Below are 55435 nucleotides of genomic sequence, written 5' to 3'. Positions count from 1 at the left end.
CGATGTGGGGCCTGCCGGCGATGCTCATCGTGTTCGCGGCGACCGGTCTGCTGCGCGGGATGCAGGACACCATGACGCCGCTGTGGATCGCCGGCCTCGGCTTCGGCGCGAACGCCCTGCTCAACTGGCTTTTCATCTACGGACTCGGCTGGGGCATCGCGGGATCCGCCGCGGGCACCGTGACCGCGCAATGGGGCATGGTCGCCGCCTACGTGCTCGTGGTGCGACGGCTCGCCACGCGGCACAGCGCGTCGCTGCGCGCCCAGCGAGCGGGCATGCGCAGCACCGCTGCCTCGGGAGGGTGGCTGTTCCTGCGCACCGTGAGTCTGCGCGTCGCCCTGCTCGCCACCGTGGGCGTCGCCACCGGCATCGGCACCGAGGAGCTGGCGGGCTGGCAGATCGTGTTCACGATCTTCTCGGCGGCGGCCTTCGCGCTCGACGCGCTCGCCATCGCGGCGCAAGCACTCATCGGCAAGGAGCTGGGGGCGGGCGACGAGCAGCAGGTGCACCGCGTGCTCGGTCGCACCGTGGCCTGGGGCGCCTGGTTCGGCGTGATCGTGGGCGGCCTGATCGCCGCCCTCTCGGGCGTGCTCGGCATCGTCTTCACCGGCGACGCACAGATCGCGGAGCTCGTGCAGCCCGCATTGATCGTGCTCGCGATCGCGCAGCCGATCGCCGGTGTCGTCTTCGTGCTCGACGGGGTGCTGATGGGGGCGAACGACGCCCGCTACCTCGCGATCGCCGGCGGCCTCAACCTCGTGCCGTTCCTGCCCGCCCTGTGGGGCATCGCCGCGACCGGAGTCGACGGTGCGGCCGGCCTCGTCTGGCTCGCGGTCGCGTTCTTCGGCGTCTATCTGCTCGCGCGGCTCGGGACGCTGGGTTGGCGCGTAAGTTCCGGCCGCTGGCTCACCGCGACCGTCTGAGTCTGCACAACGCCGCCCCGAAAAACCTTCTCCACACTCCCTGGAATTCGCGGAATACAACGCCGTCGGCGCCTTCATCTCAGGGCAGGATCGAGGGACACTGAAGGGATGCTGGGGATGACGGAACCACAGGTCTGGACACTGATCGGCGTCTTCGCCGCGGGGATGTTCGGCACCATCACACTGATCTCGACGATGTTCCTGCGCGGCATGCAGGACGGATTCGACAGCATGCGCCGAGAGTTCTCCAGCGAGTTCGCGAGCGTGAGAGCAGAGGCGCGGGGAGAGTTCGCGACCGTGCGCGCGGAGATCCAGTCCGTGCATGGGCGCATCGACCACCTCGACCGCGATGTCAACGCGATCTACCGCCACCTGTTCGACGTCGATCGCGGCTGACCCGCGCGCCCGATCAGCCGGTGTATCTCCGGCACCACTCGTACATGATCACAGCCGCCGCGGCGCTGGCGTTGATCGAGCGCGTCGAGCCGTACTGGGTGATCTCGATGTGCGCGGAAGCGGCGGCGAGCGCCTCGGCGGAGAGACCCGGGCCCTCCTGACCGAACAGCAGCACGCAGCGCTGCGGGAGCTCGGCCCGGTCGACCGGCACCGCCCCGTCCACGTTGTCGACCGCGATGATCGGGATCCCCTCGGCCGCGGCCCACGCAGCGAACGTCTCGACGTCATCATGGTGCACCACGTGCTGGTACCGGTCGGTGACCATGGCTCCGCGCTTGTTCCAGCGACGGCGGCCGATGATGTGCACGGTGTCGGCGAGGAACGCGTTGGCGCTGCGCACGATCGACCCGATGTTCATGTCGTGCTGCCAGTTCTCGATCGCGACGTGGAACGGGTGCCGCTGGGTGTCGAGATCGGCGACGATCGCCTCCATCCGCCAGTAGCGGTAGCGGTCGATGACGTTGCGGGTGTCGCCGGCAGCCAACAGCTCGGGGTCGTACTGCTCCCCCTCGGGCCAGGCCTGTTCCCCGCCGGGCCAGGGACCGACTCCGTAGCCGGGCTGGGCGATCGATCCGGTGTCCGCCGAAACCGGGGGAACCTCGGGGGTCGTGCTGTCCGGCGCGGCGTCTTCCATCCCGCCAGGCTATCGCCGCGATCGTCGTCGAACCGACGATCCGCTCCGGATATTTAGGTGAACCGAAAAATGCGCTACGGTTTCGGTGTGCCTAAAAATTCACCCGCCCCGATGACGGCCCCCTCACGTCGCGCGACGGCCACCGCCCCGCGCAGCCTCTGGCTGCTCGGCCCCGCCCTCGTCGCCGGCGTCGCCTACCTCGACCCGGGCAACGTCGCCAGCAACATGACGGCGGGCGCCCAGTACGGCTACCTGCTGGTCTGGGTCGTGCTCGCGGGCAACGTCATGGCCTGGCTGATCCAGTACCTCTCCGCGAAGCTCGGCGTCGTCACCGGCCAGAGCCTGCCCGAGGTGCTCGGCACGCGCCTGAAGCGGCCGTGGGCACGCCGCGCGTACTGGCTGCAGGCCGAGCTCGTCGCGATGGCCACCGACCTCGCCGAGGTCATCGGCGGTGCGGTCGCGCTGAACCTGCTGTTCGACGTGCCGCTGCTCCTGGGCGGTCTGATCACCGGCGCGGTCTCGATGATCCTGCTCGCGGTGCAGAACCGCGGCGGCGCCCGCCCGTTCGAGTTCGTGATCATCGGACTCATGGTCATCATCACGATCGGCTTCCTCGCCGGGCTGTTCGTGGCTCCGCCCGACCCGGCCGGCGTGCTCGGCGGGATGGTGCCGCGCTTCGAGGGCACCGGTTCCGTGCTGCTGGCGGCCTCCATCCTCGGCGCGACGATCATGCCGCACGCCATCTACGCGCACTCCTCGCTCGCCCGCGACCGCTTCGGATCGTCGACGACGCACGCCGGCGACGAGGCCGTGCGCACGGAGACCTCGCGCATCCGCCGTCTGCTCACCGCCACCCGGTGGGATGTCTCGATCGCGATGGTGATCGCCGGCACCGTGAACCTCGGCATCCTGCTGCTGGCCGCCGCCAACCTCGCCGGCGTCGAGGGCACCGACTCGCTCGAAGGCGCGCACGCGGCCCTCACTGCCGGTCTCGGTCCGGTCGTCGCGACGCTCTTCGCCGTCGGTCTCCTCGCCTCCGGGCTGGCCTCGACATCGGTGGGCGCCTACGCCGGAGCCGAGATCATGCACGGCCTCCTGCATGTGCGCATCCCGCTCCTCGCGCGGCGGCTGGTGACGCTGATCCCCGCCCTCGTGATCCTCGGCGCCGGCATCGACTCGACCCTCGCCCTGGTGCTCAGCCAGGTGGTGCTGTCGTTCGGCATCCCGTTCGCGCTGATCCCGCTCGTCGCCCTCACCGCGCAGCGACGGACCCTCGGCGTCTGGGCGAACCGGCGCTGGACCACGGCCGCGGGCATCCTGGCATCCGCACTTCTGATCGTGCTCAACGGGGCGCTGCTCTGGCTGGTGCTGACCGGCGCCTGAGCCCGGATAGGCTCGACACATGTCTGCCGAGAACGCCCGCCGCACCGTCCGCATCCTCACCTGGATCGGCTTCGCGACCGGCGTCATCGGCGGAGTGCTTGTCGCCTTCCCGAAGGTGATCGGCCTTGCGAGCCCCTGGGTGCAGCTCGCGCTCGGCGTCGCGACCCTCGTGCTGGCGTTCCGCGCCCGCAAGATCGGCATGGACGAGGTGGAGGGGTTCGACGGACGACTCTCGCTCGCCGCCGCCCTCCTCGGCTTCCTCGTGGTGTTCTTCGCGGGTCAGGCCGCGTTCATCATCCTGACGACGCTGGGCTGACCCGCGAAGCCGTCGGCTACGCGGTCACGAAGCCGGTCACCAGGTACAGCACGAACGACAGCCCTGCGGCGATGCCCGCGTAGGGCAGGATCGCCAGCATCAGGTTGAGCGGCTTGATGCCGATCGACCGCGACGCGAGGATGATGCCGTCGCCGTAGAGGCACGTGGTGCTGCCGAGGGCGGCGCCGGAGAACACGGCCGCGCCGGCGAGGATCGGGTCGGCGCCGAGCGCGATCGCCAGCGGCAGCACGACCGGGGTGATCACGGCGGCGAGGTCCCAGAACGACCCGGTGGCGTACGCGTAGACGCCGCACACCGCGAACACGATGGCCGGGAGCAGCGCCGGGGTCAGCACCGGCTGGGTGACCTGGATCACGAACTCGGCGAGCTGCAGGGCGATGTTCATCTCCTGCACCATGAACGCCAGGACGGTGAGGACCATCACGAACAGCATGCTCTCGATGCCTTCGAGCGCGGCGTCCAGCACCCCGCGGATGCTGAGGCGACGCTGCGCGAGCACGAGCACGAGGGTGACCGCGATCGCGGCGGCGGTACCCGCGACCACGTTCGCGTTCGTCAGGATCGTGACGCCGACGAGCACGACCATCGCGATCAGGAAGCTCCACGGCTGCGGCGTGCGGTCGGTGTCGGCCTTGGTCGCGAGCGCGGTGGCGACCCGCTGCGCGGTGGATCCGTCGGGGTCGTCGGCCTTGAGCTCGGCCAGGAGCGCCGCTCCCTCGGCCCGCCGCTCGTCGTCGGTGGTGCCGAGCGGGAAGACGTCGCCGTCGCGCTCCGCACGGATCGCATCGCGCTTGATCACGCCCAGCTTGGGCAGCCAGCCGATGCTCATCAGCAGCGCCACGGCGAGCGCGGCCCAGCCGAAGAAGATGAAGGGGATCGCCTGCAGGTAGGCGCCGAAGCCGGTGCCGCCGACCGTGACGCCCTGCGCCTCGAACAGTCCGGAGAAGAACAGCGCCCAGGTCGACACCGGGATGAGCACGGCGATCGGGGCCGCCGTCATCTTCATGATCGCGCCGAGCTGCGTGCGCGGCACCCGGTAGCGGTCGGTCACCTGCTTCATCGAGGTGCCCGTGGTCAGCACGTTCAGGTAGTCGTCGACGAACAGCACGACCGAGAGCAGGAACGTCAGCACGGTCGACTTGCGGCGCGAGGTGACGAAGCGCTCGGCCCAGTTCGCGAAGTCGGTGACGATGCCGGACTTCTCGAACAGCATCATCAGGATGCCGAACAGCGCGACGATCAGCAGCAGCCACTGCGCCGTCTCGTTCGACAGAGCCTTGCCGGTGTACTCGACCCAGACGTCGAAGCCGCCCCATCCGCCGAGGATCAGGGCGCCCGCGACGGTGCCGCAGAGCAGGGCGAACAGGGTGCGCCGGGTGGCGACCGCGACGATGAGGATCACCGCGATCGGGAGGAGCGCGAGAGCGCCGAATTCAGGCATGGAAGTCACCTCGGTGTGAAAGGGAAGGAAGAAGGAGGGGGTGCGGCACCGAGCCGGGGGTCAGGACTCGGTGCCGCCGACGACCGTGACCTGTACGGGCAGGTCGGGGAGGTCGTCCGGGGAGACGTGCAGCGGGTTCTCCGCCCACACGGCGTAGTCGGCCCGGAAGCCGGGAGCGATGAGACCGAGGTCGGCATCGCCCTGGGCTCGGGCGGCGCCCACGGTGTAGCCGTGCAGCGCCTGGTAGGGGGTGAGCACCTGCTCGGGTTCGAACACCGGGGCGTCACGGTCGCCGGGGCGACGGCGCAGCATCGTCCAGGCCAGGCCGATGCGGGCGTCGTTCTGCGCGATCGGCCAGTCCGAACCGAGGGCGACCGGCGCCCCGGCATCCCAGTAGTCGCGTGCACGCCAGGCGCGCGACGCCCGCTCGGGTCCGAGTCGACGGGACCAGTCGTCGGAGCCGTCCGCCTTGCGCCACTGCATATGCAGAGGCTGCAGGGAGGCGGTGATGCCCGCCGCGGCGATGCGGGCCACGTCGCGGTCGGTCGTCGTCTCGAGGTGCTCGATCCGATGCGGGGCTCCTCCGGCACTGCGCACACCGGCGGCGAGGTAGGCGTCGACGACCTCGCCCACAGCGCGGTCCCCGATCGCGTGCGTCGCGACCTGGAACCCGGCCTCGGCATACCGGCGCACCGTGCGGGCGTAGGCGGCGGTGTCCTTCCAGAACGGCTCCAACCCGGTGCCGGCCGTGTCGGGCTCGTACAGCCAGGCGGTGCCGGTCTCGACCACACCGTCGGCGTAGAGCTTGACGACACCTCCGCGCCAGCGGTCTCCGCGCCGATCGCGCATCCCGAGATTCAGGGCCGTGCGCTCCTCGTCGAAGCCGGGCTCGTGATCGATCGCCGAGACGATGCGGATCGGCAGCCCCGGCCCCTGCTCCAGCGCATCCAGCAGCTCGAGTGTGGCGAAGCCGCCGTCCATGATCGTGCCGCCCGTGATGCCGGACGAGCGCAGTCCGCGCAGGATCTCGGAGCCGACCGCGAGCGTCTGGGCGCGGTCGAGGGCGGGGGCGCTCAGCCGCACGGGCTCGTAGGCGCCGAGCTCGCGGAGCTCGCCGGTGGGGCGGCCGTCGACATCGACGACGACGCACGACGAGTCCTCGAAGCGGCGCGCGCCCGTGATGCCCGCGCGGTCCAGACCGGCCCGGCTGGCGAGCGCGGTGTGGCCGTCGAACAGGATCAGCAGCGCCGGGAGTCCGCGCACGGCGTCGTCGATCGCGGCGGCGGTCATCGGCAGGTCGTGGAAGACGTCGTAGTCGACGTTCCACCCGCGCACCCACGGGTCGGCGTCTTCGGCGAGCGCGCGATCGGCCTCGGAACGCAGGGCCGCGAGGAGGGCCACCCCGGAGGTCAGGCCGCCGAGGTCGATGCCGGCCGTGAGCTCGATGCCCTGGATCGGGTGCAGGTGCGCGTCGATGAGCCCGGGGGTCACGGCGGCGCCGCCGAGGTCGTGCACGATCGTGCGGGGTCCGCGCAGCTCACGGATCAGCGCGTCGTCGCCGACGGCGAGGAAGCGGTCGTCGCGCACGGCGAAGGCGGTGGCGTGCGGGCGGCGCGGGTCCATCGTCACCACGTGCGCGCCGGTGACAATGGTGTCGGCGTCGAAACCGGTCATGGCTGTGCTTTCGTCAGTATTGAAAGAGTTTCAATAAAATACCAGACACCCGAGCAGAATCGAGCACGATGACGAAACCTCCGCGCAGCGTCGGTCGACCGTCGACCCAGGTGCTCACCGAGGAGCGCATCCTCAAAGCCGCGTTCCGACTCAGCGCCCAGCGCACCCCGCGCCAGTTCACGATGACCGCCCTCGCCGAATCCCTCGGCGTGCGCACCTCGGCGCTGTACCACCACTTCGCCAACCGCGACGCCGTGATCCGGGCCATGCGCGGGCAGGTCAGCCGCGCGCTCGTCTCCCCCGTGCTGCACGAGCTCCCGGTCGAGGATGCCCTGATCACCTGGGCGCACAGCTACCGCGACGCCGCGATCGCCGCCCCGGAGGCCATGGTGATGCTCGCGACCTCGCCGATCGACGCTGACGAGGGTTCCTTCGCCGACTACGAGCAGATCGCCCGCCTGCTCGCCGACGACGGGTGGCCCACCGACACGATCGTGGACACCATCGTGGCGCTGGAGTCGTTCATCATCGGCTCGGCCCTGGACGCCCTCGCCCCCGCCGACAACATGGCCCCGGGCGACCTCGCCCCCGCGTTCCCCACCTTCGCGGCAGCCGAGACCGCCCGCGCGCGCCTCAGCGCCGACCCGGCCCGCCGCACCTTCGACATCGGGCTGCGCGCCCTCATCCACGGGCTCACCGCATGGGCGCGCGAGCGCACGCCGTAGGCTTGAGCGGTGGCATCCCCCGCAGCTGACGACTACCTGAAGACCGTCTACGCCCACACCGAGTGGCAGGACGCGCCGATCACCCCCTCGGTGCTCGCCGCGAAGCTCGGCATCGCCCCCTCCTCCGTCACCGAGATGGTGAAGAAGCTCGCTGCCGCCGGCCTCGTCTCGCACGTTCCCTACGGCGCCGTGCGACTGACGGACGCCGGCACCGCGCGGGCGCTGGCGATGGTGCGCCGGCACCGTCTGATCGAGACCTGGCTGGTGCAGGAGTTCGACTACGGGTGGGACGAGGTGCACGACGAGGCCGAGGTGCTCGAGCACACCATCAGCGACCGACTGCTGGAAGGCATCGACGCGCGTCTCGGCCGCCCCCGCTTCGATCCGCACGGCGACGCGATCCCCGACGCCGACGGCCAGGTCGAGCGCGAGCCGTTCGTGCTGCTCGCCGACGCACCGGCCGGACACACGGGCCGGGTGCTGCGGGTGGACGACCGCGACCCGGAACTGCTGCGTGCACTCGAGACGCTCGGCCTCGCGGTCGCATCGACCGTGCGGGTGACCGCATCCGGAGTCGAGATCGACGGCACCGACACCGCACTTCCCGACGGGGCCGCGGGGGTCGTCTGGCTCAGCGCCTGAAACCCGCGCCCTCTAGGCTGTGCACATGGGACACCGCGACGACATCGAATGCTGGCTCACCGACATGGACGGCGTGCTCGTGCATGAGAACGACGCCATCCCCGGCGCATCCGAGATGCTCGCCGGGTGGGAGCGCGACGGGATCCCCTATCTCGTGCTCACCAACAACTCGATCTTCACCGCCCGCGACCTTTCCGCGCGGCTCCGCCAGAGCGGTCTCGTCGTGCCCGAGGAGCGCATCTGGACCTCGGCTCTCGCGACCGCCGACTTCCTCGCGCAGCAGCTTCCCGGCGGCTCGGCGTTCGTGATCGGCGAGGCCGGCATCCTCACCGCCCTGCACGAGGCCGGCTTCATCATGACCGAGACGAACCCCGACTTCGTGGTCGTCGGTGAGACGCGCAACTACTCGTTCGAGGCGATCACGAAGGCCATCCGCCACATCATCAACGGCTCCCGGTTCATCGTCACCAACCCCGACGCCACCGGCCCCAGCGCCGACGGCGTGCTGCCGGCCACGGGCGCGATCGCCGCCCTGATCACGAAGGCCACCGGCAAGGAGCCGTATGTGGTCGGCAAGCCGAACCCGATGATGTTCCGCTCGGCGCTGAACAAGATCGGCGCGCACTCGAAGAAGACCGGCATGATCGGCGACCGCATGGACACCGACATCGTCGCCGGCATCGAGGCGGGCCTGCACACCGTGCTCGTGCTCACCGGCATCAGCGACCAGGCCGAGATCGAGAAGTATCCGTTCCGTCCGGACGAGATCGTCGACTCGGTCGCCGACCTGCTGCCGATCGTGACCGGCACCATCCCCACGCTCGACGAGGACTGACATGGGCGTCCTCGACGACGGCGAGCGGATCACGGCCGCGGATGCCGCGGCGTGGCGTGCCTGGCTCGAGGAGAACCACGAACGTGCCGGCGGCGTCTGGCTGCTGAGTGTCCGCGGCGGCGCGGCCGACGGCGTCGGCTACGAGGACGCGGTCCGCCACGCCCTGTGCTTCGGCTGGATCGACGGTCCCGTGCGGGTCTTCGACGACGCCGACGGAGGACGCGCGAACGGACAGTGGTTCTCGCCCCGCCGACCCGGCAGCGGCTGGGCGGCGACGAACAAGGCGCGCATCGCGGAACTCGAGGCCGCGGGACTCCTCGCCCCCGCGGGCATCCGGGTGCTGGAAGCGGCGAAGGCGAACGGCTCGTGGACCGTGCTCGATGGCCCGGAGGCCGGGATCGAACCCGACGAGCTGACCGCCGCGCTCGACGCCGACCCCACCGCGCGCGCGAATTGGGATGCGTTCCCGAAGTCCGTGAAGAAGTTCGGCCTCACGCACATCGCGATGGCCAAGCGTCCGGAGACCCGGGCCGCGCGCATCGCGAAGATCGTGGCGGATGCCGCGGAAGGGAAACGGCCATGAATCAGAGAGACCTGCTGTTCCTGGTGCTGATCCTCATCACGCTCAGCTCGCTGACCGTGTTCATCGTGCAGTTCGTGCGTTCCCGTCGGGGGCGCGGCGGCTCCGGCGACGGTCGCGCGGGCTGGTGGGAGGGCCCCTGGGACGACGACGACCGCAAGCGCTGAGCCTGCGGCCGCCGTCGTCGTCCGTCAGGACGCCAGCGACGCTCCCGGGATCGCCGCGAGGAGCTCGCGCGTGTAGGGATGCTGCGGATCGTCGAAGATGCGCTCCGGCGTGCCGCTCTCGACCACGACACCGCGCTGCATCACGTGCACCTCGTCGGAGATCATCCGCACCACCGCGAGGTCATGGCTGATGAACAGGTAGCTCAGGCCCAGACGCTTCTGCAGGTCGGCGAGCAGGTCGAGGATCTGCGCCTGCACCAGCACGTCCAGCGCCGACACCGCCTCGTCGAGCACCACGAGCTCGGGTTCGAGGGCGAGCGCGCGGGCGATCGCCACGCGCTGGCGCTGCCCACCCGACAGTTCGTGCGGCAGCCGCTCGGCCATCGCCGCGGGCAGCGCGACCTGTTCGAGCAGCTCGAGCACGCGCGCGTGCCGGGAGGCCGTGGTGCCGATGCGGTGCACGCGCAGCGGTTCGGCGATCGACTGCTCGACCGTGTAGCGGGGGTCGAGTGAGGCGTAGGGGTTCTGGAACACCGGCTGCACGCGGCGGCGCAGGGCGAACAGCTCCTTGCGGCGCAGCGTGGTGAGGTCGAGCCCGTCGAACAGGATCGACCCCGACGTGGCGTCCTCGAGTCCGAGCACCATGTTCGCCGTGGTCGACTTGCCCGAGCCGGACTCGCCCACGATCGACACCGTGGTGCCGCGGCGGATCTCGAAGCTCACACCATCGACGGCCGTGAACGTCTGCGGTTCCCCGGCCTTGGGCGCGCGCAGGGCGAACTCCTTGCGCAGGCCCCGGATCTCGACGAACGGCGTGCCCGTGGTGGCCTCGCGCTGCGGAAGGGCGTCCCGGCGGGAGGCGAGGCTCGGCGCCGCAGCGAGCAGCTGCTTCGTGTACTCGTGCTGCGGATTGCCGAGCACGTCGGCGGACGTGCCCTCCTCGACCACCTTGCCGCGGAACATCACCACGATCCGGTCGGCGCGCTCAGCGGCCAGCGCCAGGTCGTGCGTGATGAGGAACACCGCGGTGCCGAGTTCGTCGGTCAACGAGTCGAGCTGATCGAGGATGCGCCGCTGCACGGTCACGTCGAGGGCCGAGGTCGGCTCGTCGGCGATCAGCAGCCGCGGCTTGCAGGCGAGACCCATCGCGATCAGCACGCGCTGGCGCATTCCGCCGGAGAACTCGTGCGGGTACTGGCGCACACGCTGGGCGGCGTCTGCGATACCCACCATCTCGAGCAGCTCGACGACCCGCGCCTTCGTGGCGTCGCCGTGGGTGTGGCCGTGCACCTCCAGGGCTTCGCCGATCTGGTCGCCCACGCGCATGAGCGGGTTGAGGTTCGACATCGGATCCTGCGGCACGAGACCGATGCCCGCACCGCGCAGCGAGATCATCGCGCTCTCCGGCAACTCGGTCAGCTCGCGGCCGTCGAAGCGGATGGTGCCGGCGGTGATCACGCCGTTCTCCGGCAGCAGACGGTTGACCGCGGCGGCGGTCGTCGACTTGCCCGACCCGGACTCGCCCACGATCGCGACGGTCTCCCCGGCGGCGATGTCGATGTTGACATCGCTGATGGCGGTGACCAGTTCGGAACCGGTCCGGAAGGCGACGGCGAGGCCGCTGATGCTCAGCACGGGCTCGGTGGTGCTCATGGTGTTCTCGTTCCTTCGGTGTCACGGGGTGTCTGGACGTCGTCCAGGAGTGCGGGGAGCGCCGTGCGCCACAGCGCCTCGGTCGGCCCGGGTTCGGAGGCGAAGAGGCGGTTGCTCAACAAGACCGCGGCGATGCCGGTGCCCGGGATGAGGCCGAGCGCGCAGCCCGTGTATCCGGGGTGCCACAGCATGCGGGTGTCGCGGCCGGCGACGGTCGCGGTGTCGCTGCGCCAGCCCAGCGCCTGACCGGGGTCCGGCCCATCGCGGAACAGCTCGGCCACGGCATCCGGATGCCACAGCTCCGGGTGCTTCTCGGGCGAAGCGAGCGCGGCGCCCAGCGTGAGCAGGTCATCGGCGGTGCTGAAGATCCCGGCGTGGCCGGAGACGCCACCGAGCGCGTGGAAGCAGTTGCCGTCGTTCACGCTTCCCGCGACCTCGTCCTCACGCCACGCGAAGTCGCGATTGCTCGCGAGAATCGGATACGGCACGCCCGTGGCGACCATGCGGCGCTCGGCGGCGTCGCCGATACCGGAGGAGGCGACGGGCTGACCGACGGGACCGTAGCCGGTGCGGGCGAGGCCGAGCGGCGCGGTCACGAGCTCACGGACGGCGGCATCCAGCGCGAGCCCGGTCGTGGCGGCGACGATGCGGCCGAGCAGCATGAAACCGAGGTCGGAGTAGTGGCGGCCGTCGTCGAGGCCGTAGCGCAGCGGGAGGGCGTCGGCGGCGGCCGCGGCATCCGGATGCGCGCGGTCAAGGTAGAGTGGCTGCCATTCCCAGAGGCCGGCGCGGTGCTGCAGCAGGTGACGCACGGTCGTGCCGGGCGCACAGGACGTGCCGGGCACGACGCGCTCGACCGGGTCGTCGAAGCCGAGTTCGCCGTCGCTGACCAACCGCAGGATCGCGGTGGTGGTCGCGGCGACCTTCGAGACCGAGGCGACGTCGAACGCGGTCGCCGCGGTCATCGGCGTGCCGGCGAGATCGGCCAGGCCACCGGCGGCGATGTCACGGCCCGCATCGGTGACGATACCCGCGACCGCACCGCGCGGCGGGGCGGGAGAGGCGAGGACGGCGGCGACAGCGGCAGCGGCGGTCATGCGGACACCTCCGTGCGAGCGTCGAGGTCGAGGAGCACGTCGATCTCGGCATCGGGAGCGAGGCCGGACACACCGACCCCCTGGCGGGTGCCGAGGTCGAGCACATCATCGGACAGTGCCACGCCTCCGGCCACCGGGGAGCGACGCAGCCAGAAGGCAGCGTCCAGGTCGTGCACGACGTCGGGGGCGACCGCGGCGGCCAGGTGCGCGGCGGCGCTCACGCCCACGTGCGACTCCATCATGCAGCCGATCACGACGCCCAGCCCGGCCGTGCGCGCAGCCTCGGCTGCGGCCAGCGCCTCCGTGAGGCCTCCCGTCTTGGCGAGCTTGAGGTTCACGAGGTCTGCCGCTCCGCGCTCCGCGATCGTGCGCACGTCACGCGCCGTGCGCACCGACTCGTCGGCCATGATCGGGGTCTCGACGGCCGCCGTCACCGCGGCGAGCGCGTCGAGGTCATGCGCGGCGACCGGCTGCTCGACGAGCTCCAGCGCGAGACCGGCGTCCTCCGCCGCACGGATCACGCGGATCGCAGTCTCGGCGTCCCACGCCTGGTTCGCATCGACACGCAGCGCGATGTCGGGGCCGACTGCGACGCGCACGGCCCGGATCACGGCGACCGTGTCGTGGGCCGCCGAGGCCTTGAGCTTGAGGCATCCGAACCCGTCTGTCGCCAACTCCTCAGAGATCCTCGCCACCGCCGATGACTCCCCCGCAGACACGGTCATGTCGGTGCGGATGCGGACGGTTCTTGAGGAGTTGTGCGCAGCGGACAGCGTCGCCGCGAGCGACAGACCCCGCTGCTGGGCGGCGAGGTCGGCCACGGCGCACTCGACCGCGCTGCGGGCGGCAGCATTGCCCCACACCGCGCGCGCGAGCTCGGCGGGAAGACGGGGGTCGACGGCGTCGCGGCCGCACACGACCTCGGCGAGCGGACCGGCGACGGCTGCCGCGACGCTCTGCGGGCTCTCCCCCGTGACGCGCCAGCTCGTGGCCGCTTCGCCGTATCCGCGGCGTCCGTCGGCATCCGTGAGCTCGACCAGCACCACATCGAGGTGATCCGTACGACGCACAGCCGTGATGAAGGGCCGCACGAGCGGTGAAGCCACCCGGAGCACGCGGATGCTCGTGATCGCACTCATGCCCACTCCTTGCGCATGCACTGTTCCGGCTCGCCGAACTCGGACTGCGTGCGGGTCGCACCGTCGGGGTACCAGCCCTTGGCCTCGTAGAAGCCGATCGACGGCAGGTTCGCGGCGAAAACCCAGAGCGTGGCGGCGTCGGCTCCGGCATCACGCAGCGCGTGGGTCGCACGTGCGAGCAGCGCACCGCCGATCCCGCCGCCGTGTGCCCGCGGGGAGACATACAGCGAGTGCACGGCGCCGTCGATCCGGCCGTCTTCGCCGGGAGTCGCGGCGTAGCGGGTGATACCGACGATCCCGCCGTCGCGCTCCGCGACGAGCACCGCGCCCACCGGGTCGGCGAGCACCCGGCGCCACAGCGCCTCGGCACGCTCATCCGTCATGGCATCGATCGCCGCATCCGGGAGGACGCCCCGATAGCTCTCCCGCCAGCACGCGAGGAACACCTCGAGCACCCCGGACAGGTCGTCCGGGGTGGCGGGGCGCACCTGGAGGGTCACGATGCCGCCGCCTCCGTGAGGGCGAGCGAGTCGATGGATGCCACGGGCTCGGGCATGTGCAGGGGACCTGCCCCCGGGGTGATGGTGCCGAGGATGCGGGGTTCGCGCGCTCCCGTGCCGCCGGGGACGATCGCGGGAACGCCGTGCATCGTGGACCAGCCGATGAGCGCGAGGAGGATCGCCTCCTTGTCGTCGGCCGCGGCGCCCAGCGTGTCGGCCAGCACGACCTCGGTGTCGGGCAGGGCGGCGCGCAGCCCGTCGAGGATCAGCGGGTTGCGGCATCCGCCACCCGAGACGGCGAGGAATCCGATACCCGCAGCGGCCACGTCGCGCGCGACCGTGCGGACCGTGAGCTCGGTGAGCGTGCGCACGAGATCGGCGACCGGGATCTCCCGGCCCTGCGCGGCCAGGTGCTCGTGCACGTAGCGGAGGTGGAAGTGCTCCTTGCCGGTGCTCTTGGGCGGGGTGAGGGCGTAGTACGGGTCGTCGAGCAGAGCGGCCAGCAGCGCCTCGTCGACCTGTCCGGTGCGGGCGATCGTCGCATCGTCGTCGTAGCCGAGCGGGTTGAGGCCGTGCTCGACGATGACCGCGTCGACCAGCGCGTTCGCGGGGCCGATGTCGTAGGCGACGAGCCCGTCCTGGCGCACGACGGTCATGTTGGAGATGCCGCCCAGGTTCAGTGCGGCGGAGACGCCGGCACGACCACGCAGCAGCAGCTCGTCGAGGAACGACACCAGCGGGGCGCCGTGTCCGCCCGCTGTGATGTCGCGGATGCGGATGTCGGACACGACCGGCGCTCCGACCTTCTCGGCGATCCACGCGGGCTGTCCGATCTGCAGGGTGCCCAGAGCGTGCGCGCCCTCGACCCAGTGGTACACGGTCTGCCCGTGCGAGCACACCGCATCGACCCCACCGACCTCGGCGGCGATGTCGGCCGCGACGTCTGCGAACGCCTGCCCGATGAGCGTGTCGAGCTCGGCCACCTCGGCGAGGGTGGTCTGCGCTGGCGGGAGCGCCGCGATCAGTCGCGCCCGCAACTCGGGGGCGTACGGCACGCTCGTCGCGGCGAGCACGGTGCCGCGCAGATCCACGCCGTGCGCGGTGAAGCCGCCGCTGGTCGTGAAGTCGACGACGGCGGCGTCGATCCCGTCGTGCGAGGTGCCGGAGATCAGTCCGAGGACGCGCATCAGTTCTCCTCCAGTGCGGTACGCAGCCGGCCATCGGCCGCGTCCAGTCGTGCGGTGGCCGCGGCGAGGTCGTCCCCGCGGCGGATCATGATCGACGCGAGCTTCACGTCGTAGGCCGCGGTCTCCAGCGCGGCCACGGCGGCAGCGCGATCTGCATCGGCGATGGTCTGCACCATCCGGATCGCGCGCTCGCGCAGCTTGTGGTTCGTGGCCTTCAGGTCCACCATCAGGTTGCCGTAGGCCTTGCCGTTTCGCACCATCGAGATGGTCGAGAACATGTTCAGGACGAGCTTCTGCGCCGTGCCGGATTTGAGACGGGTGGATCCCGAGAGCACCTCGGGGCCGACCTCGACCTCGATCCCGTGCTCGGCCACTGCACTCAGCGCGGTGCCGGTGTTGCACGACAGGCCGATGCTGAGGGCACCGCGTTCGCGCGCCCGACGGACGGCGGCGATCACGTAGGGCGTGCGACCGCTGGACGCGATGCCGATCACGGTGTCGAGCGGACCGATGCCCGCGGCGTCGATGGCCGCGGCACCCGCTTCCGCGTCGTCCTCCGCGCCCTCCACAGGATTCACGATCGCGCCGGGGCCGCCGGCCATGATCGCGAACACCAGCTCCGGCGGGGTGCTGAACGTGGGCGGGCACTCCGAGGCGTCGAGCACCCCGATACGGCCCGGGGTACCGGCGCCGACGTAGACCAGGCGTCCGCCCAGGGCCATGCGCTCCGCCGTCGCCTCGATCGCGGGGACGATCTGCGGCAGCGCGCGCTGCACGGCGGCGGGCACCGTGGCATCCGCCTCGTTCATGACCTGCGCGAGTTCCGCGACGCTCATCAGGTCGAGCTCCGCATACCGGGGGTCGCTCGCCTCGGTGGCGAGTCCGCCGAGATCCTCGATGGTCATCGCTTTCCTCTGTTCCGGGGGTCGAGACTGTCGCGGAGACCGTCGCCGAGCAGGTTCAGCCCGACGACCAGGAGCACCACGATCACGCCGGGCGCGATCATCGTCCACGGGGCGATCGTGACGAGCGTGCGCGCCTCGAAGATCATCGACCCGAGCGAGGGCGCGGGCGGCGGGGTGCCGAGGCCGAGGAAGCTCAGCGAGGCCTCGGTGAGCACGGCCCACGACAGCGAGAGCGTGACCTGCACGATGATGATCGACGTGATGTTCGGCAGCACGTGCCGGAACATCGTGGCCATGCGGCTCTGCCCCGTGCTCTTGGCGGCCTTGACGTACTCGACCTCGCGGAGCGAGAGCACCGGACCGCGCGTGACGCGGATGAAGATCGGCACGTAGACGATCGCGATGGCCACGGCGATCGTGAACCAGTTGCGGTCGAACACCGAGGCGAGCGACAGCGCGAGCAGCAGCGGGGGGAAGGCGAACAGCACGTTCGTGACGGCCGTGATCGCGCCGTCCGAGATGCCGCGGTAGAACCCGGCGATGAGTCCGCAGATCGTGCCGACCACGGTGGCGAAGGCCACGGCGACGACCGAGATGAGCGCGGAGTTCGCCACACCCGCGGCCACCCGGGAGAACACGTCGCGGCCGAACTGGTCGGTGCCGAACCAGTGCACGGCCGAGGGCGGCTGCAGGCGGGAGGGCGGGTCCTGCGCGAGCGGATCGAACGGCAGCAGCCCGAACGCCGAGACGAGGCTGAGCACCGCGAGCAGCACGACGATGATGAGGCCGGCGAGTCCGCTGCGACTCCGCAGCAGGAGGCGCACGCGCTCCATGGTGCGTCCGCCGCCGGGGGCGAGGGCCGAGGTCTGAGAGATGTCGGTCATGCGGCACGCACCCGAGGATCGATGACCCGGTACAGCAGGTCGGTGAGCAGGTTGACGATGACGAAGGCGAGCGCGATCACGAGCACGGTGCTCTGCACGAGCGCGTACTCCTTCTGCTGGATGCCGAGCAGCACCTGACGCCCGATGCCCGGGAGCGAGAAGATCTGCTCCACCACCACGGCGCCGCCGAGGAGGTAGCCGAACTGCAGGCCGGTCATCGTGACGATCGGCACCAGCGCATTGCCCAGCACATGGCGCATCTGCAGGCGGCGCGGCGGCACGCCCTTCGCCTTCGCGGTGCGGATGAAGTCGTTGGAGCGGATCTCGAGCACCGCTGTGCGGGTCGTGCGCATGATCGGCGCCGCGATGCCGAAGCCCAGCACGATCGAGGGCAACAGCATCTGCTGGAGGTTCAGCAGCGGGTCCTCGAACAGGGTGGCGTACCCCTGCCCGTTCGGGTTGAACCCGAACGACTGGGCGAGGATCGCCAGCAGGGCGGTGCCGAGCAGGAAGGCGGGGATGGAGAGACCGGCGAGACCGACCACCTGGCCGACGCCGTCGCGGACCGAGTCCGGCTTCGACGCCGACAGCATGCCGAGCGGGATGCCGATGGCGAGCGCGATCACGATGGAGAAGATCGCGAGTTCGAACGTGACGGGCAGGGCGGCGGCGGTGAGGTCGAGGACGCTCGTCTGCGCGCGGGCGGAGAAGCCCAGGTTGCCCGTGAAGATGTTGCCCAGCCAGGAGAAGAACTGCACGAAGAGGGGCTGGTCGAGGCCGTAGTACGACTCGAGGGCGGCGCGCTGCGCGGGTGTGAGCGCGGCCGCCTCGGTGCCGAGGCCGGAGCTGATCTGGTCGCCGGGGATGGCGCGCAGCATCAGGAAGACGAAGATGGCGACGCCGAGGAGCGTGCCGAGGGCTGCGAGGATGCGTCGCAGCACGCTGTTGCGGAGGAGCTGTCTGAACATGCGCGTGTGTGGGTGCCTGTCGTCGGGGATCCGAGGGGGCGCGGGTGGCCGCGCCCCCTCGATCCGCTACTTGATGGAGGTGGTCCGCAGGTACTGCAGCGAGCCGTTCACCATCGGCACGAAGCCGTCGACGGTCGACGCCGTGGCCGTGTAGGTGTAGCTCGTGAACAGCCAGATCCACGCGGCGTTGTCCTCGAGGTTCTCGGAGACCTTCTGGTAGATGTCCTTGCGCTTGTCGGGGTCGGCCGTCTGGCGTCCCTCGGCGAACAGCGCGTCGAGCTCGGGCGAGGAGTAGCCGGCGACCTTGTTCAGGTTTCCGGTGCTGGTGAAGTAGCGGCCGTACATGCCGTCGGGGTCGGGACGACCGCCGTTGAGCGCGACGGCGGCGTCGAAGTCGGCCGCGATCCAGCGGTCGACGTACGCACCCGACTCGAGCACCTCGAGGTCGAGGGTGATCTTCGCGTCGGCGAGCTGCGCCTTCAGGTTCTGCGCCTCGTTGACCGAGGTGGCGTACTCGCCCTGCGAGACGATCGTCTTGATCGTGACGCCGTCTTCCTTGCCGGCCTTCTTCAGGTACTCGGCGGCCTTGTCGAGGTCGCGCTCGGGGCACGGACGCGCGTCGGGGTCGGACTTGTAGGCGGGCGACGTGATGGGCCCGGTGACCTCGCCCTCGCCGAGGGCGGCGGTGTCGAGCACCTCCTGGCGGTCGATCGCGCACTGGATGGCGAGGCGGACGTTGACGTCGGTGAGGTCACCGCGCGTGGCGTTGAGCTGCAGCGCGTGGTAGCTGAGCTGCGGCGTGGTGGCGACCTCGACGTTCGCGCCCTCGGCGGTCTGCGCGACCAGCGGGTCGTCGAACACGGCGAGCTGCACGTTGCCGGACTGCATGGCCGAGACGATCGACGACTCATCCGGGATCACGCGGAACTCGACGGTGTCGAGCAGCGCCGTGTCGCCCCAGTAGTCCTCGTTCTTGGCGAGCGTGAGCGACTGGCTGGCCTTGCGGCTGTCCAGGATGAACGGGCCGGTGCCGTTCGGCGTGGTGTTGAGCGCCTCCTCGGTGTCGTCCGAGGACAGCATCGCCATGTTGATCACGGCGAGGTTGGCCGGAAGGGCGGCGTCGGGAGCGCTCAGCGTGAGGGTCACGGTGTTCTCGTCCGTGGCCTCGACGGCGGTGACGGAGGCGAGGGAGCTGCGCGCGACGGCGGCGGTGGCCTCGGCGGCGATCGCGTCGAGCGAGTACTTCACGTCTTCGGAGCCGAACGTGCTGCCGTCGGCGAAGGTGACGCCCTTGCGCAGGTGGAAGGTCAGGGTGAGGCCGTCGTCGGAGACGTCCCACGACTCGGCGAGACCGGGGACGACGTTGAGATCCTCGTCGAACTCGGTGAGCGTGCCGTACAGGTTCTGCAGGACGTTGACGGCCTGGAACTGCGTGGCCTTCCACGGGAACAGGGTGTCCGGGTCGCTGGTGACGCCGATCACGAGGTCGCCGCCGGCGGCACCCTCCGAGGGCTTCGGGTCGGCTGCGGGAGCGGAACAACCGGTGATCACGAGCGCCAATGCGAGGCCCGTGGCGGTGAGGGCGCCGAATGACGCCCGCCGTGCTGTGCTCATTGCTGATTCCTCCTGGCTGGGACGCGTCGCCATGGCGTCGGGTCAGGCGCTGTTGCCTGCCGCCCCGCGAACGTCGTCGGTCTTGGTGGTACCAAAAGTACACGAAAGTCACTTCTTATGTAACAGAAGTTCCTCTACTGTTATGAACAGTGATCGGAGACCCCATGCCCCATGAAGCCGCCCGCGACGATGCCGGCGCACATCCCGTGCTCGTGCGCATGCGCGCGATCCGTCCCGAGCTCCGACCGAGCGAGCAGCGCATCGCCGATCTGTTCCTGACCGATCCGGCGGGGACGGCCGGGCTGTCGGTCGCCGAGCTCGCGCAGCGCTGCGACACCTCGACCACCTCGGTCGTGCGCTTCTGCAAGCGGCTCGGCTACGAGCACGTGCGGGAACTCCGCAACCACGTGCTGCGCGACGTCGAGCGCGAGACGTTCGACACGGCCGCGCTCCCCGCCGTCTCCGGCGACATCGACCGCAACGACACGCTCGCCGACATCGTCGCCAAGGTCTCTCTCGCCGAGACGCTCTCGCTCGCCGACACCGCCAAGGTGCTCGACACCGAGTCGCTGCGCGCATCGGTCGAGGCGATCACCTCGTCGACACGGGTGGACATCTTCGGTGTGGGCGCGAGCTCGATCGTCGGACTCGACCTGCAGCGCAAGCTGACCCGAATCGGCCGCACGGCGCTGGAGTGGTCGGATCCGCACGCCGCGTGGACGTCGGCGGCGACGCTCGGCCCCGGCAACGTCGCGATCGCGGTCTCGCACACGGGTGCCACGACCGACACGATCGAGTTCCTGCTGCTCGCCCGTCAGGCCGGAGCGACCACGATCGCGATCACCAACCACGCGGGCGCTCCCCTGGCCGATCAGGCCGACATCGTGCTGACGACCGCGGCGCGGGAGACGGGCTTCCGCTCCGGGGCGCTGGGCAGCCGGATCGCACAGCTCATGGTCGTCGACTGCATCTTCATCGGCGTCGCCCAGTCCAACTACGACCGCTCGATGGAGGCCCTGCGCGACACGTTCGCCGCCGTGCACCGCGTGCGGACGGCAGGGGCGTGACCGACGCCGCCGGGCGCGCACGTGCGGGACTGTTCACCGCGTTCGCGGGCCTCGGCGTCACGGCGGCCTTCGTCCCCGCGATCCTCCCCGCCGCGGAGCGCGCGATCGGCGGAGACCTCAGCTCGGCTGTTCCGGCCCTCTTCGCCGGACTGCTGGCCGGGGTGCTCGTCTCCGGGCCGCTGTTGATGCGGCGCCCGCCCCGGACGGCCCTGATGCTCGGCAGTGCACTCCAGGCCGTGGCGCTCGTCGCGGTGGCTCTGGCCGAGGCGCCCGCGGTGTTCATCGCCGCGGCGGCGGTCGCCGGGTTCGGGTTCGGGCTGGTCGAAGCCTCCGGGTCCGTGGCGGCGAAGTCGCTCGCGGTCGGCAGCGCGACCGGGTTGCTGAGCGCGCTGCTGGGCACGGTCGCGGTGTGCGCGGCGGTCACTCCGCTGCTCGTTGCCGCAGGGTCCGGCGTGCGACCGGTGCTCGGCGTCCTGGCGGTGGTGCCGCTGCTCACGGTCGCGATGCTCGCAGGATCCGTGCCGGCTGTCGCAGCCGCCGAGCCGCCGGCTCACCGGGACGCCCGCGGACTGCTCGCCCTCCTCCCCTTCGCGATCGCGCTGCCTCTCTACGTGGGCGTCGAGACCGTGCTCTCCGGCTGGTCGGCCGTGATCCCGGAACGGATCCTCGCGATCGATCCCGCCCTCGCCGCCCTCGGCACCTCTGCGTTCTGGACACTCATGGCGCTGGGCCGCTTCGGCGCGGCGGCGTTGCGGCGGATGTCGGTGCGCCCGCTTGTGATCCTCGCCTCCGCCACGGGTGGCGCCGCCGTGCTGATGGCTGCCGCGGGGCTGCTCGTGGGGTCGGCACCGGTGTGGGCTCTGGCCGCGCTGGCCGTGGTCGTCGTGCTCCTCGCACCGAGCTACGGCCTCATCCTCGGCATCGCGCTCGACCGACTCGACCCTGCGCGCAGCGCTGCCGTCACCGGCGCACTCGTGGCCTGCGGAGCGGTCGGCGGCACGTTCGTCCCTACGCTGATCCTGCTGATCGGACGCGACCCGGCATCGGCCACGACGTTCCTCGTCTCCGCGGCGTTGTGTGCTCTCGTACCGGTTCTCGTGCTGGTCGCCGCACGCCCGGCGCGGTCGGCGCCGTCGGTCTGACAACTCCTCCACATTTCCTCCCGCCTGCGACCTCTCCACGCATGCTGGAATTCCGACGACGACCCCCTCCCGAACCGCGTAACGTCGGCAGCACACCCACCGCACAAAGGAGAACAGCCGTGTCCACGGAAGTCGTCGCGATCGTCGTCAGCGCGATCGGCGTCGTGCTGACTCTCGGCACCAGCTTCATCGCTGCCGGCGCGTGGATGGTCCGTCGACTCGACGACCGTATCGACGGACTCGACCACAAGCTCAGCACGCGCATCGACGCGGTCGACGAGAAGCTCAGCACCCGCATCGACGCGGTCGCCTCCGACGTCACCGAGCTCAAGATCTCCGTCGCCCGACTCGAGAGCCCGCCACGACACCTGCTCACCGCCAGCCGCTGACCGAACACGACCACGAGACGAGACGAGAGAAGAAGACATGACCGCAGACACCATGACCATCGTCGTCAGCGCGATCGGCGTCGTGCTCACGCTCGGCACGAGCTTCGTCGCCGCCGGCGCATGGATGGTCCGCCGACTCGACGACCGCATCGACGGGCTCGACCGCAAGCTCAGCACGCGCATCGACGCGGTCGCGTCCGACGTCAACGACCTCAAGATCTCCATCGCCCGGCTCGAAGGCCCGCCGCGACAACTACTCACCGCCAGTCGCTGAGCCCCCTCACTCCGAGAGCAGACGGATCGACATGAGCACGGACACCATGACCATCGTCATCAGCGCGATCGGCGTCGTGCTGACTCTCGGCACCAGCACCTTCGTCGGCGCGGCGTGGATGGTCCGGCGCATCGACGCTGTCGACGAGAAACTCAGCACCCGCATCGACGCCGTCGACGAGAAGCTCAGCACCCGGATCGACGCCGTCGCCTCCGACGTCACCGAACTCAAGATCTCCGTCGCCCGGCTCGAAGGCCCGCCGCGACACCTGCTCACCGCGGGCCGTTGACGCACATACCCCGCAGCACCTCGGGGCAGACGAACCGACCTACCGGAGAACGAGGGCCGCGGCGCCGATGAGAGGCCCCTCGTCCCCCAGGCCGGAACGCACGACGCGCGTGCGACGAGAGTATTCGTGGGCCGCGCTCGCGGTGAGCGCCTTCTGCACGAGGTCGATGTAGTCCCCCGAGACTCGCGAGAATCCGCCGCCGATGGCGACGACGTCGAGGTCGACGAGGGTCGCGGCATCCGCCAGGGCCTCCCCCACGGCGCGCGCCGAACGCTCGATCGCCGCCCGGGCGATCGCGTCGCCGGCGGCCGAGTCACGCGCGAGATCTTCTCCGGTGGCGCCGGTCCAGCCCTGCTGCTGCGCCCAGGTCGCGCTCGCGGGCCCGGAAGCGATCTCTTCGAGAGTCAGACCGCCCTCGCGGCGCACCTGACCGAGGTGTCCCGCGTTGCCGGTGGCGCCGGGGATGTAGGCGCCGTTCGCGACGAAGCCGCCGCCGACTCCGGTCGACACGACGATCGAGAGCGAGGCTCCGGCACCGTGCGTGGCGCCGAGCCAGGACTCGGCGAGCGCGAGCGCACCGCCGTCGTGGCCGAGAACCGTGGGAACGTCTCGCCCGAGAACGGCGGATGCCGCCGCACGGACCGCCTCTTCGAGACCGAAGCCCCGTGCGAGGGGCATGTTCACGGGCATGATCGCCCCGGCGGTCCGGTCGATGGGTCCGGCACTGCCGACCCCCGCTCCGACGAGTTCGGCGTCCCCGGGCAGTGCCGCGAGCGCGTGCTCGACGATCGCACCCACGGCGGCGTTCAACGACGCGAAAGTCGCCTCGCGCCCGGTCGCCTGCCGGCTGCGGCTGCCCTCGACGAGCACCCCGTCGTCCGCGATGAGCGCGGCCTCCATCTTCGTGCCGCCGACATCGACGGCCAGGGCGTAGCGCGTCACTGGGGGTCGAGTCCGAGGTCGTCGAGGTCGAAGGCGGCGCGCCATTCCAGCCCCTCGGCTTCGATCGCGGCCTGCGCGCCCGTCTTGCGGTCGACGATCACGGCGACGGCGACGATCTCGGCGCCTTCCTTGCGCAGTGCCTCGACGGCCTTGAGCGCCGACTGCCCGGTGGTCGAGGTGTCTTCGAGCACGACGACGCGCTTGCCCTTGACGTCGGCGCCTTCGATCTGACGGCCGCGTCCGTGGTCCTTGGGCTCTTTGCGCACGACGAACGCGTCGAGGGGGTGATCGGTCGCGACCGACGCGTGCAGCACCGAGTTCGCGATCGGGTCGGCGCCGAGGGTGAGGCCGCCGACGGCCACCACGTCGAGGTCGCCGATCAGGTCGAGCATGATCCGGCCGATCGCGGGAGCAGCCCTGTGGTCGAGGGTGAGCTTTCGCATGTCGACGTAGTACGTCGCCTTCTTGCCACTGGAGAGGGTGAAGTCGCCGTGGAACACTGCCTCATCCTTGATGAGGTCGAGGAGTGTCTGGCGGTCTGCGTCGAGTGCGGTCACGGCATCCAGTGTAGAAGGCGCGGGCCCGGTCTTCCGCGGCACCGCGATCCGGATCGCAACCGCCCGCACGAATGTCGGGAGGAAACACGGATGTCGGGCGAAAACCGCCCGTTGTTCCCGACATGCGTCCGTCGCCCCGACGGATGAACGGCGCCGCCCCGACCGATTCGTTCCGCGGCGGTCGGTGTCGGATGCCGCAACTAGGCTGGACGCATGCGCTTGGCCACCTGGAACGTCAACTCCATCCGCACCCGTGTCACCCGCACTGTCGAGTTCGCCGTTCGCGAAGACATCGACGTGCTGGCGATGCAGGAGATCAAGTGCAAGCCCGAGCAGTTCCCCTATGCGCCGTTCGAGGAGGCCGGGTACCACGTCGAGGTGCACGGCCTGAATCAGTGGAACGGCGTCGCGATCGCGAGCCGTCTGCCGATCACCGACGTGCGCACGTCGTTCGACGGGATGCCCGGTTTCGCGAAGGGGCATGAGGGTCCGGATGCTCCGCTCGAGGCGCGTGCGCTGGGCGTGATGGTCGACGGCGTGCGGGTGTGGAGCCTGTACGTGCCGAACGGTCGATCGCTCGAAGATCCGCACTACGTCTACAAGCTGCACTGGCTGGAGCAGCTGAAGAAGTCCACGGCCGCCGAGCTGTCGGCGAACCCCGATCTGCCGCTGGCCCTGGTCGGCGACTTCAACATCATCCCGTTCGATGTCGACAACGGCGACCCCGACATCGTGATCGGGCGTTCGACGCACGTCTCGCCGCAGGAGCGCGACGCGTTCTTCGCGTTCCAGGACGCGGGGGTGACCGACGTCGTGCGGCCGCTGATCCCGGAGGGTTTCACGTATTGGGATTACCAGCGCCTGAAGTTCCCTCGCAACGAGGGTGTGCGCATCGACTTCGTGCTGGGATCCAAGGCGCTGGCCGACGCGGTGAAGGGTGCCTCGATCCACCGCGACGAGCGCAAGGGCGAGCAGCCCAGCGACCACGTGCCGGTGGTGGTCGACCTCGATTTCGGCGGTGCCGATGAGGACGACGACCTGCCGATGATCTTCTCCTGAGCGCCGATCCCGTGGGTGTCCGGCTGATCGCCACCGATCTCGACGGCACGCTGTTGAACTCGGCGTCCCGAGTCACCCCGCGCACGCGTGCGGCGCTCGATGCGGCCAGGGCTCGCGGCATCCCAGTGGTTCCGGTCACGGCTCGCCAGCCGATCGGTCTGCGCGCGATCGCCGGCGATGCGGGCTTCGACGGCTGGGCCCTGTGCAGCAACGGCGCCTATGCCGTGCACCTGAGCGATGGACGGATGCTGTTCGCCGAGGAGCTGCCCTCCGACACGATCCGCACGTTGGCCGAGGCCCTGCGCGCGAGCATCCCCGGTCTGTTGTTCGCGAGCGTGCGCGATGCGGGCGAGACGTTCGTGGCCCAGGACGGTTACGCCGCGATCGCCGACGTCTCCGACCACAAGCGCGACCCTGCGACGATGGGCGGCGTGCCGCTGGAGCAGGTGCTCGCGGCACCCAGTCTGAAGTTCGTGATCCGGCATCCGGAGCTCGCCCCGACCGCGCTGTTCGACACGCTGCAGTCGCTCGGGCTGACGGGTTTCGAGGCGACGCTCTCCGGTGCGCCGTTCGTCGAGGTCATGGCCGAGGGGGTCACGAAGGCGACGGGTCTTGCCCGCCTGTGCGCGCAGCTCGGCATCGACCGTGTCGATGTCGTGGCGTTCGGCGATGCCCTCAACGACGTCGAGATGCTCCGTTGGGCAGGTCACGGTGTCGCGATGGCCGGCGCCGAGCCCGTGGTGCACGACGCCGCCGACGAGACGACCACGTCGAACGACGACGACGGTGTGGCCCGCGTGATCGAGCGGATTCTCGGCTGACGCTGCCGTCGCACCGCCTCTACACCGGGGCTCCCGCGTACGCCATAAGTAGCCGCCACAGCGTCAATCAGTCAGATGCCCAATGGACGCGCGAGCGACCCGCTCACGGCCCCGCAAGAGCCACGTGACACGACGACCCGCAGGCGACTACTGCTTGTCGAAATAGATGAACTGTTCGTCGCGGGCATCGTCGACTTTTCGAGGGGCGAGGTCGACTCGCAGACTCGTCGAGCCGTCTGCCATCATCCAGGCATCCGCAGTCCAATTCGAGGAGCACTCAGCCGACGAGGACGTGAACTGCACACCGTAGGCATTCTGTTCCCATTCCCCGGAATAGCTCACGATCTGCTGCCACAACACATCGTCATCGCGTGTCAGCGTCAGGTCCTGGCCGCCGCATTCGACGGCGCTCGGCCATCCGGTTGCGGTGAACGCCCCGTCCTCGGCGAGGGTGAGAGTGACCGGAGAAGAGGTGTCCTGTGACTCCCACACGCCAACGGCATCCTGCTCCTGGAAATCAGGGTCGTAGTACCCACCAGCCGCGCAACCCGAAAGAGTCACGACAGCCGACACCAGCAGGATGACGCTGGATCGACGCATCGCCCTGGTCACCCGCACGCCCGTGTGATCCGCGTTCGGGTCAAACGCGCGGTCGCCACCCCTTGTCACGGCTCCACACGCACCTGTTCAGCGACAGGCCACATCGTCGGCGGATCATCGGTGTACCACGGTTGCTCAAGTCCGATGAATCTTCCGTCCCGCACCCACACCATGACCTCACCCACCATCTGGCCTTCTGTGTAGACGAGCGCCTGCCCAGGTGTGGGCCCGTTGGGGAGCGCCACCTCCGGTACGTCAGGGGGTGTGATGACATCCACGTTGGTCGAAGAATAGCTAACGACTTTCGCCACTCGCGCTTGTTGCACCAACGCACGGCCGATGTCACCGAGGTGAGCGGTGACGGCCTCCACAAGCGCGACGAGTTCCTCAGGCATCCGCCCGTCTGTCTCACGTGGTGTCATGGCACGAAGGTTGCGATACGCGGCACACCGTTCACGACTACTCCTCTGATCACGAGTTCCGGCCGCCAGACACACCACGACGCGGAGCCATCTTCTCAGCCCCCGAGGATCGTGATCGATTGCTGTGGGGGCAGTTCACCCCGGACTCGCCATGCCGCACTTGTCTTCTGAGACCGTGCCGTCCGCCCACTCCACTCTCCTTCTGACCAGTTCGCGACCTCTTGCGCGGATCCGAACGTGAACAATCCCGTCACTTGCAGTTCTTTCGCGACGTAGCCATCGTCGAGATGACGCACTGCGCTGACACCGACGGTTACTTCGAGGACGCCGTTCGTGTCCGCGGGGTCACGGTATGTCGTCACGTCCCAGGCGTCGATGACGACAGCGGGAGAAGGTCGCCGTGCGTGATGTCCAGAGATCCTTCGCCAACGGACACGAGGTCCCCGTCCTCTCGGTCGGGTGCAGTGTAATACACCGCCACGTTCCGCACTTCTCCATCCAGCCCACACCAGGCGATCACGGGCGCTCCGTCGACGACAGATAGCGAGACGGGCTGATCAAGCGGAAATCCGGGCACCAGCACACACCCGGTCAGCGCCACTCCAGCGACAATGGCACCGACGATCCCCGCCGTCGTGCGTCGCACGCGAGCGACGAGCATCTCATCACCGATACTGATCGACGTCGATCGATGCGGGCACTGACGCCAAGGTCGCGAGCCACGGAGCATCGAGATGGAATCCGATGTCCCGTGCCGGCTTTGAGAAGTACTGAACGATCTGAAGCTCGCAACGGAGTTCGGGTCTATTCGCGATTCTGGGGGCGATTCGGCTTACGGCGAGGAAGAGCCCATCCAGGCTGTCTTGTACCGATCCTCCTTGCCCGGCGGTCGAGCGTCGCTTCCAAGAGCTGAAGGTTCTCGGTCGTTCTTCGAGCATTCCCTGCCGCTTGTACATGTCTCCGAGCGACCACCCATCATCAGGGTCTTCTTGGGTGATGTCGATGATCTCTGCAAGGCTCACCGAGTCGCTCGTGATCCGAAAATATGCGCGACTGTAAGTGTCTTCCAACGTTCCTCCAGGGATTCGTGCCGGTCAAACGCCACTAGGTGAGGCGATCGCCAGCTCAGTCCGGGCATGGGTCTTGTAGCACCTCGCCCTGTGGCGTGAGCCACTTTCCTTCGGGCAGGCCTTCTAGGCCAGAGATCCAGGCAGTCGCATAAAGCGGATTTCCTAGCACCGCGGACTGCACGGTATGCGATTTCCCGTCGGAAACCAGGTCCGACGCTTCATCCGGGTCATCGATGACGCACTCGATGTGGCGTCGCACCCGCGACCAGTTCTGTTCGAATATCTCTTGGAAGGTGGCCGCGCGCAGCGCATCCCGCTCCTGTTTCCGTACCCCCACAGTCGGATCGTATTGCAGCCGCCCGACGCCTCACATCAGTCGAAAGTCCCCACCTGCGGCACCCGATCCGTGCGACCGTAGCGGAGCAACGTCACGCCCTCGTCGTCGGTGATCGGCGGGTGGAGCAGCCGCAGCACGCTCGGCAGCGCGGCGTCGTCGAAGACCTTCTTGCCCGCGCCGAGCAGCAGCGGATACACCCAGAGGTTCAGCTCGTCGAACAGTCCCTCGGCCAGCAGCGTGTGCACGAAGTCGATGCTGCCGATCACGTGCACCGCCTGGTGGGCGGCGCGCATCGCAGCGACCTCCGCGGCGAGGTCTGCTCCGACGCGCGTGCTGCCCTCCCAGTCCAGGGCGAGCCCCGCATCGCGCGTCGCGACGTACTTCGGCACCCGGTTGAAGAGGGTGCCGATGTCGCCCGACTCGCCTTCCGTGTGGTGCGGCCAGTACGAGGCGAAGATGTCATAGGTGCGGCGTCCGAGCAGCAGCGCATCCAATCCGCGCATGCCCTTCTCGATCTCGGGGCCGACGCCAGAGGAGGGGTAACCCGCCTGCCAGCCGCTGAAGCGGAAGCCGCCCGACGTGTCTTCATCGGTGCCGCCCGGCCCCTGAGCCACGCCGTCGAGAGAGGTGAAGAGGTCGATCAGGATGCGACCCGGTGTGTGCTCGTTCATATGGTGCTCCCTACTGTCATCCGTGCGATGTGGAACGTGGCGGCGAACGCGTCCAGCCAGGACTCCTCGCCGCGGACCACGGCGACCACGTCCTCCGCGAGCGCCTCGGCCGGGGTGAGGTCGCCGCCGATGAGTCGACGGATGCCGGGGCCTGCGACGATCACGGCATCCGGCTCTCCATCGGGAAGGCGCCCGCCGACCGGTGGGGCCGGCGGCGCGAGCTGTGCGATCTGCAGCTCCCCGTCGCGCACGGACGCCCGCAGGGCGACGTCGCCGACGTGGAGCTCGTATTCGGCGTCGGCGGCGTCGTCCGTCTGGAACGCCGTGCGCAGCGCCATGGTGAGCGAGTCAGGGGTGACGACGTCGCCCTCCTCCGGGTCGCCCATCGCCTGGAAGCCCCACCGGCCGAGCGCGAGCATGATCGGCTCGAACGACCGCCCATAGGGGGTGAGCTCGTACACGAGGCCGCAGTTCAGCAGCGGCACCCGGCGCACGACGCCGCCCTCCTGGAGCTCTTTCAGGCGCGTGGAGAGGATGTTGGTCGGGATGCGCGGCAGGCCCTGTCTGAGATCGGTGTAGCGACGCGGTCCGACGAGCAGATCGCGGACGATGAGCAGAGCCCACCGTTCGCCGATCAGCTCGACGGCCGTCGTCACGCCGCAGTACTGGCCGTAGCTGCGCGCCGCCATGTCAGGCCGAAGCCGCCTGTCCCGCCACGTGGTCGGGACCGTTTTCGACGGCTTCGGGGGTCATGTAGAGGAAGCCGAGGGAGTTGCCGTCCGGGTCGTCGAGGTCGCGCGAGTACATGAAGCCGTAGTCCTGCACGGGCTTCGGCTCGACGCCGCCCGCCGCGAGACCCTTGGCGAGGATCGCGTCGACCTCTTCGCGGGAGTCCTGGCTGAACGCGACGGACACCTGGGCGACCTCGTTGGGGTCGGCGATCGGCTTGTCGGTGAAGGTGGCGAAGAACTCGCGCTTGAGGACCATGAAGTAGATGTCCTCACTCCACACGATGCACGCGGCGTTCTCGTCGGTGAACTGCGGACTGATGGTGCAGCCCAGTGCGGTGTAGAACGCCTTCGCGCGCTCGAGGTCGCTGGTGGGCAGGTTGACGAAGACCTTGGTCACGATGACTCCTCTGTCGAAGTGGGACTCATCGATCGGTGAGCCCTTCGATCGACAGCTTGCAAAAAACAACCACGCTTGTCAATAGCAAGTCCGAGCCGGATCCGCCGCGCGGGGGATGCCGTCGCCACGGACCCCGCCCTACGGTGGAGGGATGCCCGCCGCACCGTTCACCCGCACGCCGACGGAGCGCGACCGGCGCGCAGACCTGCTGCTCGCGATCGTGCTCTTCGTCGGCGCCGTGCTCAGCGCGGCCCTCTCCTCCATCGCGCAGGTCTACGGCAAGGAGCAGGCGGAGCTGTGGACCGCCCTCGTCTACGCGCTCGCCATCTCCGGCCCACTCGCATTCCGACGACGGTGGCCCGGCACGGTCGCAGTCGTCGTCTGCGTGGCGTACTTCGCGGCCGTGACGCTGCGCATCCCCGAGATCTTCGTCGGCAACATGGCCATGTTCATCGGGTTGTACACGGTCGGCGCCTGGATGAACAACCGCCGGCGCGCTCTCATCGTGCGCGTCGCGATCATCCTCGGGATGTTCACGTGGCTGCTGATCACGATGTACCGCGACGCGATCAGCGAGGCAGCCGAGGCCGATGTCGTCGCCGGGGCCATGTCGCCCTACGTCGCCTTCATGCTGCTCCAGATCATGCTCAACGTGCTGTACTTCGGCGGTGCCTACTACTTCGGCGAGCGCTCCTGGGCTGCCGCCGAGCAGCGGTCGGTGCTGGAGCAGCGCACCGTGGAGCTGGAGCACGAGCGCGAGGTGACCGCGGCGCAGGCCGTGGCCCTCGACCGCGTGCGCATCGCCCGCGAGCTGCACGACGTGGTCGCTCACCACGTCTCGGTCATGGGTGTGCAGGCCGGAGCCGCTCGGCTGGTGCTGGAGCAGGATCCCGAGAACGCGGCCCGCATCCTCGGCGGCATCGAGGGGTCGGCGCGTGATGCGATCCATGAGCTGCGGCAGCTGCTGGAGACCCTGCGCGCGCCGGGAGGCGAGACCACGGATGCCGCGTCCACCCTCACCCTGGACGACATCGCCGACCTCGTCGAGGCCTCGAGCGACGCCGGGCTGCCGACCGCGTACGCCGTGATCGGCACGCCTCTGCCCGTCCCGTCGGTCGTCGCGGTGAATCTCTACCGCATCGCACAGGAGTCCCTGACGAACGCCCGCCGCCATGCCGGTTCGGGTGCCACGGCCGACGTCCGGGTGCGCTACGACGAGGACGGCGTCGAAGTCGAGATCGTGAACTCGGGCCGCGCGGTGGCTCAGCTCCGTCCGGGGCTCGGCCAGCTCGGCATGCGGGAGCGCGCCGCCGCCTCCGGGGGCACGCTCGAGGTGACCTCCCGTCCGGCGGGCGGAGTGCGGGTGCGCGCCCGCGTGCCGCTCCCGGTGGCGGTCGGGTCGGGAGCGGCGCGATGAGCACTCCGATCCGCGTGCTCCTGGTCGACGACCACGCGCTGCTGCGCGCCGGCTTCCGCACCATCCTCGACACCCAGCGCGACATCACGGTGGTCGGCGAGGCGTCGTCGGGCGAGGAGGCGGTCGCCCAGGCATCCGCACTCCTGCCGGACGTCATCACGATGGACGTGCAGATGCCCGACATGGACGGCATCGAGGCGACCCGGCGCATCGTGACCGACCCGGCAGTCGGCGCGGCCATCGCGATCGTGACCACCTTCGACCGCGACGACTACCTGTATCAGGCGTTGGACGCCGGAGCCAGCGGCTTCCTGCTCAAGAACGCCGGCGCGGAGGACCTGATCGCGGCCGTCCGCGCGCTGGCCGCGGGCGATGGGATGCTCGCGCCAGAGGTCACCCGCCGGGTGCTCGCCCGCTTCGCCGCGACACCAGCGCCCGCAGCGCCGAGCCCGTCGGGGAGCGCGGCGACACCGACCGTCGAGCTCGCCGAACCGCTGACCGACCGCGAGGCCGAGGTGCTGACCCTGCTCGCCGATGCCCGCAGCAACAGCGAGATCGCCCAGGCCCTGTTCATCGGCGAGGCCACCGTGAAGACCCACGTCTCGCGTGTGCTGCAGAAGCTTGGCGCGCGAGATCGCGTGCAGGCGGTCGTGCTCGCGCACCGCATGGGCCTCGCCTGATCTCACCGCGCGATACCCTCGGAGCCATGCCCGAAGCCGCGCCGCTGTCCCGTCCGATCCTGGCGGGCGTGGTCACGGCTCTCGTCGGATTCACGAGCTCGTTCGCGGTGGTGCTGACCGGGCTCGATGCGGTGGGAGCCGATGCGGCTCAAGCGGCCAGCGGGCTACTCGCCGTGAGCCTCATGATGGGCCTGGCCTGCGTGGTGCTGGCGTGGCGGTACCGGATGCCGATCACGGCCGCCTGGTCGACGCCGGGCGCCGCGCTGCTGGTGGCGACCGGCACGGTGGAGGGCGGGTGGCCCGCCGCGGTCGGCGCGTTCCTCGTCGCGGCCGCCCTGATCCTGCTGACCGCGCTGTGGCCGGCACTCGGCGCGCTGATCGCCCGCATCCCTCCGTCGATCGCCCAGGCCATGCTCGCGGGAGTCCTCCTGCCGCTGTGTCTCGCCCCGATCACCGGCATCGTCGCGAACCCGTGGGGTGTCGTCCCCGTCGTGCTCACGTGGCTGGTGTTCGCGCGCCTCGCCCCGCGCTGGGCCGTACCGCTCGCGTTCGTCGCCGCGGCCGTCGTGGTGGCCGTCTCGTTGATCGGCGCGGGCGCGCCCTTCGATCCGGCCGTCCTGCTGCCGCGCCTCGAGTTCACGGCACCGACGTTCACGATCGGCGCCCTCGTGGGCCTCGCACTTCCGCTGTTCATCGTGACGATGGCGTCGCAGAACGTGCCGGGCATCGCGATCATGCGCAGCTTCGGCTACGAGGTGCCGTGGCGCCCGGCCATGCTGGTGACCGGTCTGGGCACGGCTCTCGGCGCGACGGCGGGTGGGCACGCCATCAACCTCGCGGCGATCAGCGCCGCACTCGCCGCGTCTCCCGACGCCGACCCCGACCCGAAGCGGCGCTGGGTGGCCGGCGTCTCGACCGGGGCGTCGTACCTGGTGCTCGGGGCGTTCTCCGCCGCGTTCGCCGCCCTCGTGGTGCTCGCTCCGACCGCCGTCATCCCCGCGGTCGCGGGCCTCGCCCTGTTCGCCGCGTTCGGCTCGTCCGTGCAGCAGGCGATCGACGATCCCGGTGAGCGCATCCCGGCCGTCGTCACCTTCCTGGTCGCGGCATCCGGCATCGCAGCGCTCGGGGTGAGCGCCGCGTTCTGGGCGCTCGTCGCCGGCCTCCTCGTCCGCACCGTTCTCCACACCGGCCGCCGCTGAACCACGTATCCTCCGTGCGGGTGAGGCCGCGCAATCCGCCACGCGGGGGATGCCGCGAGGGGACGCTCCTCCGTAACGTGAAGGGCATGACAGGACTGCTCGAACTCTCCGGCATCACCAAGAGCTACGGCTCTCGGCGCGTGCTCGACGACGTCTCCTTCACGGTCGCTCCCGGGCGCCTGACGGGGTTCGTCGGCGGCAACGGCGCCGGCAAGACCACCACCATGCGGATCGTGCTCGGACTGCTGTCCTCGGACGGCGGCAGCGTCGACCTCGACGGTGCGCCGCTCACGACCGCCGACCGCCGCCGCTTCGGGTACATGCCCGAGGAACGCGGCCTCTACCCCAAGATGAAGGTGCTCGAGCAGATCGTGTACCTGGCCCGCCTGCACGGTTTCGGCAAGCAGGATGCGACGGACCGGGCGACCGCGCTGCTCACCGAGCTCGGCCTCGGCGAGCGGCTGAACGACACGATCGAATCGCTCTCGCTCGGCAACCAGCAGCGCGCGCAGATCGCCGCCTCGCTCGTGCACGATCCCGAGGTGCTCATCCTCGACGAGCCGTTCTCCGGCCTCGACCCGCTCGCGGTCGACGTGGTCGCGGGCGTGCTGCAGTCCAGCGCCGTGAAGGGCGCATCCATCCTGTTCTCCTCCCACCAGCTCGATGTGGTCGAGCGCCTGTGCGACGACCTCGTGATCCTCGCGGGCGGCACGATCCGCGCGGCCGGATCCCGCGATGCCCTGCGCGCCGAGCACGCCCGCGACCGCTACGAACTCGTCTCGGCCGGAGACGCCGGTTGGCTGCGCACCGAACCGGGCGTCACGGTCATCGACTTCGAGGGCGGCTACGCCCTGTTCGACGCGGACGGTCCCGAGACGGCGCAGCGCGTGCTGCAGTCGGCCGTGGCCCGCGGCGATGTCGCCAGCTTCGCGCCCAAGCATCCGTCCCTCGCGCAGATCTTCAAGGAGGTCATCCAGTGAGCACTCCCGCACCCGTCCGCGGCTCCAACGGCATCTGGCTCGTCGCCGAGCGCGAGATCGGATCGAAGCTGCGCAGCAAGGCCTTCCTGATCTCGACAGGCATCCTGCTGGTCCTCGCACTCGCCGGCATCCTGTTCGGTGGGTTCGCGAGCAAGAACACCGACACGACTCCGGTCGCCGCGACCGCCGACACCGCGTCCGTCGTCTCCGCGATCCCGGGCGTCGAGGTCACGACCGTCGCCGACCAGGCGGAGGCGGAGAAGCTGGTGCGCGCGGGCACGGTCGACGCAGCAGTGCTTCCCGCGAGCGGGACCGACGAGCACACGGGCTACACGATCATCGCGATGCAGGATGCGCCCGGGGTCCTGGTCTCCGCCCTGTCGCTGTCGCCGGAGGTCGTGAGCCTCGAACCCGCGACCACGAACCCGCTGCTGCGGTACTTCATCGCGATCGCGTTCGGCCTGGTGTTCATGATGGCGGCCGCGACGTTCGGCGGCACGATCGCGCAGAGCGTCGTGGAGGAGAAGCAGACCCGCGTGGTCGAGGTGCTGCTGTCGGCGATCCCCGCGCGCACCCTGCTGGCGGGCAAGGTCATCGGCAACACGGTGCTGGCGATGGGGCAGATCCTCGCCCTCGCCGCCGTCGCCACGATCGGTCTCATCGTCACGGGTCAACGCGAGGTGCTGACCACCCTCGGCGCCCCGATCATCTGGTTCGCGGTGTTCTTCCTGTTCGGGTTCATCCTGCTGGCGTCGATGTTCGCCGCCGCGGCCTCGATGGTGTCGCGCCAGGAGGACATCGGTTCCACGACCACGCCCATCACGATGCTGATCATGGCGCCGTACATCCTCGTGATCGTCTTCAACGACAACCCGCTGGTGCTGACGATCATGTCGTACGTACCGTTCTCGGCTCCGGTCGGGATGCCGATGCGCCTGTTCGTCGGTGAGGCGCAGTGGTGGGAGCCGCTGCTGAGCCTGGTGATCCTGCTCGCGAGCTGTGTCGCGGCCATCGTGATCGGCGCGAAGATCTACGAGAACTCGCTGCTGCGGATGGGCTCGCGGGTCAAGCTCAAGGAGGCGCTGCGCGGCTGACGACCCGCCAAGACCCCGCTTTCGCGCCGAGACCCCCTGTTGCAGACTGCTGCAACAGGGGGTCTCGGGCGTCAGTCGGGGCGTCGGCGTCAGATGAGGCCGTCGGACAACGTGGTCGGGTTGCCGAAGCGGTGGTTCGTGATCGACACGGCCTGCTCGTGCAGGAACGGCAGCATCTCGATACGACCGGCACCGGTGACCGCGTGCGACCACACGGCGACATCCGGACTGCCGCCGAGTGCCTCGAACAGCGCCGTGGCGTCGCCGCCGACCAGACGGACGCGCTGCCACGTGTTCGCCGCCTTGGCGTAGCGCTTGGTCCACGCGGCATCCGTCTCATGCTTCACCGTCACGCCCTGGGCACGCAGCGCCTTCTCGACACGCGAGGGCAGAGCGGGAGCCGACACTGTGAACGGGCTGCCGCTTCGGAGCGCGGCGGCGAGCACACGGATCCCGTCGACGAGCGGGGCGTCTTCGGCGATGCGCACGTCGGCCGCGACCGGACGGTAGCGGAAGACGTTGCGCTCGACGCCGAGGCCGGACTTGTCACTGACCGCACCGAACTCGTCGACCCATGCGCGCTCGTCCGATGCGGCCGCGCGGTGCAGCCACTCCGCCTCGGCCGGGTCGACCTCGGATGCTGCCGCGTCGAGCAGCGCCCCGACCGCGGGGACCACGGCGGCTCCCGGTGCGGCGGCGGGAAGCTCCGCCGGGGTCCAGTCGCCGAGGCCGAACAGGTAGTTCGGTCCGCCCGCCTTGGCGCCGGCGCCCACGGCCGAGCGCTTCCAGCCGCCGAACGGCTGCCGCTGCACGATCGCGCCGGTGATGCCGCGGTTCACGTAGAGGTTGCCGGCCTCGACCTGGTCGAGCCAGGTGGCGACCTCGTCGGAGTCGAGCGAGTGCAGACCCGCGGTGAGGCCGTAGTCGACCGCGTTCTGCAGGCGCAGGGCCTCGTCGAGGTCCTTGGCGTGCATGATGCCGAGCACCGGGCCGAAGAACTCGGTCAGGTGGAAGTAGGATCCTTCGCGCACTCCGGTCTTCACGCCGGGTGTCCACTGTTTGCCGTCGGCGTCGAGCTTGCGCGGCTCCACCAGCCAGCGCTCGCCCTTCTCGAGCTTCGTGAGCGCGGTGAGCAGCTTGCCGTTCGCGGGCTCGATGATGGGACCCATCTGCGTGGCCGGGTCGTCGGGCAGGCCGACGCGCATCGAGGTCACGGCATCCACCAGCTGGCGCTCGAAGCGCTTCGAGTCGGCGACCGATCCGACGAGGATTGCCAGCGACGCGGCGGAACACTTCTGCCCCGCGTGGCCGAAGGCGCTGCGGGCGATATCGGCGGCGGCGAGGTCGAGGTCAGCCGACGGCGTCACGATGATCGCGTTCTTGCCACTGGTCTCGGCGAGCAGCGGCAGGTCGGCGCGGAACGAGCGGAACAGCTGCGCGGTCTCGTACGCGCCGGTCAGGATCACGCGGTCGACCGCGGGGCCGGCGACCAGGCGCGTGCCGAGGTCGCGCGAGGCCAGGTCGACGAGGGCGAGCAGGTCGCGCGGCACACCGGCCGCCCACAGCGCCTCGACCATCACGGCACCGCAGCGCTGCGTGAGCTTGGCGGGCTTGATGATCACGGCCGAGCCGGACGCCAGACCGGCGAGCACACCGCCGGCGGGGATCGCGACCGGGAAGTTCCACGGCGGGGTGACGACGGTGACCTTCGACGGCACGAACTCGGCGCCCGACACGGTCTCGAGATCGAGCGCACGCTCGGCGTAGTAGTGGGCGAAGTCGATCGCCTCGCTGATCTCCGGGTCGGCCTCGGCGATGGTCTTGCCCGCCTCGTGCGCCATGATCTCGATGAGCTGTCCACGGCGCGCGGCCAGCTCGTCGCCCGCACGGTGCAGCACGGCGGCGCGGTCGGACGCGGGGAGCGCGGCCCACTTGGCGGCGGCGGCCGTCGCGGCGGTGAAGATGCCGTCGAGCTCGGCGTCGGTCTCGACCTTGGCGATGGCGATCGTGTCGAGGCCGAGGGTCGTGCCGACCGAGCGGGCGAGGATCTCGCGCCCCCACGCACGGTTGGCGGCGAGCGCGGGGTCGGTGTCGGCCTGGTTCTCGAAGCCGGTGGTGGTTCCGGCCGGAGCCTCGACCGTGCGGTCCTGCACGCGATGCGGCGTCGGCACGGAGCGGTCGACCTCGAGTGCGGCGAGCGAGCGTTCGAAGCGCTCCCGCTCGCGGGTGAGCAGCGTCGGGTTCGAGGCGAGCTCGAACACGGCCGACATGAAGTTCTCCGGGCTGGCGTTCTCCTCGAGGCGGCGCACGAGGTACGCGATCGCGACGTCGAACTCGGCCGGGTTCACGACCGGCGTGTAGAGCAGCAGGCGACCGACATCCTTGCGGACGGCCTCGGCCTGCCCCGTCGCCATGCCGAGCAGCATCTCGTACTCGACGAGAGGATCGGTGCCGTCGGGGTCGGCCACGCCGCGCGCCTGGGCGAGGAGCCAGGTGTAGGCGATGTCGAACAGGTTGTGACCGGCGACGCCGATGCGCACGGCATCCAGTCGTTCCGGCGTCATCGCCCAGTCGAGCACGCGCTTGTAGTTGGTGTCTGAGTCCTGTTTGGTGCCGTAGGTCGCGAGCGGCCAGCCGTGGATCGCGGCGTCGACCTCTTCCATGGCGAGGTTCGCGCCCTTCACGACGCGCACCTTGATCGGCGCTCCGCCCTTGGCGCGGCGGGCGGCGGCCCATTCCTGCAGGTGCTGCATGGCGCCCAGCGCGTCGGGCAGGTAGGCCTGCAGCACGATGCCGGCCTCGAGGTTCTCCAGCCCGGGCTGGTCGAGGATGCTCGTGAAGGCCGCGATCGTCAGGTCGAGGTCGCGGTATTCCTCCATGTCGAGATTGATGAACTTGGCCTTGCCCTTGGCCTCGGCCTTGGCGGCGAGCTCGTAGAGCGGGGTGAGCTTCTCGACCACGTCGGCGACGGCTTCGTCGAACGACCACATCGACAGCTGGCTGACGACGCTCGACACCTTGATCGACACGTAGTCGACGTCGTCGCGGGCGAGGAAGTCGCGGGTGCCCTTCAGGCGGTGTCCGGCTTCGCGCTCGCCGAGCACGGCCTCACCGAGGAGGTTGAGGTTGAGGCGGTTGCCGCTCTTGCGCAGCTTCGCGATGGCGGGGCCGAGCTTGGAGGGGGTCGCGTCCAGCACGAGGTGGCCGACCATGGCGCGCAGCACGCGGCGCGAGATCGGCACGACGACACCGGGGAGCTTCGGTGCCCAGAAGCCACCGGTCTTGATCGCGGCACGCAGGTACCCGGGCAGCAGGCTCGGAGTGATCTCCGAGATCTCGGCGAGCTTGCGGCCGGCGACACGCAGATCCTCGGGGCGCATCACGCCGTCGACGAAGCCGACCGTGAACGCGAGCCCGTTCGGGTCCTTGAGCACCTCGGACAGCCGCTGTGCGGCCGGCTCGACGGGGTGGGTCTCACTCTCGACGAGCCAGCGCTGCACGAGGGCGGCGACGTCGCGGGTCTGCGGGGTGGTGTCATCGATGACAGTCATGGACGGGCCTTCCAGGGGGAGCGCACACCAGGGTCGAGTGTGCGACTGGATCATTGTCCTGCCGCTCGGTAGGCTCCGTCTATCAATCGATTTGTGTGAATTCTGTTCACTCAGACTGAACGGACGGAACGGCGTGCTCGATGTCAACAGACTGCGGATGCTCGTCGAGCTGTCTCGCCGCGGAACCCTCTCCGCCGTGGCCGATGCGCTCTCCTACAGCAAGGCGTCGGTGTCGCAGCAGCTGAGCGCCCTGGAGCGCGATGTGGGCGTCCCGCTCCTGCGCCGCGTGGGGCGCGGGGTGCAGTTCACGCCGCAGGGGAACGTGCTGGTCACGCAGGCGATCGCGGTCCTCGATCAGCTCGAGCACGCCGAGGTCGCGGTCGCCGAGTCGCTCACCGAGGTCACCGGCACCGTCCGTGTCGCGGTGTTCCAGTCCACGGCGCACTCGCTCCTCCCCCGTTCGCTCCAATCCCTCAAGGACCGGCATCCGGCGCTGCGGGTCGAGGTCACCGAGTGCGATCCCGAGACCGGGCTCGTGGGAGTGTCGAGCCGTGACTTCGACTTGATCCTCGCCGAGCAGTATCCGGGGCACACCCGTCCGATCCACGCCGACCTCGACCGCGTGGTGCTGGCACATGACGCGATCGCGCTCGCCCGGCAGCCCGGATCGCCCACGCACGCCGATGCCTCTGCGGCACTGTGGGCGACGCGCGACGAACCGTGGGTGCTGGAGCCCGCCGGCACCGCCTCGCGCGCCTGGGCCGAGCAGCTGTGCCGCACCGCGGGCTTCGAGCCCGACGTGCGGTTCGAGATCGCCGACCTCACCGCGCACGTGCGCCTGATCCACGCCGGACTCGCGGTCGGCCTCCTGCCCGAGCTCGTGTGGGCGGGCGACACCCCCACGGTCGACCTGGCGCCGCTCCCCCGCGCACCGCGGCGCGAGATCTTCTCCTCCGCCCGGCGGGTGTCGGCGGATGCTCCGTCGATCCGTGCGGTGCGTGCGGCCCTCGCGGACGCGGCATCCCACAACCTCCCCGTCTGAGCGGACGCGGTCCCACCGCGACATGATGGAATGGATCGGGAATATGCATGCACATGCATCGGTTTGTTCCCGTGTACCCGGACGAAGGAGTCCGATAGACCCCTTCTGAAAGGCACTTCTGTGAGCACTCCCGTCATCGACCGCACCGCCCCGACCGAGCACCCCGTCCTCGACGTGCTCGCCGGACGCTGGAGCCCCCGCGCCTTCGACGCACAGAGCACGATCGACGAGGCCAAGCTCGCCACCGCACTCGAGGCCGCTCGCTGGAGCCCCTCGGCCAACAACATCCAGCCCTGGCGCTTCATCGTCGCCCGCCGCGGCACGGCGCTGCACGCGCAGGTCGTCGACGCACTGATGGGCTTCAACCAGGCATGGGCGGGCAACGCCGCCGTGCTCGTCGTCGCGATCGCCGAGACGGCCACCGAAGACGGCACCCCGATCACCCACGCGCTGTACGACCTCGGCCAGGCCGTCGCGCACTTCTCGGTGCAGGCGCACCACGACGGACTCGTCGTGCACCAGATGAGCGGCTTCGACCCCGAGGTCGTCCGCGAGTTCGCCGACCTCGAGCCGCGCTTCGTGCCGACCACCGTCTTCGCGCTCGGCGAGTTCGGTGATGTCGAGTCCCTTCCCGAGGTGCTGCAGGAGCGCGAGGTCGCCCCGCGCGTGCGTCGCCCGATCGCCGAGACGGTCGTGCTCAGCGCCTGAATCGAAGCCTCCCCGAAGAGCGTCGCGCCGCAAGGTGCGGCGCTCTTCTGCGTCTGCGCGGAAGTATCCCGGCACATCGGGCGGTAGCACGGCGATTCGACCTGCCACCCTCGTAGTCTCGTCCGCATGGCGATTCAGCGCAGAGTCAAGTCAGTCGAGCAGTCCATGGCGGAGACCCACGACGAGAAGCGATCCCTGAGACGCTCGTTGGGCGTGTGGGACCTCGCGGTCATGGGCGTCGCGGTCGCCGTCGGCGCCGGGATCTTCTCGGTCGGCGCCGAGGCCTCCGCCCACCACGCCGGCCCCGCCGTCATCATCTCGTTCATCATCGCGGCGGCCGTGTGCGGACTCGCGATCCTCTGCTACGCGGAGTTCGCCTCGTCGATCCCGGTGGCGGGCTCGGCGTACACGTTCACCTACTCGACGCTCGGCGAGTTCCTGGCGTGGATCATCGGCTGGGATCTCATCCTCGAGATGCTGATGGCCTCGGCGGTCATCGCGAAGTACTGGGGCGTGTACCTCGGCGACACCGTGTCGCTGTTCGACCTGCAGATCCCGATGACGCTCCAGCTCGGATCGCTGAGCTTCGACTGGGGGCCCGTCGTGATCGTGGCCATCTTCACGGTGCTGCTCGCCCTCGGCACCCGTCTGTCGAGCCGGGTCAACAGCGTGTTCACGGTGATCAAGGTCGCGATCGTGCTGTTCGTGATCGTCGTCGGACTGTTCTTCATCAACGGCGCCAACTACTCCCCTTTCGTGCCGCCGGCCCAGGAGGGCGTGGCATCCGAGAGCGCCTGGACCCAGTCGCTGTTCTCGTTCCTGACCGGATCCGACCCGACGGTCTACGGCGTCTTCGGCATCCTCAGCGGTGCGGCGCTGGTGTTCTTCGCGTTCATCGGATTCGACGTCGTCGCCACCAGTGCGGAGGAGACCAAGGATCCCAAGCGCACCGTGCCGCGAGGCATCATCCTCGGTCTGGTCATCGTGACGGTGCTCTACGTGCTGGTCGCGATCGTGATCACCGGGATGGTGTCGTACACCGAGCTGGCGAAGCTCGATCAGCCGTCTCTGGCCAGCGCCTTCGAACTGGTCGGGGCGACCTGGGCGGCGCAGGTGATCGCAATCGGCAGTCTCGTCGGCCTCACCACGGTCGTGATGGTGCTGCTGATGGGCCTCGCGCGCGTGGTGTTCGCGATGAGCCGCGACGGCCTGCTCCCGCGCTCGCTCAGCGTCACCGACGCCAAGCGTGGCACGCCGATCCGCATCCAGCTCATCGTGGGCGTGATCATCGCGCTCATCGCGGGGTTCACGGACGTACAGGTCCTGGGCGACATGATCAACATCGGCACCCTGTCGGCGTTCGTGCTCGTGAGCATCGGAGTGCCGATCCTGCGCAAGACCCGCCCCGACCTGGAGCGCCCGTTCATGGTGCCGCTGTCGCCGTGGCTGCCGTGGATCTCGGCGATCGCCTGCTTCTGGCTGATGCTCAACCTCAGCACCGAGACCTGGGCGCGATTCGCCGTCTGGCTCACCCTCGGTCTGGTGATCTATTTCGCGTACTCGCGGCGGCACTCGCTGATCGGACAGGAGCTCGAGCGCGACGCCCTCGGCGGCGTGTACCGCCCGCCTCTGCGTTGACCGTCGGCGACTCGGCAAAGAGGCCCGGTACGCGTCATGCATACCGGGCCTCTTCACGTGCGGGAGGGCATGTCCTGGGGCCGAAGACCGATACTCCGGCACTCTCGCGAGAGAAGTCTGGCTTCCGCTCCATGGTCGCACTAGCCTCATATGACTGCTTATCCCGTTCATATGGAGAAGCAGCACCGATGGAAGAGAGGTCACGATGCAGCAGCTCATCGAACGCGTGCTGGCTCTGAAGATCGAAGAGATCAAGAGAGTCGACATGGATTGCTGCGTCGTCGTCGGCTGACGACGACGCGACCGCACCCTGCACAAGAAGAACCTGCACAACCTGCACAAGGAAGAAGGAGAACACCATGGACAATCTCATCGATCAGATCCTCGCGGACAAGCGCACGGAGGCGAAGAACGCCGAGACCAGTTGCTGCGCGGCTCCCGCACCCGTCGAGCTCTGAACCACGGAGGCGAAGGAACATGACCCGGCGGATCCCCCTCGACCGCAGCTACGCGACGACCGTGATGGATCGCATCGACGACCAGTCACGCGACACCGTCGAGCAGGAATTCGTGGAGTGCCTCAAGTTCCTCGCCATCACCTCGGCGACCTCCGGGAGACGCATCGCGGTCATCCCGGAGGTCGACCGGGTCTGGCATGAGCTGATCCTCCAGACCGTGGCCTACGGCCGCCTCTGCGCGAGCTTCCCCGGAGAGCGATTCCTGCACCACGAATCCATCACGCCGACCGGATACTACGAGCGTGTCGGAGATCGAGAGTTCGTTCGCGAGTTCGTGCAGTGGATCCCGGACTACGTGCAGAACTTCGGCCCTTTCACCGAACGCAGCGCCGCGCTCTGGACGGTCGCCCAGTTCCTCGAACGGGAGATGGGCATGTCGCTCGAGCAGATCAATGCCTTCGGACGGGAAGAGAGCGCAGAAGTCCTGCTCCCGCACGACTCTCCATGGCTCCTCCTCGGCGACCACACGCATATCTCGGCGCTTCTGGACACGCACGCGCCCGAGTGATGCGCCCGATGCCCTCATCCGCGCATGTCCTCGAACCCCCGACGAACGGCAGCTTCGCCCTCCCCGACCGGTCACCTTCCGCCGACTTCCAGCGGGCGATCCTCCGCCGGATGAGGGACCTGTCGTGGAGCCGATATCCGGCGGCTGCCTTCGAGTCGCTCCGACGGACCCCCTGGGACTTCTCATCGCACGGCGCAACGACGATCTTCGCCCGCGGAGCCGAGCAGGCGATCCTCGAAGGGCTCCGCTCCTGCGCAGCGCGACGCGTCATCGTTCCCGCGTACTCCTACCCGGGGTACGAGAGGGCCTGCCATGCCATCGGCGCGCAGGTCGCCACCTACAGCGATGATGCTCAACTGCGTGAGATGGTCTTGTCGCCGGCCGCGGTCGAGACCGTGGCGGTGATCACCGAGCCGGGGAACCCCATCGACACCACGCCTCCGATGATCGACGTCAGAAGCAGCGATCCGAGGGTCCGGCTTCTCGTCGACCTCGCGTATGCCGTGCCGTATGGTGACGCCTTTCGGACGACCGTCGCCTGGTGGCTGGAGCGCGGGGCCGCGGTCGCCTTCACCCTGTCGAAGCTCGCCTGTCTCGCCGGAACCCGTTTCGGCGGCATCATCCGACCGAACGGCGCGTTTCCGAGACTCCGTCAGGAGCAGAAGTACTGGGACCTGCTGTCGACCGCGATCGTCGATGCCTTCGGCGAACCGGACGTCGTCAGGATGGCACTCGCGCTGAGCACTGCGCAACAGGCGATCGGCGCCGACCTGGTCGAGCTGCTGGAGGCCGCGCGCGTCCCGGTCTTCGGCCGCGGCGGCGGGTGCTTCGCCACGGTGCCATCGGCGTCGATCGCTCCCGAGATCCGACGCTCCCTGAGCGCGAAGGACTTCGACGACGTGTGGACGCGCATCGATGCCTCCCGACACAACATCGCCGTCCTGAAAGGCCGACTGTGACACTCCACGAGTTCCGGAGCGACGTCGGCCGGGTGCTGACGCACGCGACCCCGATGATGCTGGCCCTGGTCATCCCGCTCGGGGCGTCGTTCGTGCTGCTGGCCGTGGCGCTCGCCACTAGCCGAGCAGACTTCGCCGCCATCGTCGGCACGGCCGCCACGATCAGCGGGCTCGGCACGCTCGTCAACGTCGGCGTCGGGATCGGGACTCTGCGCGACCTGGCACGGGCCCGCACCGATCCGGCCCTGATCGCGAGCGCGATCGCGGGGAACCTCCGCCTCGCATCGGCGGTCTCCTTCATCGTCGTCGCGATCAGCGCCGCCGCGGGCATCGCTCTCACGTACGCCTCCCCCCGCGGCTCGGTCCTCGGAGTCGCCCTCTGGGTCGCGCTGATCGTGCAGCTGCCTGCGAACATCCTGTCGTCGCACACGAGCGTGCTCGCCGCCGCCTTCCAGCACCTCGGGCGCGAGAAGGACAACCTGACGATCACGCTCACCCGATCGCTGATCGGACTGGCGCTGGGCCTGGCCGTCGTCCTGTTCATCCCGGATCCGATCCTCGCCATCGCCCTGCAGTCGGCGCTCGCCTCGCTCATGGTCATCGCGATGCTGGTGGAGCGCCGGCGTCGACTGGCCGGGGTCGGCGTGCATGTCCGGCTCCTGCTCGCCCCGGACTTCTCGCTTCGACGCATCGGTGATCGGGTGCTCAACTCGCTGGATGGCGCCGTCTTCATGGTGCTGTTCATGGTCGCCCAGATGATCGCCGCAAGCATTTCGGTGGGCGTCGCCGCGCAGGTCGCCGCGGGCGTCGCCCTGTGCCGGACGATCATCATCCCGCTGAAGATGGTGGGCCAGACCGCCGGACGGATGAGCCTGCAGGACCCGGGGAAAGACACGCGATACGTGGGCGCATCATTCAGCACGGTCGGGGTGTTCGTCGTGCCGATCGCTGGAGCGCTCCTCGTGCTCGCCTCTGTCGGCGTGAGCCCGGTCGGCGACGCCACGCTGAGCGCGCTCATCGCGGTCCAACTGCTGCTGGAGCCGTTCGCAGGCTCCCTGTTCGCCTATCTCAAGGTCGTGTTCGGCGCCAGGGCGGGTCTGCTCGGACTGCTCCTCACCTACCTCGTGCTCGCCCCGATCGCGCTCGTCGCGTGCCGGCTCCTCGCACCAGACGCTGCGGCGCTGTGGACCTGCCTCGTGCTCGTCCGCTTCGTCTTCAGCCTGGCGAACGGCGCAGCCCTCCTCAGAGGACTGCGCCGTATCCGCAAGGATCAGGTGGAGGTCGGCGACGACGCGGTGCGCTGACCTCCTCGCGGATCAGTCGTCGAGCAGCTCCGCCTCGATCACGTCATCGTCGTCGGGCTCTTCCACCGGAGCGGGCTCGGGCGTCGTCGAGGTGAGCACCAGGCCCGTGCCATCGGCGGCCATGTCGACCCGCACGGTGTCGCCATCGTGCACTCCACCCGACAGCAACGCGGTCGCGAGCTTGTTCTGCACCTCGCTCTGGATGAGGCGGCGCAGCGGACGCGCTCCGAACATCGGGTCGTAGCCACGCTCGGCAAGCCAGGACCGGGCGTCCGGGGTGACCGCGAGCGTGAGCCGACGATCCTTCAGCCGCGCGTGCAGCTGGTCGATCGACAGCTCGACGATCTGCGCGAGGTCGTCTTCGCTGAGAGCCGAGAACATCACGATGTCGTCGAGACGGTTCAGGAACTCCGGACGGAACGCCTGCCGCACCAGCGCCATCACCTGGTCGCGCTTCTCATCGGGTGCGAGCACCGGGTCGATGAGGATCGGCGAGCCGAGGTTGGACGTGAGGATCAGGATCACGTTCGAGAAGTCGACCGTGCGCCCCTGACCGTCGGTCAGTCGACCGTCGTCGAGCACCTGCAGCAGCACGTCGAACACCTCGGGGTGCGCCTTCTCGACCTCGTCGAGCAGGATCACGCTGTATGGGCGACGCCGTACGGCCTCGGTCAGCTGACCACCCTGCTCGTAGCCGACATAGCCCGGAGGGGCGCCGACGAGCCGCGACACCGAGTGCTTCTCGCCGTACTCCGACATGTCGATGCGCACCATGGCGTGCTCGTCGTCGAACAGGAACTCCGCGAGCGCCTTGGCCAGCTCGGTCTTGCCGACACCGGTCGGGCCGAGGAACAAGAACGAACCGGTCGGGCGACCGGGATCGCTGATCCCCGCACGCGAGCGGCGGACGGCATCCGACACCGCCTTGACGGCATCCTTCTGCCCGATCAGACGCTTGCCGAGCTCGTTCTCCAGGTGCAGCAGCTTCTCGCTCTCGCCCTGCAGCAGGCGCCCCACCGGGATGCCCGTCCACGCGGCGATCACGGCGGCGATGTCCTCGTCGGTGACCTGCTCGTTCACCATGCGCGGCTCTGCCGGCGTCGCCGCCTCGGCCTGCTCGGCCTCGGCGATGTCACGCTCCAGGCGCTTGATCGTCTCGTACTCCAGCTTCGACGCCTTCGTGTAGTCGGCGTTGCGCATGGCGAGGTCACGCTGGGTGATCGCATCGTCGAGCTGCTTCTTCAGCTCGCCCACGCGGTTCAGGCCCTGACGCTCACGCGCCCAGCGGGCCTCGAGACCGGCGAGTTCCTTCTCCATGCCGACGAGCTGCTCGCGCAGGGCGCCGAGACGCTCCTTCGACGCGGCATCCTTCTCCCGCTTCAGCGCGAGCTCCTCGAGCTTGAGCCGATCGACCTGGCGCTTGAGCTGGTCGATCTCCACCGGGGAGGAATCGATCTCCATCTTGAGGCGCGACATCGACTCGTCGATCAGGTCGATCGCCTTGTCGGGCAGCTGCCGCGCGGGCAGGTACCGGCTCGACAGGGCGGCGGCCGCGACGAGGGCGCTGTCGGAGATGGTGACACCGTGGTGCGCCTCGTAGCGCCCCTTGAGCCCGCGGAGGATCGCGATCGTGTCCTCGACCGTGGGCTCACCGACATACACCTGCTGGAAGCGGCGCTCGAGCGCGGCATCCTTCTCGATGAACTCGCGGTACTCGTTGAGCGTGGTCGCGCCGATCAACCGCAGCTCACCGCGGGCGAGCATCGGCTTGAGCATGTTGGATGCCGCGACCGAGCCCTCTCCACCGCCCGCGCCCATCAGCACGTGCAGCTCATCGATGAACGTGATGATCTGACCGTCGGACTCGGTGATCTCCTTGAGGACCTGCTTCAGCCGCTCTTCGAACTGCCCGCGATACATGGCCCCGGCCACGAGCGCGGAGATGTCGAGGGTGACGAGCTCTTTGCCCTTGAGGGATTCGGCGACGTCGCCCGCGACGATGCGCTGGGCGAGGCCTTCGACGACGGCCGTCTTTCCGACGCCGGGCTCACCGATCAGCACGGGGTTGTTCTTCGTGCGGCGGGTGAGCACCTGGCTGACGCGACGGATCTCGCTGTCGCGTCCGATCACGGGGTCGAGCTTGCCCTGGCGTGCACGGTCGGTGAGGTTGATGCCGAACTGCTCGAGGGCGGACTGCTGGTCTTGGTTACCGGTCTGCGGGGTGGTCATGCGCTCCTCCTGGAGTTGCTCCTTCTGGTCGTCTCCCGCCTGCCGGATCGGGAGGCGGGGTCAAAGTTGAGTCGTGTTGACTCAAGTTTAGCACTCGCCCGCATTCTCCTCCAGTCCGCGCGGTCAGCGCTCCTGCACGATGGCGTCCCAGATCGCCGACGCGACCGCACGCTTGGATCCGGATGCCGAAGCCGCGACCACGCCTCCGGGACCGAGGATCTGCACGGCGTTCTCCGCACTCTCGAATCCGCGCTCCCAGCCGACCTCGTTCACGACCAGCACATCGACGCCCTTGCGCTGCTGCTTGCGCCGCGCCCGGTCGAGCAGCTCGGCCTCATCCTCCGGAGTCTCGGCCGCGAACCCGACCACGAGCTGACCGGGCTTCCGCGCCGCGACCAGCGCCGCCACGATGTCCTCGTTCTCGATCAGCTCGATCGCCGGCACGCCACCGCCCTCCTTGGTGAGCTTGCGCTCCGACACCTGCACCGGACGGTAGTCGGCGACCGCCGCAGCCATCACGACCACATCGGCATCCGCAGCCTCGCGCTTCATCGCCTCCGCGAGCTCGGTGGCGGCACCGACACGCACGAGGCGGATCGACGGATGCCGCACCTCGGCGAGCACGTCGCCCGAGATGTTCGCCGACACCAGCGTGACCTCCGCCCCGCGGGCGGCGGCCTCCGCGGCGAGCGCTGCGCCTTGCCTTCCACTGGAGCGGTTGCCGAGGAAGCGCACCGGATCGATCGGCTCGCGCGTGCCGCCGGCCGAGACCACGACGCGCGTACCAGCGAGGTCACCGGGGGCGAGCAGCGCCTGAGCGGCGGCGAAGATCTCCTCCGGCTCCGACATCCGCCCCGGTCCGCTGTCCCCGCCGGCGAGCTCACCATCCGCCGGACCGACGAGATGCACACCGCGCTCGCGCAGTGTGGCGATGTTCGCCTGGGTGGCCTTGTTCCGCCACATCTCGGCGTGCATGGCCGGGGCGAGCAGCACCGGAGCCTCCGTGGCGAGCAGCGTCGTGCCGAGCAGGTCGTCGGCGAGCCCCGCGGTGATCTTCGCGATCGTGTTCGCTGTCGCCGGCGCCACGATCACCAACTCGGCAGCCTGACCGAGTGCCACATGCCGCACCTTCGCCACGTCGTCGTGCACGCTCGTGGTGACCGGGTGGCGGCTGATCGCCTCCCAGGTCGGCAGCCCGACGAAGCGCAGCGCATCCTCGGTGGGAACCACGGTCACTTCGTGACCGTCCTTCGTGAGCAGGCGCACCAGGTGCACCGTCTTGTACGCGGCGATGCCGCCTGTGACTCCGACGACGATGTTCACGTCTCGATTCTGCCCCACCGGGCCCCACGCAGGGGCCGACGTGTGACGCGCGATCTAGACTTGGCACCGTGTGCACGGTCGTGATCGATGTCGAAGCTGCCGGTTCCGCACGACTCCTCGCGGTTCGCGACGAGGACCCGCTGCGGGCCTGGGATTCCATCGGCGCCTGGTGGCCCGAGGACTACCCCGGAGTGATCGGCATCCGCGATCGACGCGCGGGAGGCGCCTGGCTCGCCGTGAATCCTGCCGAGCGTCGCCTCGCCGTGCTGCTGAACCGAGCCGATGTGCACGACCTCCCGACGAGCCATCCCGTCTCGCGTGGTGCCCTCGCGCTCGAGTCGGTCACTGCGCGCTCTCCCGTCGCACCTCTGCCGATGCACGGCTTCAACCTGCTCGAGGTAGGCCCGGACGGCGCCAGAGTGTTGTCGTGGGACGGCGAGGACCTGCGCGAGACGCGCATCACCCCCGGCACGCACATGATCGCGCATGACGACCTCGACGATGCGACCACCCCGAGGATCGCCGCGTGGCTGCCCGAGTTCCGCGCCCTGGGCCCCACGGTCGACAGCCCGGATTGGACGGCCGAGTGGACGGCGCTGCTCGCGGCATCCACGGCACTTCCGCCCGAGGACGACCGTGCGATCATCCGCGACAACCGCCCGCACGGGTATCCCACCCAGTCGCTGTTGTACTGCGTCGCCTCGGTCACGGACGCCGGGGTCGAGGTGCAGGACGTCGCCCTGCCCTCCCCCGCCCATTGGACCGCCTAGCCCCACCCCGCGCCCGCGGGCGCCCGCGCCCGCGCCCGCGTCTCGCGCCCCACGCCCGCGCCCGCGCCCGCGGGATCAACATGGCACCCACCACCACCCTCCGCGGCCCCCTTTCGATGCCGCATCGCGACGAACCACGCGCGCACCTAAGCGAGCATCGCCCGCGGGCCGTTCTTGATCTCGCGCGTCGCGTCCCGGCGCTGGGCCAAAAACGCTCCGGGGCACTCCGTCACGGGATTAATGCCGCACCTGTACGGGCCTTCCGCGGCCCGTTCTCGATCCCGCCACGGACGGGCCGGGTCGGGGCGGGCCGGGTCGGGGACGGGACGGGCCGGGGACGGGCCGGGGACGGGCGGGGACGGGCGGGGGCGGGGCGGGGGCGGGGCGGGGGGGGGCGGGGGGCGGGCGGGGGGGGGGGGGGGCGGGCGGGGGGCGGGACGGGGCGGGGCGGGGTCAGGCTGCGGGGGCGGCGGACTCCTCGGCGCAGGAGAACCGGGACCGGTAGGCCGTGGGTGTGAGGCCGAGCACCCTGGCGAAGTTCTGGCGAAGCACGGCGGCCGACCCGAATCCGCACTCGTCGGCGATGTGCTCGAGCGGGAGGTCGGTGCGCTCCAGCATCCGCTGCGCGTGGATGATGCGCTGCCGGGCCAGCCAGGCCGCGGGGGTCGCGCCGTACTCCGATTTGAAGCGCCGGGCGAACGTGCGCGGCGACATGAGCGCCCGCGCGGCGAGCTGGTCGACCCCGAGATCGTCGCGCAGATGCTCGACCGCCCAGTCGGCGACGGCCGCGAGCGAGTCGGTGGCGACCACGGGGATCGGCCGGTCGATGAACTGTGCCTGACCACCGTCGCGCTGCGGTGGCACGACCATGCGCCGCGCGATGCGGTTGGTGAGCTCGGCGCCCACCTCCTGCCGGAGCAGGTGCAGGCAGGCGTCGATGCCCGCCGCCGTACCGGCACTCGTGATGATCTTCCCGTCCTGCACGAACAGCACATCGGGATCGATATCGATCTGCGGATACATGTCCGCCATGACGTGGGAGTACATCCAGTGGGTGGTGGCCCGGCGACCGTCGAGCACACCGGCGGCGGCGAGGATGAACGAGCCGCTGCACACGCTCATGACCCAGGCTCCGCGGGCGACGGCGTCTCGGGCGACGTCGAGCAGGAGGGGATCGATTTCGCCCCACACCTCGCGCGGCACCGGACAGAAGACGACCAGATCGGCCTCGTAGGCGAAGGTCAGGTCGTGTTCGACGTTGACCGAGAAGCCGATCTTCGAGGCCACGACACCCGGTCGGGGCGCGACGATGCGGAAGTCGAAGTTCGGCACGCCGTCGGCGGAACGATCCAGGCCGAACGCCTCGCACGCGACACCGAACTCGAAGGGCGCGAACCCGTCCTGGATGATGCAGGCGACCGTCTTCATGCTCACTCCTGAATGGCAGTTTTCGTACGTTGACAGTCTATTCTGCCACTCGTGGCGGTTCAACATCGAACGTAGCGTTTCTGCCATGATACTCGTCATCGCACTCATCGCCCTCGCCGCGTGGGCGACTGTCGCCACCCTCGTCGAACTCCGCCGCGACGGCCACCGCCGCACCCCGACCGACTGGAACCTCGTCGCCGGTCGCGACCTCGACCAGCGGGCCGAGCCCGGGCACATCTACCGCTGATCCCGGGACCGTTCGCCGCCCCGCACGGCGGTGTATCGTCGGCTCATGATCCCGATCGACCACCTCGTCGCCTTCGCCGTCGCGTCTGTCGTGATCATCGTCATCCCCGGCCCCAGCGTGCTGTTCGTGATCGGCCGCTCGCTCTCCCTCGGCCGCCGCGCGGGCGTGCTCAGCGTCGTCGGCAACGCGCTCGGCACCGTGCCGGCCGTGCTCGCGGTGGCGTTCGGGGTCGGCGCGATCGTCGCATCGTCGGTCGCGGCATTCACCGTCATCAAGATCATCGGTGCCGGATACCTCGTATGGCTCGGGGTCCAGGCCATCCGTCACCGCAAGGATCACACCCCGGATGCCGACCGCGCACCGGCGTCCGCGGGGAGGCTGCTGCGCCAGGGATTCATCGTCGGTGTGACCAACCCGAAGACCATCGCGTTCTTCGTGGCCGTGCTGCCGCAGTTCGTCGCCCCCTCGGCCGGCCCGGTGTGGGCGCAACTGCTCCTGCTCGGACTCCTCTTCCAGATGCTCGCGCTCGCCTGCGACAGCGTGTGGGCCCTCGCCGCCGGCACCGCCCGCACGTGGTTCGCCCGCTCGCCTCGACGCATGTCGACGCTCTCCGGCACCGGAGGCGTGATGATGATCGGCCTCGGCGGCGCGCTGGCCTTCACCGGCGCCAAGAGCTGACCCGGCCGCCATCCTCCCGCCCGTCACGACGACGGAGGCTACGCTCATCGTCATGAGCGACCCCCAGCAGCCTTCCGTTCCGCCGTCCGGACAGCCGAGCCCGGTTTCGCCTCCCGCGCCACCCGCGACGCACCTGCCTGCCACGCCGCAGTATCCGGCGGCTCCCGGATTTCCCACCGCTCCGCAGGCGTACCCGACCGCGGCTCCCGGCGGCCAGAGCACCCCGACCCCCGGCACGCAGCCCGCTCCACAGGCGTACCCGACCGCGGCGCCCGCCTACCCGACCGCTGCCCAGGGATATCCGGTCACGACCCAGGGAACCCCGGTCGGCTACGCACCGTTCGCTCCCGCCGCGCCGATCACGCGCACCGGCAACCCGCTCGGGAGGGTCGCCTTCGTGATCGCGCTCGTCACGCTGGCGGTGAACCTCCTCTCCTCACTCGCGCGGCCGTTCTTCTACACGATGAGCGTCGGATACGAAGCGATCATCGTGCTGGACAACGTGATCGGGATCATCTCGTTCTTCGTCTACGGCATCGCCCTCGTGCTGGGTGTGATCGCCGTGCGCCGCGCCGGCTCGCAGGTGCTCGCCGGTGTCGCGATCGGCATCGCCGGCGCGGGGATGCTCGGGCTCGCCTTCACGCTGGTGACGCTGACGTTCTACCGCTTCTTCTGACCCGACACTCGCCGAAGCGGTCGACGTGGCAGTCAGGCCCCGGCCAGCACCCGCTCGTAGACCTCGACCATCGCGGCCGTGCGCGACGACTGCCGGAATGCCTCCGCCACGGCAGGAACCGGCACGGGCGCCGCGCCATCGGCGATGTCGGATGCGGCGCGCCGCAGCGTCTCTGCAAGGGCCGCGATGCGTCGCGCCTCGAGCTCGCGCCCGGTCGCCTCGCCGCCGTCATCCGGCACGGCCCACAGTCCGCCGCCGAGCTCCGCCGCGATGTCCGGATCGCAGATCACGGACGGCGTGCCGAGCGTCGCCGCCTCGAACGGGGTCATCCCCTGCGTCTCGAACCCGATCGACGTCTGCACGAGGGCGTCGGCGGCGGCGATGCGCTCCAGAGTCTGGGGGTACGTCAGTCGTCCGGCGAAGCGCACGCCGTCGCGCCCGCGGACGATCTTCTCGGCCGCGGCACGCTGCGCCCCACCACCGATGATCTCCAGCTCGGCGTCGACTCCCGAGGCGACGAACGCCTCGAGGAAGGGCAGCAGGCGCTTCTCCGGGCTCATCCGGCCGAGCCAGACGAAGCGCGGACGCCCGGGCGCACGCTCCGACGACCCGGCTGCGAGGGTCTGCTCCCGCAGGTCGTCGTCGATGCCGTTCCAGATCACGTCGACATGCGGGAACACACCGTGCTGTTCGAGACGGCGGGCGAAGTGCGTGGACGGAGCCGTCACCGCGGATGCCCCGGCGGCGAGCCCGCGCAGGAACGCCCAGCCGTCGCTGCCCGCGGTGGGACTCCCGATGCCGCGCATGGCGATGCGGCGCCAACCGTTGAGCGCCGCGAGCACGGGCTTGTGAAGAGGAGTGACCGCCGCGATCCCGACATCCACCCGGTTGTGCATGGTGTGCACGACGGGGATGCCGTGCCGGCGCGCGTAACGGTGGCCGATGAACGCCCCCCAGAAGTCGGCCTGCACGTGCACCAGGTCGACCGGCGGCCGGCGGGTCATCGCGCGGTCGAGCACGCGGTCGGTCGCCCGCCCCGGCCAGCTCATCGAGTACTCGCGGTCGACGGTGATCGGCATCGACGGCAGATCCACGTAGGCGCCACCATGGGATCCGGACAACACCCGCGATCCGTGCATCTTCGGCGCGACGACCGTGACCGTGTGACCCGCGCGTTCCAGGAACTCGCGCTGGAGCCGCATCGACACCTGCGCTCCGCCGAGGGAGTCGAGGTGCTGATCGCCGAAGAAGACGATGTGCATGGCGGCTACTCCGGCAGCGACTCGTCGCGGTACAGCGCCTCGAACGTGTCGAGCGTGCGGTTGATGTCGTGGATCGCGACGCCGTCCAGCGAGGCGCGCTGCATCCGCTCGTACTCCGCCGGCTCTGCGGTGAGCACGTCCGTGAGGCGCGCGGCCAGCTCGTCGACGTTCCCCGGCTCGAACAGGTAGCCGTTCTCGCCGTCGTGCACGAGGTGCGGGAGGGCGACGGCATCCGCCGCGACGATCGGCAGGGCCGACGCCATCGCCTCCATCGTGGCGATCGACTGCAGCTCGGCGATCGAGGCGATCACGAACAGGCTCGCGCGGGACAGCAGCGCCCGCAGCTCCTCGTCAGTCGTGCGGCCGTGGAACGTGACCCGGTTCGCCAACCCGAGCTGCATGGTGAGGTTCTCCAGCTGCTTGCGCTGGTCGCCGCCGCCGACGATGTCGAACGTCGTCTCGAGCGCGGGGTCGAGCTTCGTCATCGCCTTGAGGATGACCTCGACCTGCTTCTCGGCCGTGAGCCGGCCGACGAAGATGATCCGGTTCTTCTCGCGCGGAGCGATCACCGGCGAGTACTGGGTGCGATCGATGCCGCAGCTGACCGGGATCACGCCCTCGACCGCCACGGTCCGCTCGAGGAAGTCGGCGGCACGACGGGTCGGGGTGGTGATCGCGCGCGTCTTGTCGAACGTGCGCTTGGCATCCGCCC

58 protein-coding genes (2 of these 58 running past the window's edge) are annotated in these 55435 nt (G+C 69.7%); 31 read left to right on the top strand and 27 right to left on the bottom strand.

Annotated features, from left to right (window positions below):
• Positions 1-923, top strand: the 3' portion of a protein-coding gene (locus WFM69_RS03055; protein ID WP_337001515.1) for an MATE family efflux transporter. Its footprint begins 400 nt before the window's first position; 923 of the gene's 1323 nt are visible here — the last part of the coding sequence; its start codon lies off the left edge, out of view; it ends in the stop codon at positions 921-923.
• Positions 924-1040: 117 nt separating this feature from the next.
• Positions 1041-1319: a hypothetical protein gene (locus WFM69_RS03050; protein WP_337001513.1), complete on the top strand. Its 279-nt coding sequence runs from the start codon at positions 1041-1043 to the stop codon at positions 1317-1319.
• 13 nt (positions 1320-1332) lie between these two features.
• Here WFM69_RS03050 and WFM69_RS03045 read toward each other — a convergent pair whose 3' ends face one another.
• On the bottom strand, positions 1333-2013 hold the full coding sequence (locus WFM69_RS03045; protein ID WP_337001511.1) for a TrmH family RNA methyltransferase: 681 nt from the start codon (positions 2011-2013) through the stop codon (positions 1333-1335).
• A 111-nt stretch (positions 2014-2124) separates the two neighbouring features.
• Here WFM69_RS03045 and WFM69_RS03040 point away from each other — a divergent pair, with 111 nt between their 5' ends.
• Complete coding sequence (locus WFM69_RS03040) at positions 2125-3396, top strand: Nramp family divalent metal transporter (protein ID WP_337001509.1); 1272 nt, start codon at positions 2125-2127, stop codon at positions 3394-3396.
• 19 nt (positions 3397-3415) lie between these two features.
• The gene (locus WFM69_RS03035; RefSeq protein WP_337001507.1) at positions 3416-3712 is read left to right on the top strand and encodes a hypothetical protein; all 297 of its coding nucleotides are present in this window, start codon (positions 3416-3418) and stop codon (positions 3710-3712) included.
• Between the two features lie 16 nt (positions 3713-3728).
• On the opposite strand, the gene WFM69_RS03030 is transcribed toward WFM69_RS03035, so the two are convergent.
• The gene (locus WFM69_RS03030; RefSeq protein ID WP_337001505.1) at positions 3729-5174 is read right to left on the bottom strand and encodes a Na+/H+ antiporter NhaC family protein; all 1446 of its coding nucleotides are present in this window, start codon (positions 5172-5174) and stop codon (positions 3729-3731) included.
• 60 nt (positions 5175-5234) lie between these two features.
• Complete coding sequence (locus WFM69_RS03025) at positions 5235-6848, bottom strand: amidohydrolase (protein ID WP_337001503.1); 1614 nt, start codon at positions 6846-6848, stop codon at positions 5235-5237.
• A gap of 68 nt (positions 6849-6916) precedes the next feature.
• On the opposite strand from WFM69_RS03025, the gene WFM69_RS03020 reads away from it, so the two are divergent.
• Genes WFM69_RS03020 through WFM69_RS03000 form a run of 5 tightly spaced genes read left to right on the top strand, consistent with a single transcriptional unit; the run spans position 6917 to position 9797 of the window.
• On the top strand, positions 6917-7573 hold the full coding sequence (locus tag WFM69_RS03020; RefSeq protein ID WP_337001501.1) for a TetR/AcrR family transcriptional regulator: 657 nt from the start codon (positions 6917-6919) through the stop codon (positions 7571-7573).
• Between the two features lie 9 nt (positions 7574-7582).
• Positions 7583-8215, top strand: a complete 633-nt coding sequence (locus WFM69_RS03015; RefSeq protein ID WP_337001499.1) for a metal-dependent transcriptional regulator — start codon at positions 7583-7585, stop codon at positions 8213-8215.
• Positions 8216-8240: 25 nt separating this feature from the next.
• Positions 8241-9050, top strand: a complete 810-nt coding sequence (locus WFM69_RS03010; RefSeq protein WP_337001497.1) for an HAD-IIA family hydrolase — start codon at positions 8241-8243, stop codon at positions 9048-9050.
• Position 9051: 1 nt separating this feature from the next.
• The gene (locus tag WFM69_RS03005; RefSeq protein WP_337001495.1) at positions 9052-9633 is read left to right on the top strand and encodes a YdeI/OmpD-associated family protein; all 582 of its coding nucleotides are present in this window, start codon (positions 9052-9054) and stop codon (positions 9631-9633) included.
• Entirely contained in the window at positions 9630-9797 is a 168-nt protein-coding gene (locus WFM69_RS03000) for a hypothetical protein (protein WP_337001493.1), read from the top strand. Before WFM69_RS03005 ends, WFM69_RS03000 begins: the two co-directional genes overlap by 4 nt.
• Positions 9798-9821: 24 nt before the next feature.
• Here WFM69_RS03000 and WFM69_RS02995 read toward each other — a convergent pair whose 3' ends face one another.
• From WFM69_RS02995 to WFM69_RS02955, 9 genes are all read right to left on the bottom strand, one after another.
• Positions 9822-11450, bottom strand: a complete 1629-nt coding sequence (locus WFM69_RS02995; RefSeq protein ID WP_337001491.1) for an ABC transporter ATP-binding protein — start codon at positions 11448-11450, stop codon at positions 9822-9824.
• Positions 11447-12547 carry a serine hydrolase domain-containing protein gene (locus tag WFM69_RS02990; protein ID WP_337001489.1) on the bottom strand — a complete coding sequence of 367 codons (1101 nt, stop codon included), beginning with the start codon at positions 12545-12547 and terminating at the stop codon, positions 11447-11449. The genes WFM69_RS02995 and WFM69_RS02990 overlap by 4 nt, the downstream gene beginning before the upstream one ends.
• Positions 12544-13686 (bottom strand): mandelate racemase/muconate lactonizing enzyme family protein, encoded by a 1143-nt coding sequence (locus WFM69_RS02985; RefSeq protein ID WP_337001487.1) that lies wholly within the window; start codon positions 13684-13686, stop codon positions 12544-12546. The genes WFM69_RS02990 and WFM69_RS02985 overlap by 4 nt, the downstream gene beginning before the upstream one ends.
• A complete protein-coding gene (locus WFM69_RS02980) occupies positions 13683-14186 on the bottom strand; it encodes a GNAT family N-acetyltransferase (protein ID WP_337001485.1) in 504 nt (167 codons plus the stop codon). The genes WFM69_RS02985 and WFM69_RS02980 overlap by 4 nt, the downstream gene beginning before the upstream one ends.
• The gene (locus WFM69_RS02975; RefSeq protein ID WP_337001483.1) at positions 14183-15373 is read right to left on the bottom strand and encodes an anhydro-N-acetylmuramic acid kinase; all 1191 of its coding nucleotides are present in this window, start codon (positions 15371-15373) and stop codon (positions 14183-14185) included. Before WFM69_RS02975 ends, WFM69_RS02980 begins: the two co-directional genes overlap by 4 nt.
• A complete protein-coding gene (gene murQ, locus WFM69_RS02970) occupies positions 15373-16278 on the bottom strand; it encodes an N-acetylmuramic acid 6-phosphate etherase (protein ID WP_337001481.1) in 906 nt (301 codons plus the stop codon). Before murQ ends, WFM69_RS02975 begins: the two co-directional genes overlap by 1 nt.
• Complete coding sequence (locus tag WFM69_RS02965; RefSeq protein ID WP_337001479.1) at positions 16275-17162, bottom strand: ABC transporter permease; 888 nt, start codon at positions 17160-17162, stop codon at positions 16275-16277. Before WFM69_RS02965 ends, murQ begins: the two co-directional genes overlap by 4 nt.
• Positions 17159-18130, bottom strand: a complete 972-nt coding sequence (locus WFM69_RS02960) for an ABC transporter permease (protein WP_337001477.1) — start codon at positions 18128-18130, stop codon at positions 17159-17161. The genes WFM69_RS02965 and WFM69_RS02960 overlap by 4 nt, the downstream gene beginning before the upstream one ends.
• Positions 18131-18196: 66 nt before the next feature.
• On the bottom strand, positions 18197-19744 hold the full coding sequence (locus tag WFM69_RS02955; protein ID WP_337001475.1) for an ABC transporter substrate-binding protein: 1548 nt from the start codon (positions 19742-19744) through the stop codon (positions 18197-18199).
• Positions 19745-19908: 164 nt separating this feature from the next.
• Here WFM69_RS02955 and WFM69_RS02950 point away from each other — a divergent pair, with 164 nt between their 5' ends.
• The 5 genes from WFM69_RS02950 (at position 19909) to WFM69_RS02930 (ending at position 22905) form a co-directional block, all read left to right on the top strand.
• Positions 19909-20811: a MurR/RpiR family transcriptional regulator gene (locus WFM69_RS02950; protein ID WP_337001473.1), complete on the top strand. Its 903-nt coding sequence runs from the start codon at positions 19909-19911 to the stop codon at positions 20809-20811.
• Positions 20808-21953 carry an MFS transporter gene (locus WFM69_RS02945; RefSeq protein WP_337001471.1) on the top strand — a complete coding sequence of 382 codons (1146 nt, stop codon included), beginning with the start codon at positions 20808-20810 and terminating at the stop codon, positions 21951-21953. Before WFM69_RS02950 ends, WFM69_RS02945 begins: the two co-directional genes overlap by 4 nt.
• 119 nt (positions 21954-22072) lie before the next feature.
• On the top strand, positions 22073-22342 hold the full coding sequence (locus tag WFM69_RS02940) for a hypothetical protein (RefSeq protein ID WP_337001469.1): 270 nt from the start codon (positions 22073-22075) through the stop codon (positions 22340-22342).
• A 37-nt stretch (positions 22343-22379) separates the two neighbouring features.
• Positions 22380-22616, top strand: a complete 237-nt coding sequence (locus WFM69_RS02935; RefSeq protein ID WP_337001467.1) for a hypothetical protein — start codon at positions 22380-22382, stop codon at positions 22614-22616.
• A gap of 31 nt (positions 22617-22647) precedes the next feature.
• Positions 22648-22905 (top strand): hypothetical protein, encoded by a 258-nt coding sequence (locus WFM69_RS02930; protein ID WP_337001465.1) that lies wholly within the window; start codon positions 22648-22650, stop codon positions 22903-22905.
• A 39-nt stretch (positions 22906-22944) separates the two neighbouring features.
• Here WFM69_RS02930 and WFM69_RS02925 read toward each other — a convergent pair whose 3' ends face one another.
• Positions 22945-23847 carry an ROK family protein gene (locus WFM69_RS02925; RefSeq protein WP_337001463.1) on the bottom strand — a complete coding sequence of 301 codons (903 nt, stop codon included), beginning with the start codon at positions 23845-23847 and terminating at the stop codon, positions 22945-22947.
• On the bottom strand, positions 23844-24404 hold the full coding sequence (pyrE, locus tag WFM69_RS02920) for an orotate phosphoribosyltransferase (protein ID WP_337001461.1): 561 nt from the start codon (positions 24402-24404) through the stop codon (positions 23844-23846). Before pyrE ends, WFM69_RS02925 begins: the two co-directional genes overlap by 4 nt.
• 213 nt (positions 24405-24617) lie before the next feature.
• Between pyrE and WFM69_RS02915 the strand changes: the two genes are divergently transcribed.
• Both WFM69_RS02915 and WFM69_RS02910 read left to right on the top strand, forming a co-directional pair.
• A complete protein-coding gene (locus WFM69_RS02915; protein ID WP_337001459.1) occupies positions 24618-25463 on the top strand; it encodes an exodeoxyribonuclease III in 846 nt (281 codons plus the stop codon).
• A gap of 11 nt (positions 25464-25474) precedes the next feature.
• Complete coding sequence (locus tag WFM69_RS02910) at positions 25475-26284, top strand: Cof-type HAD-IIB family hydrolase (RefSeq protein ID WP_337001457.1); 810 nt, start codon at positions 25475-25477, stop codon at positions 26282-26284.
• Between the two features lie 147 nt (positions 26285-26431).
• On the opposite strand, the gene WFM69_RS02905 is transcribed toward WFM69_RS02910, so the two are convergent.
• From WFM69_RS02905 to WFM69_RS02880, 6 genes are all read right to left on the bottom strand, one after another.
• A complete protein-coding gene (locus WFM69_RS02905; protein ID WP_337001455.1) occupies positions 26432-26896 on the bottom strand; it encodes a hypothetical protein in 465 nt (154 codons plus the stop codon).
• 53 nt (positions 26897-26949) lie between these two features.
• A complete protein-coding gene (locus WFM69_RS02900; RefSeq protein ID WP_337001453.1) occupies positions 26950-27279 on the bottom strand; it encodes a hypothetical protein in 330 nt (109 codons plus the stop codon).
• A gap of 692 nt (positions 27280-27971) precedes the next feature.
• Positions 27972-28328, bottom strand: coding sequence for a DUF4279 domain-containing protein (locus WFM69_RS02895; protein WP_337001451.1), 357 nt, complete (start codon positions 28326-28328; stop codon positions 27972-27974).
• A gap of 420 nt (positions 28329-28748) precedes the next feature.
• Positions 28749-29384, bottom strand: coding sequence for a dihydrofolate reductase family protein (locus tag WFM69_RS02890; protein WP_337001449.1), 636 nt, complete (start codon positions 29382-29384; stop codon positions 28749-28751).
• The gene (locus WFM69_RS02885) at positions 29381-30073 is read right to left on the bottom strand and encodes a winged helix-turn-helix transcriptional regulator (protein ID WP_337001447.1); all 693 of its coding nucleotides are present in this window, start codon (positions 30071-30073) and stop codon (positions 29381-29383) included. The genes WFM69_RS02890 and WFM69_RS02885 overlap by 4 nt, the downstream gene beginning before the upstream one ends.
• A 1-nt stretch (position 30074) precedes the next feature.
• On the bottom strand, positions 30075-30515 hold the full coding sequence (locus WFM69_RS02880) for a VOC family protein (RefSeq protein ID WP_337002094.1): 441 nt from the start codon (positions 30513-30515) through the stop codon (positions 30075-30077).
• A gap of 148 nt (positions 30516-30663) precedes the next feature.
• Between WFM69_RS02880 and WFM69_RS02875 the strand changes: the two genes are divergently transcribed.
• The 5 genes from WFM69_RS02875 (at position 30664) to WFM69_RS02855 (ending at position 35882) form a co-directional block, all read left to right on the top strand.
• A complete protein-coding gene (locus tag WFM69_RS02875) occupies positions 30664-31929 on the top strand; it encodes a sensor histidine kinase (protein ID WP_337001445.1) in 1266 nt (421 codons plus the stop codon).
• Complete coding sequence (locus WFM69_RS02870) at positions 31926-32609, top strand: response regulator transcription factor (RefSeq protein WP_337001443.1); 684 nt, start codon at positions 31926-31928, stop codon at positions 32607-32609. Before WFM69_RS02875 ends, WFM69_RS02870 begins: the two co-directional genes overlap by 4 nt.
• A gap of 26 nt (positions 32610-32635) precedes the next feature.
• Positions 32636-33808 carry a benzoate/H(+) symporter BenE family transporter gene (locus tag WFM69_RS02865; RefSeq protein ID WP_337001441.1) on the top strand — a complete coding sequence of 391 codons (1173 nt, stop codon included), beginning with the start codon at positions 32636-32638 and terminating at the stop codon, positions 33806-33808.
• A gap of 95 nt (positions 33809-33903) precedes the next feature.
• Positions 33904-34788: an ABC transporter ATP-binding protein gene (locus tag WFM69_RS02860; protein WP_337002092.1), complete on the top strand. Its 885-nt coding sequence runs from the start codon at positions 33904-33906 to the stop codon at positions 34786-34788.
• Positions 34785-35882: an ABC transporter permease gene (locus WFM69_RS02855; RefSeq protein WP_337001439.1), complete on the top strand. Its 1098-nt coding sequence runs from the start codon at positions 34785-34787 to the stop codon at positions 35880-35882. The genes WFM69_RS02860 and WFM69_RS02855 overlap by 4 nt, the downstream gene beginning before the upstream one ends.
• A gap of 89 nt (positions 35883-35971) precedes the next feature.
• On the opposite strand, the gene WFM69_RS02850 is transcribed toward WFM69_RS02855, so the two are convergent.
• Complete coding sequence (locus WFM69_RS02850) at positions 35972-39433, bottom strand: bifunctional proline dehydrogenase/L-glutamate gamma-semialdehyde dehydrogenase (RefSeq protein ID WP_337001437.1); 3462 nt, start codon at positions 39431-39433, stop codon at positions 35972-35974.
• Positions 39434-39566: 133 nt separating this feature from the next.
• Here WFM69_RS02850 and WFM69_RS02845 point away from each other — a divergent pair, with 133 nt between their 5' ends.
• The 3 genes from WFM69_RS02845 to WFM69_RS02835 all read left to right on the top strand — a co-directional run bounded on the left by WFM69_RS02845 (position 39567) and on the right by WFM69_RS02835 (position 42821).
• On the top strand, positions 39567-40475 hold the full coding sequence (locus WFM69_RS02845; RefSeq protein ID WP_337001436.1) for a LysR substrate-binding domain-containing protein: 909 nt from the start codon (positions 39567-39569) through the stop codon (positions 40473-40475).
• A 120-nt stretch (positions 40476-40595) separates the two neighbouring features.
• Positions 40596-41183, top strand: coding sequence for a nitroreductase family protein (locus WFM69_RS02840; protein WP_337001435.1), 588 nt, complete (start codon positions 40596-40598; stop codon positions 41181-41183).
• A gap of 126 nt (positions 41184-41309) precedes the next feature.
• On the top strand, positions 41310-42821 hold the full coding sequence (locus WFM69_RS02835) for an APC family permease (RefSeq protein ID WP_337001434.1): 1512 nt from the start codon (positions 41310-41312) through the stop codon (positions 42819-42821).
• A gap of 34 nt (positions 42822-42855) precedes the next feature.
• On the opposite strand, the gene WFM69_RS02830 is transcribed toward WFM69_RS02835, so the two are convergent.
• Positions 42856-43182 (bottom strand): hypothetical protein, encoded by a 327-nt coding sequence (locus WFM69_RS02830; RefSeq protein WP_337001433.1) that lies wholly within the window; start codon positions 43180-43182, stop codon positions 42856-42858.
• Positions 43183-43298: 116 nt separating this feature from the next.
• Between WFM69_RS02830 and WFM69_RS02825 the strand changes: the two genes are divergently transcribed.
• Genes WFM69_RS02825 through WFM69_RS02815 form a run of 3 tightly spaced genes read left to right on the top strand, consistent with a single transcriptional unit; the run spans position 43299 to position 46110 of the window.
• Positions 43299-43847 (top strand): hypothetical protein, encoded by a 549-nt coding sequence (locus WFM69_RS02825; RefSeq protein ID WP_337001431.1) that lies wholly within the window; start codon positions 43299-43301, stop codon positions 43845-43847.
• 8 nt (positions 43848-43855) lie between these two features.
• On the top strand, positions 43856-44806 hold the full coding sequence (locus tag WFM69_RS02820) for an aminotransferase class I/II-fold pyridoxal phosphate-dependent enzyme (protein WP_337001429.1): 951 nt from the start codon (positions 43856-43858) through the stop codon (positions 44804-44806).
• The gene (locus WFM69_RS02815) at positions 44803-46110 is read left to right on the top strand and encodes a hypothetical protein (RefSeq protein ID WP_337001427.1); all 1308 of its coding nucleotides are present in this window, start codon (positions 44803-44805) and stop codon (positions 46108-46110) included. The genes WFM69_RS02820 and WFM69_RS02815 overlap by 4 nt, the downstream gene beginning before the upstream one ends.
• Before the next feature lie 12 nt (positions 46111-46122).
• Here the strand turns inward: WFM69_RS02815 and WFM69_RS02810 are convergent, their stop codons facing one another.
• Both WFM69_RS02810 and coaBC read right to left on the bottom strand, forming a co-directional pair.
• The gene (locus tag WFM69_RS02810) at positions 46123-48339 is read right to left on the bottom strand and encodes an ATP-dependent Clp protease ATP-binding subunit (RefSeq protein WP_337001425.1); all 2217 of its coding nucleotides are present in this window, start codon (positions 48337-48339) and stop codon (positions 46123-46125) included.
• Positions 48340-48462: 123 nt separating this feature from the next.
• Complete coding sequence (gene coaBC, locus WFM69_RS02805) at positions 48463-49662, bottom strand: bifunctional phosphopantothenoylcysteine decarboxylase/phosphopantothenate--cysteine ligase CoaBC (RefSeq protein ID WP_337001424.1); 1200 nt, start codon at positions 49660-49662, stop codon at positions 48463-48465.
• A 68-nt stretch (positions 49663-49730) separates the two neighbouring features.
• Here coaBC and WFM69_RS02800 point away from each other — a divergent pair, with 68 nt between their 5' ends.
• The gene (locus WFM69_RS02800; protein ID WP_337001422.1) at positions 49731-50432 is read left to right on the top strand and encodes an NRDE family protein; all 702 of its coding nucleotides are present in this window, start codon (positions 49731-49733) and stop codon (positions 50430-50432) included.
• A gap of 453 nt (positions 50433-50885) precedes the next feature.
• On the opposite strand, the gene WFM69_RS02795 is transcribed toward WFM69_RS02800, so the two are convergent.
• Positions 50886-51860, bottom strand: coding sequence for a GlxA family transcriptional regulator (locus WFM69_RS02795; protein WP_337001420.1), 975 nt, complete (start codon positions 51858-51860; stop codon positions 50886-50888).
• An 85-nt stretch (positions 51861-51945) separates the two neighbouring features.
• Here WFM69_RS02795 and WFM69_RS02790 point away from each other — a divergent pair, with 85 nt between their 5' ends.
• From WFM69_RS02790 to WFM69_RS02780, 3 genes are read left to right on the top strand one after another with little or no spacing between them, the layout of a single operon-like run.
• Complete coding sequence (locus tag WFM69_RS02790; protein WP_337001418.1) at positions 51946-52107, top strand: hypothetical protein; 162 nt, start codon at positions 51946-51948, stop codon at positions 52105-52107.
• Between the two features lie 45 nt (positions 52108-52152).
• On the top strand, positions 52153-52785 hold the full coding sequence (locus WFM69_RS02785) for a LysE family translocator (protein WP_337001416.1): 633 nt from the start codon (positions 52153-52155) through the stop codon (positions 52783-52785).
• 52 nt (positions 52786-52837) lie between these two features.
• Positions 52838-53461 carry a hypothetical protein gene (locus tag WFM69_RS02780; protein WP_337001414.1) on the top strand — a complete coding sequence of 208 codons (624 nt, stop codon included), beginning with the start codon at positions 52838-52840 and terminating at the stop codon, positions 53459-53461.
• A gap of 32 nt (positions 53462-53493) precedes the next feature.
• On the opposite strand, the gene WFM69_RS02775 is transcribed toward WFM69_RS02780, so the two are convergent.
• Both WFM69_RS02775 and WFM69_RS02770 read right to left on the bottom strand, forming a co-directional pair.
• The gene (locus WFM69_RS02775; protein WP_337001412.1) at positions 53494-54723 is read right to left on the bottom strand and encodes a glycosyltransferase; all 1230 of its coding nucleotides are present in this window, start codon (positions 54721-54723) and stop codon (positions 53494-53496) included.
• A gap of 5 nt (positions 54724-54728) precedes the next feature.
• Positions 54729-55435, bottom strand: the 3' portion of a protein-coding gene (locus tag WFM69_RS02770) for a glycosyltransferase (RefSeq protein WP_337001410.1). 526 nt of this gene lie beyond the right edge of the window; only the last 707 of its 1233 coding nucleotides appear in the window; its start codon lies off the right edge, out of view; the stop codon is at positions 54729-54731.

It is taken from the genome of Microbacterium sp. LB12 (assembly GCF_037150835.1).
GTDB lineage: Bacteria > Actinomycetota > Actinomycetes > Actinomycetales > Microbacteriaceae > Microbacterium.
Note: the sequence above shows the minus strand (reverse complement) of the source record. Positions and strands in the feature narration are given on the sequence as shown.

Bases quoted from the DNA above. Each gene is read 5' to 3' on its own strand.
- WFM69_RS02900 (WP_337001453.1), bottom strand. From the start codon at position 27,279: ATGCCTGAGGAACTCGTCGCGCTTGTGGAGGCCGTCACCGCTCACCTC.
- WFM69_RS02775 (WP_337001412.1), bottom strand. From the start codon at position 54,723: ATGCACATCGTCTTCTTCGGCGATCAGCACCTCGACTCCCTCGGCGGA.
- WFM69_RS02865 (WP_337001441.1), top strand. From the start codon at position 32,636: ATGCCCGAAGCCGCGCCGCTGTCCCGTCCGATCCTGGCGGGCGTGGTC.
- WFM69_RS03050 (WP_337001513.1), top strand. From the start codon at position 1,041: ATGACGGAACCACAGGTCTGGACACTGATCGGCGTCTTCGCCGCGGGG.
- WFM69_RS02810 (WP_337001425.1), bottom strand. From the start codon at position 48,339: ATGACCACCCCGCAGACCGGTAACCAAGACCAGCAGTCCGCCCTCGAG.
- WFM69_RS03010 (WP_337001497.1), top strand. From the start codon at position 8,241: ATGGGACACCGCGACGACATCGAATGCTGGCTCACCGACATGGACGGC.
- WFM69_RS02870 (WP_337001443.1), top strand. From the start codon at position 31,926: ATGAGCACTCCGATCCGCGTGCTCCTGGTCGACGACCACGCGCTGCTG.
- WFM69_RS02820 (WP_337001429.1), top strand. From the start codon at position 43,856: ATGCCCTCATCCGCGCATGTCCTCGAACCCCCGACGAACGGCAGCTTC.
- WFM69_RS03035 (WP_337001507.1), top strand. From the start codon at position 3,416: ATGTCTGCCGAGAACGCCCGCCGCACCGTCCGCATCCTCACCTGGATC.
- WFM69_RS02825 (WP_337001431.1), top strand. From the start codon at position 43,299: ATGACCCGGCGGATCCCCCTCGACCGCAGCTACGCGACGACCGTGATG.
- WFM69_RS02790 (WP_337001418.1), top strand. From the start codon at position 51,946: ATGATACTCGTCATCGCACTCATCGCCCTCGCCGCGTGGGCGACTGTC.
- WFM69_RS02965 (WP_337001479.1), bottom strand. From the start codon at position 17,162: ATGACCGACATCTCTCAGACCTCGGCCCTCGCCCCCGGCGGCGGACGC.
- WFM69_RS02875 (WP_337001445.1), top strand. From the start codon at position 30,664: ATGCCCGCCGCACCGTTCACCCGCACGCCGACGGAGCGCGACCGGCGC.
- WFM69_RS02835 (WP_337001434.1), top strand. From the start codon at position 41,310: ATGGCGATTCAGCGCAGAGTCAAGTCAGTCGAGCAGTCCATGGCGGAG.
- WFM69_RS03005 (WP_337001495.1), top strand. From the start codon at position 9,052: ATGGGCGTCCTCGACGACGGCGAGCGGATCACGGCCGCGGATGCCGCG.
- WFM69_RS02955 (WP_337001475.1), bottom strand. From the start codon at position 19,744: ATGAGCACAGCACGGCGGGCGTCATTCGGCGCCCTCACCGCCACGGGC.
- WFM69_RS02915 (WP_337001459.1), top strand. From the start codon at position 24,618: ATGCGCTTGGCCACCTGGAACGTCAACTCCATCCGCACCCGTGTCACC.
- WFM69_RS02985 (WP_337001487.1), bottom strand. From the start codon at position 13,686: ATGAGTGCGATCACGAGCATCCGCGTGCTCCGGGTGGCTTCACCGCTC.
- WFM69_RS03040 (WP_337001509.1), top strand. From the start codon at position 2,125: ATGACGGCCCCCTCACGTCGCGCGACGGCCACCGCCCCGCGCAGCCTC.
- WFM69_RS02960 (WP_337001477.1), bottom strand. From the start codon at position 18,130: ATGTTCAGACAGCTCCTCCGCAACAGCGTGCTGCGACGCATCCTCGCA.
- WFM69_RS03045 (WP_337001511.1), bottom strand. From the start codon at position 2,013: ATGGAAGACGCCGCGCCGGACAGCACGACCCCCGAGGTTCCCCCGGTT.
- WFM69_RS02830 (WP_337001433.1), bottom strand. From the start codon at position 43,182: ATGGTGTTCTCCTTCTTCCTTGTGCAGGTTGTGCAGGTTCTTCTTGTG.
- WFM69_RS02780 (WP_337001414.1), top strand. From the start codon at position 52,838: ATGAGCGACCCCCAGCAGCCTTCCGTTCCGCCGTCCGGACAGCCGAGC.
- WFM69_RS02950 (WP_337001473.1), top strand. From the start codon at position 19,909: ATGCCCCATGAAGCCGCCCGCGACGATGCCGGCGCACATCCCGTGCTC.
- WFM69_RS02975 (WP_337001483.1), bottom strand. From the start codon at position 15,373: ATGCGCGTCCTCGGACTGATCTCCGGCACCTCGCACGACGGGATCGAC.
- WFM69_RS02890 (WP_337001449.1), bottom strand. From the start codon at position 29,384: ATGAACGAGCACACACCGGGTCGCATCCTGATCGACCTCTTCACCTCT.
- WFM69_RS02935 (WP_337001467.1), top strand. From the start codon at position 22,380: ATGACCGCAGACACCATGACCATCGTCGTCAGCGCGATCGGCGTCGTG.
- WFM69_RS03000 (WP_337001493.1), top strand. From the start codon at position 9,630: ATGAATCAGAGAGACCTGCTGTTCCTGGTGCTGATCCTCATCACGCTC.
- WFM69_RS02990 (WP_337001489.1), bottom strand. From the start codon at position 12,547: ATGACCGCCGCTGCCGCTGTCGCCGCCGTCCTCGCCTCTCCCGCCCCG.
- WFM69_RS02785 (WP_337001416.1), top strand. From the start codon at position 52,153: ATGATCCCGATCGACCACCTCGTCGCCTTCGCCGTCGCGTCTGTCGTG.
- WFM69_RS03030 (WP_337001505.1), bottom strand. From the start codon at position 5,174: ATGCCTGAATTCGGCGCTCTCGCGCTCCTCCCGATCGCGGTGATCCTC.
- WFM69_RS03020 (WP_337001501.1), top strand. From the start codon at position 6,917: ATGACGAAACCTCCGCGCAGCGTCGGTCGACCGTCGACCCAGGTGCTC.
- WFM69_RS02885 (WP_337001447.1), bottom strand. From the start codon at position 30,073: ATGGCGGCGCGCAGCTACGGCCAGTACTGCGGCGTGACGACGGCCGTC.
- WFM69_RS02930 (WP_337001465.1), top strand. From the start codon at position 22,648: ATGAGCACGGACACCATGACCATCGTCATCAGCGCGATCGGCGTCGTG.
- murQ (WP_337001481.1), bottom strand. From the start codon at position 16,278: ATGACCATCGAGGATCTCGGCGGACTCGCCACCGAGGCGAGCGACCCC.
- WFM69_RS02995 (WP_337001491.1), bottom strand. From the start codon at position 11,450: ATGAGCACCACCGAGCCCGTGCTGAGCATCAGCGGCCTCGCCGTCGCC.
- WFM69_RS03025 (WP_337001503.1), bottom strand. From the start codon at position 6,848: ATGACCGGTTTCGACGCCGACACCATTGTCACCGGCGCGCACGTGGTG.
- WFM69_RS02795 (WP_337001420.1), bottom strand. From the start codon at position 51,860: ATGAAGACGGTCGCCTGCATCATCCAGGACGGGTTCGCGCCCTTCGAG.
- WFM69_RS02850 (WP_337001437.1), bottom strand. From the start codon at position 39,433: ATGACTGTCATCGATGACACCACCCCGCAGACCCGCGACGTCGCCGCC.